General features: G+C 72.5%; 48 protein-coding genes, 1 tRNA gene and 1 pseudogene (1 of these 50 cut by a window edge). 21 read left to right on the top strand and 29 right to left on the bottom strand.

Annotated elements, in window-relative coordinates:
• The coding region (locus ABZ312_RS12940) for a toll/interleukin-1 receptor domain-containing protein (RefSeq protein ID WP_500437612.1) at window positions 1-255 on the bottom strand (255 nt) is incomplete at its 3' end.
• 363 nt (window positions 256-618) lie between these two features.
• On the opposite strand from ABZ312_RS12940, the gene ABZ312_RS12945 reads away from it, so the two are divergent.
• On the top strand, window positions 619-858 hold the full coding sequence (locus ABZ312_RS12945) for a hypothetical protein (RefSeq protein WP_500331376.1): 240 nt from the start codon (window positions 619-621) through the stop codon (window positions 856-858).
• 70 nt (window positions 859-928) lie between these two features.
• Here ABZ312_RS12945 and ABZ312_RS12950 read toward each other — a convergent pair whose 3' ends face one another.
• On the bottom strand, window positions 929-2,317 hold the full coding sequence (locus ABZ312_RS12950) for a sensor histidine kinase (protein ID WP_500331374.1): 1,389 nt from the start codon (window positions 2,315-2,317) through the stop codon (window positions 929-931).
• Complete coding sequence (locus tag ABZ312_RS12955) at window positions 2,314-2,991, bottom strand: response regulator transcription factor (RefSeq protein WP_500331372.1); 678 nt, start codon at window positions 2,989-2,991, stop codon at window positions 2,314-2,316. The genes ABZ312_RS12950 and ABZ312_RS12955 overlap by 4 nt, the downstream gene beginning before the upstream one ends.
• Window positions 2,992-3,099: 108 nt before the next feature.
• On the opposite strand from ABZ312_RS12955, the gene ABZ312_RS12960 reads away from it, so the two are divergent.
• Complete coding sequence (locus ABZ312_RS12960; RefSeq protein ID WP_500358216.1) at window positions 3,100-3,654, top strand: hypothetical protein; 555 nt, start codon at window positions 3,100-3,102, stop codon at window positions 3,652-3,654.
• On the opposite strand, the gene ABZ312_RS12965 is transcribed toward ABZ312_RS12960, so the two are convergent.
• Both ABZ312_RS12965 and ABZ312_RS12970 read right to left on the bottom strand, forming a co-directional pair.
• On the bottom strand, window positions 3,651-4,514 hold the full coding sequence (locus ABZ312_RS12965) for a spermidine synthase (RefSeq protein ID WP_500331368.1): 864 nt from the start codon (window positions 4,512-4,514) through the stop codon (window positions 3,651-3,653). The genes ABZ312_RS12960 and ABZ312_RS12965 overlap by 4 nt on opposite strands.
• Before the next feature lie 33 nt (window positions 4,515-4,547).
• On the bottom strand, window positions 4,548-4,946 hold the full coding sequence (locus ABZ312_RS12970) for a hypothetical protein (protein ID WP_500331366.1): 399 nt from the start codon (window positions 4,944-4,946) through the stop codon (window positions 4,548-4,550).
• 177 nt (window positions 4,947-5,123) lie between these two features.
• Between ABZ312_RS12970 and ABZ312_RS12975 the strand changes: the two genes are divergently transcribed.
• A complete protein-coding gene (locus ABZ312_RS12975) occupies window positions 5,124-6,446 on the top strand; it encodes an NsdA family TPR-like regulatory protein (protein WP_500331364.1) in 1,323 nt (440 codons plus the stop codon).
• A 13-nt stretch (window positions 6,447-6,459) separates the two neighbouring features.
• Here the strand turns inward: ABZ312_RS12975 and ABZ312_RS12980 are convergent, their stop codons facing one another.
• The 4 genes from ABZ312_RS12980 to ABZ312_RS12995 all read right to left on the bottom strand — a co-directional run bounded on the left by ABZ312_RS12980 (window position 6,460) and on the right by ABZ312_RS12995 (window position 13,272).
• The gene (locus ABZ312_RS12980) at window positions 6,460-7,500 is read right to left on the bottom strand and encodes a hypothetical protein (RefSeq protein ID WP_500331362.1); all 1,041 of its coding nucleotides are present in this window, start codon (window positions 7,498-7,500) and stop codon (window positions 6,460-6,462) included.
• 71 nt (window positions 7,501-7,571) lie between these two features.
• Window positions 7,572-12,356 (bottom strand): RHS repeat-associated core domain-containing protein, encoded by a 4,785-nt coding sequence (locus ABZ312_RS12985; RefSeq protein WP_500358218.1) that lies wholly within the window; start codon window positions 12,354-12,356, stop codon window positions 7,572-7,574.
• 99 nt (window positions 12,357-12,455) lie between these two features.
• Entirely contained in the window at window positions 12,456-12,641 is a 186-nt protein-coding gene (locus ABZ312_RS12990; RefSeq protein ID WP_500331358.1) for a hypothetical protein, read from the bottom strand.
• A 10-nt stretch (window positions 12,642-12,651) separates the two neighbouring features.
• Window positions 12,652-13,272 carry a hypothetical protein gene (locus ABZ312_RS12995; protein WP_500437614.1) on the bottom strand — a complete coding sequence of 207 codons (621 nt, stop codon included), beginning with the start codon at window positions 13,270-13,272 and terminating at the stop codon, window positions 12,652-12,654.
• A 37-nt stretch (window positions 13,273-13,309) separates the two neighbouring features.
• Here ABZ312_RS12995 and ABZ312_RS13000 point away from each other — a divergent pair, with 37 nt between their 5' ends.
• The 3 genes and pseudogenes from ABZ312_RS13000 to ABZ312_RS13010 all read left to right on the top strand — a co-directional run bounded on the left by ABZ312_RS13000 (window position 13,310) and on the right by ABZ312_RS13010 (window position 15,134).
• The gene (locus ABZ312_RS13000) at window positions 13,310-14,071 is read left to right on the top strand and encodes a GNAT family N-acetyltransferase (RefSeq protein ID WP_500322773.1); all 762 of its coding nucleotides are present in this window, start codon (window positions 13,310-13,312) and stop codon (window positions 14,069-14,071) included.
• A 51-nt stretch (window positions 14,072-14,122) separates the two neighbouring features.
• Window positions 14,123-14,937 (top strand): annotated as a pseudogene (locus ABZ312_RS13005) (helix-turn-helix domain-containing protein).
• The gene (locus ABZ312_RS13010) at window positions 14,934-15,134 is read left to right on the top strand and encodes a DUF397 domain-containing protein (RefSeq protein ID WP_500437616.1); all 201 of its coding nucleotides are present in this window, start codon (window positions 14,934-14,936) and stop codon (window positions 15,132-15,134) included. Before ABZ312_RS13005 ends, ABZ312_RS13010 begins: the two are co-directional and overlap by 4 nt.
• A gap of 22 nt (window positions 15,135-15,156) precedes the next feature.
• Here ABZ312_RS13010 and ABZ312_RS13015 read toward each other — a convergent pair whose 3' ends face one another.
• The 4 genes from ABZ312_RS13015 to ABZ312_RS13030 all read right to left on the bottom strand — a co-directional run bounded on the left by ABZ312_RS13015 (window position 15,157) and on the right by ABZ312_RS13030 (window position 20,012).
• A complete protein-coding gene (locus tag ABZ312_RS13015; RefSeq protein ID WP_500322775.1) occupies window positions 15,157-16,629 on the bottom strand; it encodes a GH1 family beta-glucosidase in 1,473 nt (490 codons plus the stop codon).
• Between the two features lie 76 nt (window positions 16,630-16,705).
• Window positions 16,706-17,623: a carbohydrate ABC transporter permease gene (locus ABZ312_RS13020; RefSeq protein ID WP_500322776.1), complete on the bottom strand. Its 918-nt coding sequence runs from the start codon at window positions 17,621-17,623 to the stop codon at window positions 16,706-16,708.
• Window positions 17,624-17,628: 5 nt separating this feature from the next.
• On the bottom strand, window positions 17,629-18,660 hold the full coding sequence (locus tag ABZ312_RS13025) for a carbohydrate ABC transporter permease (RefSeq protein ID WP_500322777.1): 1,032 nt from the start codon (window positions 18,658-18,660) through the stop codon (window positions 17,629-17,631).
• Window positions 18,661-18,665: 5 nt separating this feature from the next.
• Complete coding sequence (locus ABZ312_RS13030; RefSeq protein WP_500322778.1) at window positions 18,666-20,012, bottom strand: ABC transporter substrate-binding protein; 1,347 nt, start codon at window positions 20,010-20,012, stop codon at window positions 18,666-18,668.
• Between the two features lie 158 nt (window positions 20,013-20,170).
• Between ABZ312_RS13030 and ABZ312_RS13035 the strand changes: the two genes are divergently transcribed.
• From ABZ312_RS13035 to ABZ312_RS13045, 3 genes are all read left to right on the top strand, one after another.
• Complete coding sequence (locus ABZ312_RS13035) at window positions 20,171-21,199, top strand: LacI family DNA-binding transcriptional regulator (protein ID WP_500322780.1); 1,029 nt, start codon at window positions 20,171-20,173, stop codon at window positions 21,197-21,199.
• A gap of 162 nt (window positions 21,200-21,361) precedes the next feature.
• Window positions 21,362-21,550, top strand: coding sequence for a hypothetical protein (locus ABZ312_RS13040; RefSeq protein WP_500322782.1), 189 nt, complete (start codon window positions 21,362-21,364; stop codon window positions 21,548-21,550).
• A gap of 55 nt (window positions 21,551-21,605) precedes the next feature.
• Complete coding sequence (locus tag ABZ312_RS13045) at window positions 21,606-22,109, top strand: pyridoxamine 5'-phosphate oxidase family protein (protein ID WP_500322783.1); 504 nt, start codon at window positions 21,606-21,608, stop codon at window positions 22,107-22,109.
• A gap of 7 nt (window positions 22,110-22,116) precedes the next feature.
• Here the strand turns inward: ABZ312_RS13045 and ABZ312_RS13050 are convergent, their stop codons facing one another.
• Window positions 22,117-22,893 carry an isocitrate lyase/PEP mutase family protein gene (locus ABZ312_RS13050; RefSeq protein WP_500322784.1) on the bottom strand — a complete coding sequence of 259 codons (777 nt, stop codon included), beginning with the start codon at window positions 22,891-22,893 and terminating at the stop codon, window positions 22,117-22,119.
• A gap of 108 nt (window positions 22,894-23,001) precedes the next feature.
• Here ABZ312_RS13050 and ABZ312_RS13055 point away from each other — a divergent pair, with 108 nt between their 5' ends.
• Both ABZ312_RS13055 and ABZ312_RS13060 read left to right on the top strand, forming a co-directional pair.
• Window positions 23,002-23,211 carry a hypothetical protein gene (locus ABZ312_RS13055; RefSeq protein ID WP_499512004.1) on the top strand — a complete coding sequence of 70 codons (210 nt, stop codon included), beginning with the start codon at window positions 23,002-23,004 and terminating at the stop codon, window positions 23,209-23,211.
• Between the two features lie 67 nt (window positions 23,212-23,278).
• A complete protein-coding gene (locus ABZ312_RS13060; RefSeq protein ID WP_499512003.1) occupies window positions 23,279-23,788 on the top strand; it encodes a flavoprotein in 510 nt (169 codons plus the stop codon).
• An 80-nt stretch (window positions 23,789-23,868) separates the two neighbouring features.
• On the opposite strand, the gene ABZ312_RS13065 is transcribed toward ABZ312_RS13060, so the two are convergent.
• The 3 genes from ABZ312_RS13065 to ABZ312_RS13075 form a co-directional block, all read right to left on the bottom strand.
• Window positions 23,869-23,941: transfer RNA gene (locus ABZ312_RS13065), tRNA-His, on the bottom strand.
• Between the two features lie 91 nt (window positions 23,942-24,032).
• Window positions 24,033-24,644, bottom strand: coding sequence for an oligoribonuclease (gene orn, locus ABZ312_RS13070; protein ID WP_499512002.1), 612 nt, complete (start codon window positions 24,642-24,644; stop codon window positions 24,033-24,035).
• A gap of 5 nt (window positions 24,645-24,649) precedes the next feature.
• Complete coding sequence (locus tag ABZ312_RS13075) at window positions 24,650-26,170, bottom strand: helix-turn-helix domain-containing protein (RefSeq protein ID WP_500322787.1); 1,521 nt, start codon at window positions 26,168-26,170, stop codon at window positions 24,650-24,652.
• A gap of 714 nt (window positions 26,171-26,884) precedes the next feature.
• Here ABZ312_RS13075 and ABZ312_RS13080 point away from each other — a divergent pair.
• Both ABZ312_RS13080 and ABZ312_RS13085 read left to right on the top strand, forming a co-directional pair.
• A complete protein-coding gene (locus tag ABZ312_RS13080; protein WP_500322789.1) occupies window positions 26,885-27,406 on the top strand; it encodes a universal stress protein in 522 nt (173 codons plus the stop codon).
• A 107-nt stretch (window positions 27,407-27,513) separates the two neighbouring features.
• Window positions 27,514-28,110, top strand: a complete 597-nt coding sequence (locus tag ABZ312_RS13085) for an acetate uptake transporter (RefSeq protein WP_500358227.1) — start codon at window positions 27,514-27,516, stop codon at window positions 28,108-28,110.
• Window positions 28,111-28,183: 73 nt separating this feature from the next.
• Here ABZ312_RS13085 and glmS read toward each other — a convergent pair whose 3' ends face one another.
• From glmS to ABZ312_RS13115, 6 genes are all read right to left on the bottom strand, one after another.
• Window positions 28,184-29,998: a glutamine--fructose-6-phosphate transaminase (isomerizing) gene (gene glmS / locus ABZ312_RS13090; RefSeq protein ID WP_500322791.1), complete on the bottom strand. Its 1,815-nt coding sequence runs from the start codon at window positions 29,996-29,998 to the stop codon at window positions 28,184-28,186.
• 43 nt (window positions 29,999-30,041) lie between these two features.
• A complete protein-coding gene (locus ABZ312_RS13095; protein ID WP_500322792.1) occupies window positions 30,042-30,317 on the bottom strand; it encodes a hypothetical protein in 276 nt (91 codons plus the stop codon).
• Between the two features lie 73 nt (window positions 30,318-30,390).
• A complete protein-coding gene (locus ABZ312_RS13100; RefSeq protein ID WP_499511996.1) occupies window positions 30,391-31,557 on the bottom strand; it encodes an acyl-CoA dehydrogenase family protein in 1,167 nt (388 codons plus the stop codon).
• Between the two features lie 8 nt (window positions 31,558-31,565).
• Window positions 31,566-32,519 (bottom strand): hydroxymethylglutaryl-CoA lyase, encoded by a 954-nt coding sequence (locus ABZ312_RS13105; RefSeq protein ID WP_500358229.1) that lies wholly within the window; start codon window positions 32,517-32,519, stop codon window positions 31,566-31,568.
• The gene (locus ABZ312_RS13110; RefSeq protein WP_500437681.1) at window positions 32,519-34,519 is read right to left on the bottom strand and encodes an acetyl/propionyl/methylcrotonyl-CoA carboxylase subunit alpha; all 2,001 of its coding nucleotides are present in this window, start codon (window positions 34,517-34,519) and stop codon (window positions 32,519-32,521) included. Before ABZ312_RS13110 ends, ABZ312_RS13105 begins: the two co-directional genes overlap by 1 nt.
• 22 nt (window positions 34,520-34,541) lie before the next feature.
• The gene (locus tag ABZ312_RS13115) at window positions 34,542-36,170 is read right to left on the bottom strand and encodes a carboxyl transferase domain-containing protein (RefSeq protein WP_500437618.1); all 1,629 of its coding nucleotides are present in this window, start codon (window positions 36,168-36,170) and stop codon (window positions 34,542-34,544) included.
• Between the two features lie 141 nt (window positions 36,171-36,311).
• Here ABZ312_RS13115 and ABZ312_RS13120 point away from each other — a divergent pair, with 141 nt between their 5' ends.
• Genes ABZ312_RS13120 through ABZ312_RS13130 form a run of 3 tightly spaced genes read left to right on the top strand, consistent with a single transcriptional unit; the run spans window position 36,312 to window position 39,044 of the window.
• Window positions 36,312-36,935: an SACE_7040 family transcriptional regulator gene (locus ABZ312_RS13120; protein WP_500437620.1), complete on the top strand. Its 624-nt coding sequence runs from the start codon at window positions 36,312-36,314 to the stop codon at window positions 36,933-36,935.
• 38 nt (window positions 36,936-36,973) lie between these two features.
• The gene (locus tag ABZ312_RS13125) at window positions 36,974-38,131 is read left to right on the top strand and encodes an acyl-CoA dehydrogenase family protein (protein WP_499511992.1); all 1,158 of its coding nucleotides are present in this window, start codon (window positions 36,974-36,976) and stop codon (window positions 38,129-38,131) included.
• Between the two features lie 31 nt (window positions 38,132-38,162).
• Entirely contained in the window at window positions 38,163-39,044 is an 882-nt protein-coding gene (locus tag ABZ312_RS13130) for an acyl-CoA thioesterase (RefSeq protein ID WP_499511991.1), read from the top strand.
• A 17-nt stretch (window positions 39,045-39,061) separates the two neighbouring features.
• Here ABZ312_RS13130 and ABZ312_RS13135 read toward each other — a convergent pair whose 3' ends face one another.
• The 4 genes from ABZ312_RS13135 to ABZ312_RS13150 form a co-directional block, all read right to left on the bottom strand.
• On the bottom strand, window positions 39,062-40,246 hold the full coding sequence (locus tag ABZ312_RS13135) for a sensor histidine kinase (RefSeq protein WP_500358234.1): 1,185 nt from the start codon (window positions 40,244-40,246) through the stop codon (window positions 39,062-39,064).
• Window positions 40,243-40,905 carry a response regulator gene (locus ABZ312_RS13140; protein ID WP_500437622.1) on the bottom strand — a complete coding sequence of 221 codons (663 nt, stop codon included), beginning with the start codon at window positions 40,903-40,905 and terminating at the stop codon, window positions 40,243-40,245. The genes ABZ312_RS13135 and ABZ312_RS13140 overlap by 4 nt, the downstream gene beginning before the upstream one ends.
• A gap of 350 nt (window positions 40,906-41,255) precedes the next feature.
• Complete coding sequence (locus tag ABZ312_RS13145) at window positions 41,256-42,065, bottom strand: phosphatase (RefSeq protein ID WP_500322800.1); 810 nt, start codon at window positions 42,063-42,065, stop codon at window positions 41,256-41,258.
• 103 nt (window positions 42,066-42,168) lie between these two features.
• On the bottom strand, window positions 42,169-43,665 hold the full coding sequence (locus ABZ312_RS13150) for a PucR family transcriptional regulator (RefSeq protein ID WP_500437624.1): 1,497 nt from the start codon (window positions 43,663-43,665) through the stop codon (window positions 42,169-42,171).
• 128 nt (window positions 43,666-43,793) lie between these two features.
• Here ABZ312_RS13150 and ABZ312_RS13155 point away from each other — a divergent pair, with 128 nt between their 5' ends.
• The 5 genes from ABZ312_RS13155 to ABZ312_RS13175 all read left to right on the top strand — a co-directional run bounded on the left by ABZ312_RS13155 (window position 43,794) and on the right by ABZ312_RS13175 (window position 53,444).
• Window positions 43,794-45,266 carry a sodium:solute symporter family protein gene (locus ABZ312_RS13155; RefSeq protein ID WP_500322804.1) on the top strand — a complete coding sequence of 491 codons (1,473 nt, stop codon included), beginning with the start codon at window positions 43,794-43,796 and terminating at the stop codon, window positions 45,264-45,266.
• A gap of 52 nt (window positions 45,267-45,318) precedes the next feature.
• Window positions 45,319-46,281 (top strand): agmatinase, encoded by a 963-nt coding sequence (gene speB, locus ABZ312_RS13160; RefSeq protein WP_499511985.1) that lies wholly within the window; start codon window positions 45,319-45,321, stop codon window positions 46,279-46,281.
• Window positions 46,278-47,885, top strand: a complete 1,608-nt coding sequence (locus ABZ312_RS13165; protein ID WP_500437626.1) for a thiamine pyrophosphate-binding protein — start codon at window positions 46,278-46,280, stop codon at window positions 47,883-47,885. The genes speB and ABZ312_RS13165 overlap by 4 nt, the downstream gene beginning before the upstream one ends.
• Before the next feature lie 237 nt (window positions 47,886-48,122).
• On the top strand, window positions 48,123-51,899 hold the full coding sequence (locus ABZ312_RS13170) for an ABC transporter ATP-binding protein (protein ID WP_500356931.1): 3,777 nt from the start codon (window positions 48,123-48,125) through the stop codon (window positions 51,897-51,899).
• A 135-nt stretch (window positions 51,900-52,034) separates the two neighbouring features.
• Window positions 52,035-53,444: a S28 family serine protease gene (locus ABZ312_RS13175; RefSeq protein ID WP_500437628.1), complete on the top strand. Its 1,410-nt coding sequence runs from the start codon at window positions 52,035-52,037 to the stop codon at window positions 53,442-53,444.
• A gap of 7 nt (window positions 53,445-53,451) precedes the next feature.
• Here the strand turns inward: ABZ312_RS13175 and ABZ312_RS13180 are convergent, their stop codons facing one another.
• Complete coding sequence (locus tag ABZ312_RS13180; RefSeq protein WP_500356909.1) at window positions 53,452-54,072, bottom strand: hypothetical protein; 621 nt, start codon at window positions 54,070-54,072, stop codon at window positions 53,452-53,454.
• A 98-nt stretch (window positions 54,073-54,170) separates the two neighbouring features.
• Window positions 54,171-55,837: the 3' portion of a glycoside hydrolase family 3 protein gene (locus tag ABZ312_RS13185; RefSeq protein ID WP_500437630.1), read on the bottom strand. It continues 127 nt past the right edge of the window; only the last 1,667 of its 1,794 coding nucleotides appear in the window; the start codon falls outside the window, past its right edge; the stop codon is at window positions 54,171-54,173.

Below are 55,837 nucleotides of genomic sequence, written 5' to 3' on the forward strand. Positions count from 1 at the left end.
CTCATCGGTGGTGAACCGGTCTGGGTCGAAGTAGGCACTGGAGTACAGCGCGACCATCCGGCTGCCCTCCCCCAGCGCCTGGTTCATCCGCAGGATGAAGTTCTCCCCCGCTCCCCAGTGCCAGGTGTCCAACTCAACGTCGTAGCCGGCGTCCGTGAGCTGCCAGGCCACCCACTCCGCCCACGCACGATCCGGCGTCGCATAACTGACGAACAACCGCCCGCCACCCGCGGCAACCAAGCCCTCGCCGTCCACACCGCACCCCCGACCTCACCCATGTGCCACCACCGAGGCTAGAACCACCACCCCCCACCCCGCCCCCACTTCGACACACAACACCCCAAGCCGCTTCCGAGAGCAGCCGGACCCACCATCAGCCGTCGCGGAGGCTTTACAGTGGGCCCCACCCCTCCCCGATGACCTGCGGTTTTCCGCGGCGATTCCTCGCTTGGGGAACGCCTGGGGGAGTCGATCACCCACCACCTCATTCCGACCGACACGGGGCCGGGGTCAATGGAGACATGGGTGCACGCAGAGCCGGGAATTCGAAGTGAAATTCCGGACAGGACCGTTCGCCGTACATCCCTCCCCGTAATTCCTCACGCAAGGAGAATCCCGATGACTCGCACACGACGTCTGGTAGTCCTCACCGCTTCCGCCGCCCTGGCCGCGGGAGGTGCCCTGATCCCCGCCACGGCCTTCGCCGCGCCGGCGTCGGCGCAGGCCGACTCCGTGGTGACGCAGACCTCCCAGCAGTGGGCCGGCGCCGTCAGCGGCTACGTCAGTGACGACTACTGCTATTCCGGGGAGGACGCATACTATTACTACTACGAGGCCTGCGACATTTACTGGGGTTGACCCGGAACGGCCGTCGCGAAATCCGGCTCGCATACCTGCCGGGTGGTGGGAGCCACCCGGCCTCGATCGTTCAGAGCCCCGTGGCCGCGGCGGTCCGCTTCAGCCGCCTGCGGCGCACCACGCGGTGGTTCCGCTTCCCGCCCGCGGCGAGCGGCCGCAGCGCGATCCACACCCGGATCTCCGCGCCTCCCAGCACCGAGGAGCCGAGCCGGACGTCGCCCCCGGTGGATTCCGCGAGGCGCCGTACGATGTCCAGCCCGAGGCCCGTGGAACCGTCGCCGCCCGCGCCCTGGCCGCGCCGCAGTGCGGCCGCCGGGTCCTTGATGCCCGGGCCCGCGTCGGAGACCAGCACGATCACCGCCTCCTGGCTGCTGTGCACGTCCACCGCGAAGGCCGTGCCCTCGGGGGTGTGCCGGAAGACGTTGCCGAGCATGGCGTCCAGCGACGCCACCAGATCGGCCCGCGCCACCGGCACCCGCACCGGGCGTTCGACGCCCGCGGTGCTCACCTCGCGGCCCTGGTCCTCGGCGAGCGCCGACCAGAAGGCCATCCGCTCCCGGATCACCTCGGCCGCGTCGCAGCCCACCGCGACCGGCTGGCTCTGCGCCTGCTGGGCCCGCGCGGTGCGGATGATCTGGTCCACCTCGCGCTCCAGCTGGGCCACCGCGTGCCGGGTCTGCTCCCCGGCGGGGCCGTCGCCGAGCGAGGCCGCGTTGAGCCGCAGCACGGTCAGCGGGGTCCGCAGCCGGTGCGACAGGTCGGCGGCCAGCTCCCTTTCGTTGGCGAGCAGTTGCACCACCTGGTCCGCCATCGCGTTGAACGCGACGGCGGCGGAGCGCAGTTCGGCCGGTCCGTCTTCCGGGACGCGTACGGTCAGGTCCCCGCGCCCCAGGCCGTGCGCGGCCTCCGCGAGGCGCTCGGCCGGCCGCACCAGGCGCGTGCCGAGCCGGTCCGCCACGGCCACCGCGCCGACGATCAGGCCCACGCCGACCAGCGCCAGCACCGCCCAGGCGGCGGTGACCCCGCGGCTGACCTCGCCGTCCGGCACGAACACCTCGACCACCGCCACCGAGCCCGAACCGACCGCGGTCGGCTGCAGCAGGGCGTAGCCCCCGGCCACCGGGACGGTGGAGGCCCGGCCCAGTTCCGACGCCCGGTCCAGGTCGGCGTCCGGCGCGTGCGGGTCGCCGATCTCCACCCCCGCCGTGCCCTCCGTCGCCGGCACCCGCACCGCGATCCGGCCGTCGGCGCCCGCCTGCGTCGAGGCCACCGCCCGCTCCAGCTGGGTGCGGTCGGTGGTGATCGCCAGCGCCGGCCCTATGGCCGCGGCCTGCCGCTCCGCGTTGCCGATCGCCCGGTCCCGGGCCATCTCCTTGACGGTGAGCGCCAGCGGCACCGCGAAGGCGACGACGACCATGGCCGTCACCGCGACGCAGACCTTGACCAGCGCCCACCTCACCGCGGTGGCTCCAGCTTCACACCCACCCCGCGCAGCGTGTGCAGGTAGCGCGGCCGGGCCGCGGTCTCCCCCAGCTTGCGCCGCAGCCACGACAGATGGACGTCGATGGTCTGGTCGTCGCCGTACGACTGCTGCCACACCTCCGACAGCAGCTCGCGCCGTGCCACCACCACGCCCGGCCGGGCCGCCAGGAAGGAGAGCAGGTCGAACTCACGGCGGGTCAGGTCCAGCGGCGCCCCGTCCAGGACGGCCTGGCGGCGCAGGACGTCGATCTGCAGCCCGCCCACCCGCAGCACGCGGTCCGCCTCCGCCGACCGCGAGCGGCGCAGCACCGCCGCCATGCGCGCCGACAGGTGCTCGACCGAGAACGGCTTGATGAGGTAGTCGTCGGCGCCCGCGTTGAGCAGCCGCACGATCTCCGACTCGTCGTCCCGCGCCGTCGCGATGATCACCGGCACGTCCGTGATGCCGCGCAGCATCTTCAGCGCCTCGGCCCCGTCCAGGTCCGGCAGGCCGAGGTCCAGGATCACCACGTCGAAGCCGACCTGCGCGACCTCCCGGAGCGCCTCCAGGGCCGTGCCCACGCTCCGTACGGAGTGCGCGGCCTCGGTGAGGTGCCGGATGAGGGCGGAGCGCACGAACTGGTCGTCCTCGACCACGAGCACACTTGCCATGGCCCGCAACTTAGCCCATGAGGGGGATGCCGGGTGGGCGCGAGCACGTCAGAACCTGAAGCGCAACCCCCGGCTCCGTTCGGCGGGTGCGTCCGGCACTATGGGCGGATGCGAAAAGGACTGGCGCACGCCGGAGCGTGGACGCTCGCCACGAGCGCCGCCGTCGCACTGTCGTGGTTCGGCGTCCACCACGTGCTGGCGGGCACGGCCTACGACCCGCCCCGGGCCCTGCCGATCTCCGAACCGGTCTCCGACAAGGTCCCCGCCCCCACGCAGTCCCCGGACGGCGGAGCCACCCACCGCGCGGCCGGGCCCACGGCCACCGGCCCGGCCCGGACCGCCCCCGCCATGCCGCGCACCCCGTCCACCGCCCCGGCCCGGCCGCCCGGTTCGGCCACCCCCGCCACCACCTCCTCCGCCGACACCGGCAACGTGCACGGCTACACGGTCGAGGGCGGACGGGTCGTGCTCGACCTGGGCGAGACCTCGGCGACCCTGGTCTCGGCGACGCCAGACTCCGGCTGGGAGATGAAGGTCTGGAAGCAACCGGAGTGGATTCGCGTCGACTTCGTCTCGGCCACCACGACCTCGTCGCTCTTCTGCACCTGGAACGGGCATCCGCCCACCGTCGACACCTACAAGGCGCAGAACACGGGCGGTTAGCGGAACACCGACTCCGGGGGAGCGGGCGAGGCCGCCGCCGTGGCGTCGGTGACCGGCGCCGCGCCGCCCGCGAAGGCGTCCAGCTCGCTGCCGTGCTCGACCCGCCCCGGATGCGGGTCCGAGGCCACCCGCCGGGTGAACTCCGCCACGGGCAGTTCGCCGTCCGCGGCCACCAGGATGACGTTGCCGAAGCGCCGCCCCCGCAGGACGGCGGGATCCGCCGCCAGGCACGCGTGGGGGAAGCAGGCCCGCACCGTCGCGATCTGCGCCCGCAGGAACTCCAGCCGTCCGCCGTCCGCCACGTTGGCGGCGTAGAGCCCCCTGGGCGTCAGCGCGCGCCGCACCTGCGCGAGGAACTCCGTACTGGTCAGGTGGGCGGGCGTACGGGCCCCGCCGAAGACGTCCGTGATGACCAGGTCCGCCCAGCCCTCCGGGACCTTCGCCAGGCCCTCGCGGGCGTCGCCGCCGCGCACCTTGATGCGCCAGGTGCGGTCCCAGGGCAGTTCCCGCCGCACCAGCTCGATCAGCGCGGTGTCCAGCTCCACCACCTGCTGCGTCGAGCGCGGCCGGGTCGCCGCGGTGTAGCGGGCCAGGGTCAGCGCGCCGCCGCCCAGGTGCAGCACGCGCAGCGGGCGGCCGGGCGGCGCGGCGAGGTCGACGACGTGGCCGAGCCTGCGCTGGTAGGAGAAGTCCAGGTGCTCCGGGTCGCCGAGGTCGACGTGCGACTGCGGCGCCCCGTCGATCAGCAGCGACCAGCCCCGCGGCCGGTCCCGGTCCGGCACGAGCTCGGCGAGACCCCCGCCGACCTGCTCGCGTATGCCGTCCGGTGCCTTCGTCGTCCTCGTCCTGCGCGGTGCCATGCACCCCAGTATGGGCGGCGGGCGACGCGGGGCTCAGAGCCGGTCGGCCAGCTCGATCATCCGGGCGGCCTCGCCCAGCGCGTCACGCAGCACCGCCGGGTCCGTCACGGCGCTGTCGTCGTGCGGGGGCACCAGCCAGCCGGTGCCCGCCACCGGCGGCTCCCGCAGCTCGCCGGGGACGGTGAAGCCGCCGCCCTCGGTCTGCGTGCAGGCGCTGCCCGGCATGTCCCAGCCGTCGGCCGTGCCCGGCGGCACCAGGAAGCCGAGGCTGTGACCGGAGCTGTCGTGCAGCACGGGTCCGAGACCGGTCCGCATGCGCAGGATGTCCACGGCCTCCAGTCCCTGCCGGGTCGGGACGGTGACCAGATCCCATGGTTCGTCCAACAAGGCGAATCCTCCTTGGGGTCGGACGGTGGGTTGCACGGTGTCCAACGCGCGCGGACGTCAACGGCTACGCCCGCTTGACGCCGACAGGGGTGGCGTTTCATGGCGAATGGAGGGTGAGATATCCCTTTTGTAGCCAAACCCACGGTACTCGGGCCCTCACAGCGAGTACGGTCGTCGCGCCGCCAACCGGCACCGCACCGACCGTCCAACGGGAGCCCGGCGATGCACTCGTCACCTTCCACCCCCAACACAGCCTTCCGGCGCCTGCGCGGAGACCGGTCCCCCGGCGAGTTCGCCGCCGCCGTGCGCCGCGCGGGGCGGGACATCGGCGAACAGGTCAGCTGCGACGCCCGCTACATCGGCCGCGTGGAGTCGGGGGAGATCCGCTGCCCCAACTACGCCTACGAGCGGGTCTTCCGGCACATGTTCCCCGGCCGCGACCTTGCCGACATGGGCTTCGAGCCCCGTGAGCTGGTCCGCGGGCGGCGCGGCACGGCGGTCCCGGCTCCCCGGCCGGCCCCGTACGAGACCGAAACCGACGAGGAGAGCGACGTGCTGCGTCGCGCGTTCATGACCGGCGGCCCGGCCGCCATCGCCACGACCCTGATGCTGGGGCCCGCCGCCGCGGCGGAGCCGGTGCACAAGGTCGGCAGACCCCAGGCCCGGGCTGTCCGCGCGGCCGTCCGCGAGATCCGCCTGCACGACGACCGGCACGGCGCCGGCGCGCTCTACCGCCAGGCCGGCCACTCCCTCGGGGCCGCCTACCGCCTCCTCGACGAGGGCACCTACAGCCAGGCCGTCGCCGAGGACCTGATGGGCGGCGCCGGTGAACTCGCCATCTCCGTGGGCTGGCTGGCCCACGACTCCGGGCGCCTCGCCGATGCCCGCTCCTTCTACGGCGAGGCCCTCGCCACCGCCCGCATGGCCGGTGACCGCGCCCTGGAGGCGCACGCCTTCTGCAACGCCTCCTTCCTCGCCCGCGATGCCGGGCGCCCCCGCGAGGCCGTCCGCGCGGCCCAGGCCGCCCAGCAGGCCGCCCGCCACCTCGGCTCGCCGCGCCTGCTCTCGCTGCTCGCCCTCCGCGAGGCGGGCGGCTGGGCCGGCCTCGGCGACCGCCCCGGCTGCGAACGCGCCCTCGCCCGCGCCCAGACCCTGTTCGGCAGCGGCCCCCGCGCCGCGGACCCCGAGTGGATGACCTTCTACGGCGAGGCCGAACTCGCCGGGCTGGAGGCCCAGTCCTGGTCCGCCCTCGGCGACCACCACCGCGCGGTCGAGCACGCGCGGCGCGCGGTCGGCCTGCAGGCGCCGCACTTCACGCGCAACGCCGCGCTGTACACCGCGGAACTCGCCGACAACCTCGCCTCCGCCCGACACGTCGACGAGGCCACGGACGCCGGCATCCGCGTCCTGGACCTCCTGGGCCGCGTCCAGTCCCCGCGCGTGCGGGGCATGCTCTCCTCCACGGCCCAGACCCTCCAGCCGTACTCCCGGCGCAAGGACGTCGCCGAATTCCTGCGCAGGCAGGCGCAGTCGCGGCCGGCGTGAACCGGCGACGCCGCTATGCGGGCAGGGCCTCGGGGTCGCCCGCCCGCCACCGCAGGACCCTGTCCTCACTTACGGTGATCCACGTTCCGTCACCCAGGGGGATGGGTTCGGGACTCACGGAGAAGGGGTACACGATCTCCGCCAGGGGAGCCAGCGTCGCGGTGTCCCACAGGAAGTGCCGGGATTCCTCGGGCCAGATGTCCTCGGCCACCGCCGCCAGCACACGTTCACGGTCGACGAATCCCGGGCCGCCGACGAACACCGCTTCCGGATCGTCCAGCACGGTCGTGGCCTCGGCGTGTGCCGCCGTCCGGCACAGACCGGACGGCGCCGGCTCGTACCGGGTGAGGATCTCGCCGCCTCTGGTCAGCTTGAGGAACGACGTTCCGTCCAGGCTGTTTCCGGTGAACGGTTCGTCCGCGGGGCCCGCCGGTACGGCGGAGATGTCTCCGTCGCGGAGCGAGACCAGGAGGGAGTGCGCGTCGTCCTGCCCCTGACCCGCCGACAGAAAGACGAAATTCGCGGCGACGAGGCTTTGCTGGAATTTGTAGAGCGCGGAGAAGGAGGGCAGCGTCCTTTCGCCGAGCAGCTCACCCGAGCCGCTGTCGAGCGCGATGCAGAGGTCGCCGTCGTACGTGCCGTTCGTGACACGACCCACGATCGTCGCCAGCACGACGTCGTCCGAGGGCATCGCGACGCACGCGCCGCGACCCAAGCCGTCCGCGGCCCAGGCGTCGTGGTCGAACGCCCACCGGACGGAACCGTCGGCGGCGAGCGAGGTGATCCGGTGCCGCCCGCCGACGAGCAGTCCGTCCGGTGTCGGAGTCGCGTAGCTTGACTCGTCCGGTACGGGGGCCGTCCACGTCCGCGTCCGGGAGAAGACCCGAGACAGGTCATCGGACAGGCGGCGAGTGGTGATCTCCGGACCGTCGTGACTCACGATCCAGTTGGCGCCATCGCGTACTTGCCAGCCGTCCCGTCGTCCGAGTGACTCCTCGACGCCGGGGCAGTCGTCCTCGGCGACGAGCTCCGCGGAGATCCTGCTGAGAGCCATGATGCTGAACGTGTCCTGTCTCGGGTCGAGGGTTCACTGCCGGCGGTCGCCGTCCCGCGGGGACCGGGGGATCAGCTCGGATGATACCGACCGGGCCAGTAGAACTGCCTTTGGTGCGTCGGCTTTTCCTCCTGGTGGACCGGCCCGGTCATCATTCCCCCGCTCGCGCGGATCAGAGGCGCGCAGATGTCGGCGCAAACGCTACGGGACGCGGCTCCGTGCGTGGGGTTCCAACTGGCGCCGCCGCTGCTCCTGTGCATCCTGTTCAGGAAATTCAGGATGTTCTGCTCTGAATGGCCCCCCCTTTCCTTGGGGGGCGGCTTCGGCATGTACTGGTCTTTCGGCAGGGGAATGGCGCCCAGTTGCTTGGCGAGTTTGATCTGGGCCCCCGTGAGGGGGGTCCTGCTGGTGCCGGCGACGAAGATCCGGGGTCCTTCCGGCGTATCGGCATGGATCGCCGCCACCGTCTGGTACTGCCTCTTCTCTTCCGGGAGGACGTGGGCGATCTGGGTGGCGATGCTCTCCAGGGAGGTCAGGCACGGTGTGAGGCCGAGCGGGTCGGCCCAGGTGTGAGGGTTGTGGACGTACGTCGTGGGATTGGGGGCGGGACCCAGCCCCAGGGGGTCCGACGACACGTATCGTGCGGTCTCGGGGTCGTAATGCCGGAAGAAGTTGTAGTGGAGTCCGCTCTCCGGGTCGAAGTACTGCCCCGGAAACCGGAGGGGCGTGTAGGCCGTGGCGTCGGCCGGCCAGGCGGTGGAGCCCCACAGTGCCGAGCGGCTCCGCCAGGCTATGTGACCGTCCTCGTCGACGAGTTCCGAGGGGCTTCCGACGAGGTCGGTGACGATCGCGAAGAAGCGCTCGTCGACCTCGTCCTGGGTGGCGTCGTCGACCGTCTTGTGCTCGGTCTGGGCGACCGGTCGGGAGCCCTGGTAGTCCCAGGTCAGGCTGATGCGTGCGGACGCCTCCGACGGACCGGTGCACTGCTCGGCGAGGTCCGGCCCGTCCCACGTGAAGTCGGTCTGCTCGACGACCGAACCGCCGTCGGGCGACATCCGCTGTTTGGCGATGCGCCGGCCGAGGGGGTCGTAGAGGTAGCGCCAGACGGTGCCGTCGGGCGTGACGACCCGGGAGAGCTGGTCGTCGGCGTCCCACTCGTACCGCCAGGTCTCCGGTTTACGTGAGAGCCGCGTCTTCTGCCGCAGCGTGATCCGGCCCTGCGCGTCGAACTCGTACCGGATGTTACCGGCCCGCGAGATCCGGGTCCCCGCGTACTCCCGCTCTCCGCGCGCCTCCGCGCCCGGATGGCGGTCGGGCCAGGAGGCCAGCGTCTGGTTGCCCGCTGCGTCGTAGGCGTAGGTCTCCTCCCACCCCCGGGCGGTGACCCGGGTGACCCGGCCGATGGTGTCCAGTGCGAAGGAGCGGCGGCCCGAGAGCTGGTCTTCGACGGTCACCAGGTTCCCGTCGGGCCGGTAACCGTATTCCCGGCGCTGGACGGGCCGTGGGGCCTCGGCGGCGCCGGCGGGCGATGTGAGGGTGAGGGTCTGTCCGGTGAGTCGGCCCATGGCGTCCCACGCGTGGCTCAGATGCAGGCCGCCGCGTACGTGGCGGGCGGTCTCACGGCCGAGCGCGTCGTGCTCGAACGTGATCGTGCGACCCGACGTCACGAGCGCCACGGCGTTGCCTGCCGGATCGTACGTCCACGAGGCCGTGGCCCCGCTCGGCGTCACGCGGTGGGTGCGGCGGCCGGTGAGATCGTATGCGCTGGCGAGGACCCGGCCGTTCACGGATTCGGCGATCACCCGTCCCACGGCATCGCGGGTGAGGGACAGTTCGGCGTCCTGGCTGATCGCCTGCGCCAATCGGCCCTCGGGATCGTGCCGGTAGGTCGTCGACTCCCCGTTCGCGAGCTTCTCGGTCACGCGGCCCATCGCGTCGTGGGTGAAGCGGACGGTCTGCCCGGCTCCGTTGGTGTGGGCGACGAGCCGGCCTGCCGCGTCGTACGTGTAGCCCAGGGTCCGCCCGTCGAAGTCCCGCTCGGCGACCAGGAATCCGGCCGTGTCGTAGGTGTAGTCCCACGTCAGCCCTTGGGGGTTCCGCACGCTGGTCAGCTGCAGTTCGGAGTCGTGGTGGAACTCGAAACGTGATCCGTCCGGGTCGGTACGCGCGGTCAGCAAGTCGAAGTGCCCGTACTCGAAGCGGGTGACCTGCCCCAACGGGTCCGTCTGCGTGACGCAGTTGCCCTCACCGTCGTAGGTCCACGATTCGGTTGTCCCGTCGGGGCGGATGACGGCGGCCGTGTGACCTTCCACGGTGCGGAGGACGGTCGTCGTCGCGCCGCTCGGGTCGCTGACGGTCGTGAGCCGGCCGAAGGCGTCGTATCCGTACCGGGTCGTGTGGCCGAGCGGGTCGGTGATGGCGACGGGCAGGCCGGCGGAGTTGTGCTGGGCCCGACTGGTGTTGCCCAGGGCGTCGGTGACGCAGACCACACGTCCGCGGTCGTCATGGACGTAGCGGGTGACCGCGCCGGTGGGGTCGGCGAGAGCGGTGAGATTGCCTGCCGCGTCGTATTCCTGGCGCCAGACCGCACCGTCCCGGCCCGTGATCACGGTCGGGAGGCCCGACTCGTCGTACGCGGTGGTGATGCGCATCGCGTCGGGGCTGATGACGGTGGTGAGGCGGCCGCCCTCGTCGTACGCGTAGTGGGTCGTGTGACCGAGCGCGTCGGTGGTTGTGAGGACGTTGTCGCTGTCGTCGTACTCGGTGCGGGTGGTGTTGCCCAGAGGGTCGGTCGAGGCGACGACCTGGAGCCGGTCGTTGATCACGTGGCGAGTGGTGTGCCCGAGCGAGTTCGTGGCGGTGGTGACGGTGTGCCCGGGTGACGGGTCGGCACCGTCGTACGTGTACGCATAACGCAAGTGGCCGTCGGTCCCCCCCTGTGAGACGCAGCGGCTGCGGTGGTCGTAGGTGTACTCGTACCGGCGGCCGTTCGTGTCGGTCCAGGCGACCATCCGGTGGTCGCCGTCGTACTCGAACCGCGTGGGGTTCCCCGAGGAACCGGTGACCTCCGTGAGGTTGCCGGCCGTGTCGTGCCCGTAGCTCACGACCAGTTGGTCGGAGCCGTCTTCCGCCGCACCGGCCAGGTGGATGGCGGTGACCCGGGCCTGATCGTCGGTGGTGAGCTTGAGGTGGTAGCCGGCCGAGTGCCGGATGGCCAGCGGGGCCCCGGTCTCGTGGTGGTGGTCGAACGTGATGCGGTCGCCGTTGCGGTGGGACATCTCGTCCAACAGCGCCAGCCCCGGTGCGTGGACGGCTTCGGCGAAGTAGCGGGTGTGGCCGGCGTCGGGGTCATGGACCGCCCAGTCCCCCTGGGGAGTGCGGGTCAGCGGCCAGCGCGGTCCGCGGGCGGGCAGGACGTGCTCCCCGGGGCGAGGAAGGTCGTAGGACAGCAGCAGTCCGGTCTCGGTGACGAAGACGATGCCGCGGTCGTCGAACTCGAGGCGCTGGTCGACGGTGGAGGCCCAGGACCTGCCCACGTGCCGGCCGGCCCGGTAGGACGACTCGAACTTGCGGGTGAAGGTGAGGGGGAGCATGCCGGGCAGGACGATGTCCGCCGCCCTCAGGAACACCCTGCCGGTCGCGACGTCGACCGGGTCACCGCAGTCCTTGATCGTGTGGTCACGGCGTGTGCTGTTGTTGGGGTGGTCCATGTCGAGGCTGTCGCGAGTGCTGCTCCGGCCCGGTCCTCGGCCTGCTGACGCCGGTCGCGTGCCGGCGCCCGCATGGGGGCCCTTGGGATCGTTCCTGCCTCCCTTGGCGATGCGGTCCAGGTCCCCGGCGATCTTGTCGTCGTTGTCGCGGTGGTTCTGGTGCATCTGCTTCAGGCCCTTGCGCATGTCGTTGCGCACATGGCCCACGGCCTTCTCGGCCGCCTCGCCGATGCCGTCCACGATCTTCGTGGCGATCGGCATGACGTGCTCGGCGATCTCGCCGCGGCCGCTGGTCCGGCCCTTGGCGTTGCGGGCCCGGCCTATGTGCCCCTTCGACTTGCCGTGCAGGGAGCCGGTGATGCCGTCGAGCTGGGTGTCGATCCGGTCGAAGCTGTCCCCGTCGCTCTGGAAGTGACTGCCCCCGCCGCCCCCGCCCCCGCCGCCACCTCCGCCGCCTCCGGCGCTGGCGAGGGTGAAGCTGTCGGCCTGCTTCTTGGCGCCGTCGACGCCCTCGCCGAAGCCCTCCTTACCGGCGTCGGCGGTCCGGCCGAGGTCGACGCCCTTCTGGAGGCCGAGGGCGTTGGAACCGACCTGGATGATCAGGTCGGCTGCCATCGACTCCAAGGCGGCGTAGATCGGGGCGGTGGCGATCGACATCAGCTGGTCGACGACCTGGTTGATGACCTCGCGGAAGATCTTCTTCACGATCATCCGGGTCGCCTGGGTCGCGGCGGCCCCGGCGAAGCTCGACAGCCCGAGCGTGAAGGGGGCGGAGGCGATGGTCGCTACGATCTCGGCTGCCAGGATGCCGAGTTGGACGATCGCCGCGACTTTGGCGACTTCGATCGCGATCGCCACCCCGTCGAGCGCCGTCGCCCCCATCCGCGCGGCCTCGGCGAGATTGGCCAGATGCGTGCCTTTGACCTTGCCCCAGTGCGCCTCGAAGGCGTCCATCGCGGCGCCCGCGTTCGCGCCCAGCAGCTCCTGCACGGCGGTGTGGGCGTCCATGGCGCCGCCGTCGATGTCGTCCGCGAAGTCCCGCAGCGACGTGGCCATCTCGCGGTAGTCGTCCTCGTCGACGTTCGGCCACGCGATGCCGATCAGGTCGAGCACGTACGCCAGTTCGTCGGGCAGTACGACACCCACCGCGGACACCCCCGTGTCTCTTCTTGACTGCAGCTGCAGAGATTTTGACGCTACGTGAGAGGCTGCAGTTCCTCAACTGCCCTGGGGATGACGGGCTGTCTATCGGACGCGCCACCTGAGCACGGCGTCGAGCCAGCCGATGACGGGCTCCCCGCCCGCACCCACGTGGTGCCGGCCGTTGCGCACGAACGCGTCCTCGAAGGCCCGGTAGCTCCAGGGCAGGTCCGCGAGTTCCATGATCCGGTCCAGAAGATCGTCGGCGACGTCCCGGAGTTGCCCGGCCATGACGGCGAACCTAACGCTTCGGCCGGACGACGACGCCCGCGCGGCGGTAGGCGCCGTACGACATGGCGTCGTTCCCGTCGAGGAGGATCACGTACGCCTCGCCCCGCGACCAGCGGACGTGCCGGGTGGCGTCGATGTCCCTGTACGGCCAGGGACCCGCGGGTTCCGGTTCCCCAAGGCGGTCGCGCAGCAGTGCCGCCATCCGCCGGTACTCGGCGTCGTAGTCCTCCGCCGTCGCCTCGCGCCGCACGTCGGGGCGGCTGTGCCAGGGCCCGAACTCGTTGTCCCACTCGGCCGGGTCTTCCGGGTCGGCGAAGTACGCGAAGGGGTGCAGGACGTAGCTCCCCTCACCGCACCCGGGGTGGGCGCACACCACGTCGGGGGAGCCGTCGTCCATGCAGCCGGGAGCCTCTCCGAGCTCCAGCCACCAGTCGTCGACGCCCTCCTCACGCCCGGGCAGGAACTGGACCTCCCACCAGCCGATGACCGGCCCCTCCTCCTCGTCCTCCGGGACCTCCCAGCCGTTGGCCACGAACGCGTCCTCGACCGCCCGGCAGCTCCACGGCAGGTCCGCCAGAGCGATCATCCGGTCCACGAAGGCCTCGTCGGCGCCGAAGAGTTGTATCGCCATGGCACGCGACCCTAGCGGCCCGGCCTAGGCTGCCCCCATGTCAGGACCGCAAATGCCGCAGATCCGCGCCTTCGTCACCGCCTTCGCCCGCCGCCAGGCCGCGCGCACCGTCGACCTCCCCGGTGGCTTCGCCGTCCTCGACGACGCCTACGCGTACTCGCACGGCAACAACCACGTGGTCGTGGACGGCACCTCGGATCCCGAGGCGCTGCCCGCCCTCGCCGACGAGGCGCTGGGCCACCTGAAGCACCGCGCGATCACCGTCCTGGACGACGCCACGGGCACCGCCTGCGCCGCGCCCCTGATCCGCGCCGGCTACCACCACTCCGCCGAGCTCGTCATGCTGCACACCGGCCCTGTGCCGGACGGCGGCCCCGCGGCGGAAGTGGACCTCGACGCCTTCCGCGCCCCCCTCGCCCGGCGCTGGCGCGGCTTCCTCCCGGAGGCCGACGACGAGGTCATCCGCCAGCTCGTCGACCGCCGCGAGGCCCGCCGGCGCGGTGCGGACGTCGTCCGTTTCATCGGCGCGCGGGCGCCCGAGGGAGACGTCGCCTCCTGGGCGGACCTCTACATCGACCCCGCGTCCGGCACCGCCCAGATCGAGGACCTCATCACCTCCGAGGCCCACCTCGGCCGCGGCCACGCCGACGCCGTCCTGTCCACGGCGCTGCGCCAGGCCGTCGACGCCGGGTGCGCCACCCGCTTCCTCGTCGCCGACGCGGACGACTGGCCCCGGCACTGGTACGCGCGCCGCGGCTTCACTGTCATCGGCCGCTTCCACAGCTTCGGACGCGGCTGACTGCGCCGTTCCGTAGTCTGGTGACCACGGAGAGTGCGGGGGTGGGTGCGGATGACCGGCGAGGTGACCCAGCCGCCGATGGCGTGGCGGTACTGCGGCAACCAGGTCAAGCTCTGGCGTGAGCAAGCGGGCGTCACGCGCGAGCAGCTGGCGCGTGAGGCGGCGTACGGCGACGAGACCGTGAAGTCCATGGAGCAGGGCCGCCGCCGGCCCAGTTCCCGGTTGCTCCAGGTCGCGGACCAGCTCTGCGGGGCCGGGGGAAGCTCACGGCGGCGCAGGAGTTCCTGGAACCGGAGAAGTTCCCCGAGCGCACGCGTGAGTTCATGCAGGCGGAAGCCGAGGCGATCGCGCTGTACGGGTACGAGCCCCTGCTGGTTCCCGGGCTGTTGCAGACCGAGGCGTACGCCCGTGCGCTGATGGGCAACAGCTGTCCGCCGCTCGACGACGAGACCATCGAGGAACGGGTCGCGGCGCGTCTTGAGCGGCAGGAGAAGCTGCGGCGGAAGCCCACGGCCTTGTTCGGGTTCGTGCTCTATGAGGCGGCCCTGAGGACGAACGTCGGCGGCCCGGAGGTGATGAAGCGGCAGTTGCAGGACCTGCTGACCGCGGGCTCACTGCGCAACGTCTCCGTCCCGGTGCTGCCTGCCGACCGTGTCGCGTATCCGGCGCTCAGCGGGTCGTTGGTGCTCATGGAGACGGAGGAGCACGAACACCTCGCCTACGTGGAGGCGCAGGAGACCAGCGCCCTCTGCACCGACCTGACGAAGGTCAGCCGGCTGTCGCAACGTCATGGGACCATCCGCATGCAGGCCCTCGGCGTCGAGGAGTCGGCGCGGTTCATCGGCGAGGTGGCGGAGGCCCTATGAACAGCCGGTTGGTGTGGTCCACGTCCAGCTACAGCGACGACCAGGGCGGCAACTGCGTCGAGGTCGCCGCCACCCCCCACCGCGTGCACGTCCGGGACAGCAAGGACCCGGACGGCCCCTCCCTCTCCTTCACCCCCGCCGCGTGGACGCAGTTCCTCCGCGGCGTGGGACGGGACGCGGCACCCCCCTCCGAGTAGTGCGCCGCGTCCCGCCGGTCCGTCAGGACGCGGTGTCCGCCTCCGCCGCGTCGGGGAGCGCGCCCGCGCGGGCGACGCCCGCGTACCAGTGGGCGCTGGACTTCGGGATGCGCTCCTGCGTCTCGTAGTCGACGTAGACCGCGCCGAAGCGCTTGCTGTACCCGTACGCCCACTCGAAGTTGTCCATCAGGGACCACAGGAAGTAGCCCCGCACGTCGGCGCCGTCGCGCATCGCGCGGTGGACCGCCTCCAGGTGGACGCGCAGGTACTCCACGCGCTCGGGGTCGTGCACGGCACCGTCGGGGCCCACGGAGTCCTCGTAGGCCGCGCCGTTCTCGGTGATGAGCAGCGGCAGGTCGGGGAACTCGCGGTTCATCCGCATCAGCAGGTCGTACAGGCCCGTGGGGTCGACGGACCAGCCCATCGCCGTCCGCTCGCCAGGGGGCTGGTGGAAGGCGACGTCGTCCGCGCCCGGCCAGGGGGAGAACGCGCTGGAGCCGTGGCCGTCGCTGCGCGGCCCGTCGACGGAAGCGCCGTCCGACACCAGGGTGGGCGTGTAGTAGTTGATGCCCAGCACGTCCAGCGGGTGGCGCTTGATCGCGGCGAGGTCGCCGTCCTGGACGAAGGACCAGTCGGTCAGGCCGCGGGTGTCCTCGAGCAGGTCCTTCGGGTAGGCGCCGTTGAGCAGGGGGCCGGTGAAGACCCGGTTGCCCACGGCGTCGATGCGGCGTGCGGCGTCCACGTCGGCGGGGGTGCCGGTGAGCGCGCGGACCTGGTGCAGGTTGAGCGTGATGCCGAGCTGGGCGCGGGCCGGGAGGACCGAGCGCAGCGCCTCGGCGGCGCGGCCGTGGCCGAGGTTGAGGTGGTGGGCGGCGCGCAGGGCGGCGACCGGGTCGGTGCGGCCCGGGGCGTGGACGCCGGAGCCGTAGCCGAGGAAGGCGCTGCACCAGGGCTCGTTGAGGGTGGTCCACAGCTGGACGCGGTCGCCGAGGGCCTCGGCGACGATCCGCGCGTACTCGCCGAAGCGCTCCGCGGTGTCGCGGGCGGGCCAGCCGCCGGCGTCCTCGAGCTCCTGCGGCAGGTCCCAGTGGTAGAGGGTGACGGCCGGCTGGATGCCGTGCTCCAGCAACTCGTCGGTGAGCGCGCGGTAGAAGTCGAGGCCCCGCTCCACCGCCGGCCCGCGGCCGGTGGGCTGGACACGGGACCAGGAGACGGAGAACCGGTAGGCGCTCAGGCCGAGGTCGGCCATGAGCCGTACGTCGTCACGGAAACGGTGGTAGTGGTCGGCGGCCACGTCGCCGCTGTGGCCCTCGAAGACCTTGCCGGGGGTGTGGCTGAAGGTGTCCCAGATCGACGGGGTGCGCCCGTCCTCGGCAGCGGCGCCCTCGATCTGGTACGCGGCGGTGGCCGCGCCCCACAGGAAGCCGGGCGGGAACTGGTGGCCGCTTGCCGCGGCGGTGCCGCTCGCTGCGGGACGGATGTCGGACGCTGTCATACGGGAGCGCTCCCATCGGAACGAGTGAACAAGAGGAAGAAAGGGGGAAGGGGCGCGGCCGCGGCCGGGGGAGGGCTCAGCCCTTGACCGCGCCCTGCATGATGCCGCCGACGATCTGCTTGCCGAAGATCACGAAGACCAGCAGCAGCGGGAGCGTGCCGAGCAGCGCGCCCGCCATGATGACGGACTCGTCGGGGATGTAGCCGCGGCCGAGGCTGGTGAGCGCGACCTGCACGGTCGGGTTCTCCTGGGTCAGCGCGATGATCGGCCAGAAGAAGTCGTTCCAGGCCGCGACGAAGGTCAGCATGCCCAGGACCGCCATCGCGGGCCGGGCGGCCGGGAAGACCACGTGCCAGACGATCCGCAGGCTGCTGGCGCCGTCGACGCGGGCGGCCTCGATGATCTCGGTGGGCAGGGCCTGGGAGAGGTACTGCCGCATGAAGAAGACACCGAAGGCACTGACGAAGGTCGGCAGGATGACCGCCTGGAGGTGGTTCGTCCAGTCCAGGTCCGCGATCCACAGGAACAGCGGCACCACGCTCAGCTGCGGCGGCACCATCATGGTGCCGATGGTCAGCATCAGCAGGAAGTTCTTCATCTTGAACTGCAGCTTGGCGAAGGCGAAGCCGGCGATCGTCGAGAACAGCACCGTGCCGATGGTGATGCTGCCGGCGACGATGGTCGTGTTCAGCAGCGCTGTGCTGAGGTTGGCCTCGGTCCACGCGGTCTGCAGGTTGCTGAAGAGGTTCGAGCCGAACCAGAACGGTGGCGGGGTCTGTGCCAGCCGCGAGTTCGTCCGGGAGGCGGCGATCGCGGTCCACACCAGGGGGAAGAGGGATATCGCCGTGAAGACGATCAGCACGATGTAGGTGAACGGGCCCGCGTGCAGCTGCCGTCCGGCCTTGGGCGCCCCGGGGGTGCGGCGCTTCGCCTTGCGGGGCGCGTCCGCTGCGCCGGCCGCCTGATCCGCCGGGTTGGTCGAGATGGTGGCCATCGTCGTCACCCCTCGTGGTTCTTGCGCAGCCAGCGGGCGACCAGCCCGTTGACGGCGGCGATCAGCAGCAGGAGCAGGAACATCGCCCAGGCGATGGCCGAGGCCCGCCCGAGGTGGTAGTTCGTCCAGCCCTGCTCGTACAGGTACAGGCCCAGCGTCTGGAACTGGTGGGAGGAGCCGCCCTTCTCGCCGCCGGGGCCGCCGAAGAGGAACGGCTCGCCGAACAGCTGGGTGGCGCCGATCGTCGAGACCACGATCGTGAAGAGGATCGTCGGCCGCAGCATCGGGATCGTCACGTGGCGGAACTGCTGCCAGCGCGAGGCGCCGTCCAGCGCGGCGGACTCGTACAGGTCGTGCGGCACGGCCTGCATCGCGGCCAGGTAGATCAAGGTGTTGTAACCGGTCCAGCGCCAGATCACGATCGACGAGACGGCGATCTGGGAGGACCAGGTGCCCGCCCGCCAGTCGATGTGGTGGCTGAAACCGAGGTGCTCCAGCACCCAGTTGATCATGCCGTAGTCGGTGCCGAACATCAGCGTGAAGACCAGCGTGGCGGCGGCCACCGACGTGGCGTACGGGGTGAGCATCGCGACCCGGAAGAAGGTCGAGCCGCGCAGCTTGTAGTTGAGCAGGTGGGCCAGGCCCAGTGCGATGAGCAGCTGCGGGACGGTCGAGATCACACCGATGGTGAACGTGTTCTTCAGGGCGTTCCAGAAGAACTCGTCCTCAAGCAGGCGGGTGTAGTTGTGGAAGCCGACGAACTCCCGCGCGTCGAGGTTGGTCAGCTCCACCCGGTAGAAGGAGGACCAGCCCGTGTAGATCAGCGGGAAGAGGCCGAAGGCGGCGAAGAACAGGAAGAAGGGCGAGACGAAGGCGTACGGCATCGCCTTGACGTCCCACCGGTAGCGGCGGCTGCGCCAGCGGCCGCGTCGCTCGTCACGTGCGTCGCGCGGACGGCCGGAGCCGCCGCGCGGGGCCGCGCCCCCCTCGGAGGGGGGCGCGGTCACTGCGGTCATGTCGGAGATCTCCGAAGCCATGCGGGTCACTGGTCCAGTGCGTTGTCGATTTCCTTCTCGGCAGCCGCCCAGCCCTGAGCAGGGGTCTTGCCCTGCTGCTCGACCTGCAGGATGCCGACGTCGGTGATGGCCGTGTAGATCTGCTGGTCCTTCGGACCGATCACCAGGGTCGGGATGCTCTTGGCCGCGTCGGCGAAGATCTGGCCGATCGGCGCGTTGTTGAAGTACTCGTGCTTGGCGTCCTTGACCTCGGGCAGGTCATAGGCGCCCGGGGCGCTCGGGAAGCTCGCCTGCTTGGCGAAGACCTTGGCCTGCTGCGCCGGGGCGGTCAGCCACGCGGCCAGCTTGACGGCCTCTTCCTTGTTCTTGCCGGCCGAGGGCACGCCGACGAAGGAGCCGCCCCAGTTGGCGGGCTTCGGCGCGGCGGCGACGTCCCACTTGCCCTTGCCCGCGTCGCCGGCCTTCTCCTGGATGTAGCCGAGCATCCACGACGGGCAGGGGAGCGAGGCGAAGCGGCCGTTGGCGAAGCCCTGGTCCCAGGCCTTGTCGAACAGCTTCAGCTTGGCCGTCATCTTGCCGGTGGTGGCCTCCATGGCCAGGTCCCAGGCCTCCTTCACGGAGGGGCTGGTCTTGTAGATGACCTTGCCGCTGCTGTCGTAGTAGCGCTCGGAGGCGGAGTTGCTGATCGCCTGGTAGAGACCGGCGGACGAGTCCAGGAACGTGGTGCCCTTGGGCGCGTTCTCGGTGTAGGTCTTGCCCGCGTCCAGGTACTTGCTCCAGTCACCGGCCCACAGCTTGCCGACCTCGGCGCGGTCGGTGGGGAGCCCCGCCTTCTTGAACAGGTCGGTGCGGTAGCAGATGGCCATCGGGCCGATGTCGGTGCCGAGGCCGATGGTCTTGCCGTCGGAGGTGCTGGCCTGGGCCCACTTCCAGTCGAGGTAGTTCGACTTCTCGACGCCCTCGGCCTTGGAGAGGTCCTCGAACTTCGCCGCCTGGGTGGTGACGATCTCGTTGATGTTGCCGACCTCGATGGCCTGGATGTCGCTCAGGCCGCTGCCGGCGGCGAGGTGGGTGAGGAGCTGCGGGTAGTAGGCGTCGTTCCGCTCGATCACGTTCTCCTTGATCGTGATGTTCGGATGCGCCTTCTCGTACTCCTCGTACAGACCGGCCTGCTTGTAGCCGAAGACACCGAAGGTGCCGACCGTGAGGGTGATCTTGCCCTTGCCGTCACCCTCCGAGCCACCGGCCTTGGCGGGCTCGTCGCTGTCCTTGGAGCAGCCGGCGAGCAGGCTCACTCCGAGCGCGGCCACCGCGGTTATCGCTACGGCAGCGGTACGGCCTCGTGGCCGGGACGACTTCCTTGTCGTGCGCATTCGGGTCCTCCGGGATACGTGCGGGAAGTGTACGTGTTCGCTAGTGTGGGAGCGCTCCCACATGTGATGTGTTGAAGAGTCTCCGTTCCCCGATGAGGTGTCAAGGGAGCAGACGCTCTAAGTTGGCGCAGTTACCACCTCGTGATTGGGAGGCCGCAATGGTGATCGGCGGACGGCGCAGCGGCAGGCCGACGCTCGAAGAGGTCGCCGCGCGGGCCGGAGTGGGCCGGGGCACCGTCTCCCGGGTGATCAACGGATCACCTCGGGTGAGCGACCATGCCAAGGCCGCGGTCGAGGCCGCCATCGCCGAGCTCGGCTACGTCCCCAACCGCGCGGCGCGCGCCCTGGCGGGCAACCGGACGGACGCGATCGCCCTGGTCATCCCGGAGGCCGAGACCAGGCTCTTCGCGGAGCCGTACTTCTCCGACATCATCCGGGGCGTGGGCGCCGAGCTCGCCGACACCGACATGCAGCTGCTGCTCACGCTGCTGCGGACGCCCAAGGAACGGCAGCGCTTCGCCCAGTACCTCACCGCCCACCGGGTCGACGGCGTCCTGCTGGCCTCGGTGCACGAGGACGACCCGCTGCCCGACCTGCTGGAGCAGTTGGAGATGCCGACGGTGCTCAGCGGCCGCCGCTCCGACCTGGAGTCGGTGTCGTACGTCGACTCCGACAACGTCGGCGGCGCCCGTTCGGCGGTCGCGCACCTGCTGGGGCTCGGGCGCAGGAGCGTCGCGACCATCACCGGCCCCCTGGACATGTACGTCGCCCGCTGCCGCCTCGACGGCTACCGTCAGGCGGTCGAGGCCGCCGGGCTGGTCCACGACAACGCGCTGGTAGCGGCCGGCGACTTCACCGAGGAGGGCGGCCGCGCCGCGATGCGGGCGCTGCTGGAGCGCCGCCCCGACGTCGACGCGGTCTTCGCGGCCTCGGACGTCATGGCCGGCGGCGCGCTGCAGGTGCTGCGCGAGCGGGGCCGGCGGGTGCCCGACGACGTGGCGCTGATCGGCTTCGACGACTCCGCCATCGCGCGCCACACCGACCCGCCCCTGACCAGCGTGCGGCAGCCGATCGAGGAGATGGGCCGCACCATGGCGCGGGTGCTGCTGGAGGAGATCGCGGCGAGCACCGCCACCCGTCGGCACGTCGTGCTGTCGACCGAGCTCGTGCGCCGCGAGTCCGCGTGACCGCCGCCCCGGCGGAGCGCAGTGCCAAGTGACGCCTACGACCTGAAGAGTTGGCCCGGATGCCGGGGGTGAGCCCCGTCACGTGAGGAGGGTCACGTGTGACATGGGCCCACGGGGCGCCATCCGCGGCTCTTTGTCACACCCCTCTCCTAAAATCAAGACATGCCACCGACCGTTCTGGACCGCCGCTCCGTCGAAGCCGCCAATGAGGCCATACGGCGGTACGTCGCGGGCCGGCGCACCTGGTCGCGCGCCGAACTGGCCGAGCTGGACCGCCTCCGCGGGATCTGGCAGGCCGCCCGCCAGGGACAGGGCGACGCCCCGGCCCGCCGCCTTCCGGGCGAGGACTGACACCGCCCCGGCAATGCCGACAGAGGATGTCGGGTATGCCGGGGAGCATGGCGGCATGACGACCAGCTGGACAGACTTCCAGGAAGCACAGCCCGGCCTCGCCGAGGCCGTGCGCACCCGATTCGGCGGCTACAAGCACCACGTCCTCGGCACCCTCCGTGCCGACGGCTCACCCCGGCTCAGCGGCATCGAGGCCGAGTTCCGGCTCGGCGAGCTGTGGCTCGGCATGATGCCCGGCTCCCGCAAGGCCCTCGACCTGCGCCGCGATTCGCGCTTCGCGCTCCACGTCAACCCCGGTCCCGACACCTCCATGGACGGGGGCGACGTGCGGATCTCCGGGCGCGCCGTCGAGGTCACCGACCCGGCGGCGATCGCCCGCTTCACCGGCGAGGTGACGGTGCCCGAGGGGCCCTTCCACCTCTTCCGCGCCGACATCGCCGAGGTCGTGCGCACCTGCGTCGAGGACCCCGACCTCGTCCTGCAGGTGTGGCGGCCCGGCGGTCCGCTGCGCACCGTGCGCCGCGGCAACGACGAGTCGCCCCCGCGCACGGACGGCTGAGGTGCCGTCAGTCCTCGGGGAAGGGACTGTCCCCGCGCGCCACGGTCGCGAGGAGCCCGGAGAAGTACCGCTGGACCATCTGATGGAGCTGGTGGCCGAAGCTGATCCGCGCCACCCCCAGCTCCGCCAGACGGGCCGGTGAGGGCCCGCCCGGCCGGGACAGCACGTTGACCGGGCGGCCGTCCACGGCCTCGACGACGGCCCGGACGGTGGCCTCGTCCAGCGCCCCGATCGGGTAGACGCAGTCCGCGCCCGCCTCCAGGTACGCCCGTGCCCGGCCCGCCGCGTCCGCCAGCCGCTCCGCGGCACCGGCGCCGCCGCGGAGGAAGCAGTCCGTCCGGGCGTTGATCACCAGCTCCGGGGCCGCCGCGCGCAGGGCGGCGATGTACGCCGCCTGCTCCCCGGGGTCGGCCAGCAGCCCCGTGCGGTGGTCGGTGTCCTCCAGGTTGCAGCCCACGGCACCGGTCGCGGCCAGCCGCTCCGCCAGCTCCGCGGGCGGCAGCCCGTAGCCCCGCTCCATGTCGGCGGTCACCGGCACGGGGACGGCACGGGCGATGCGGGCGACCGCGGCGCACATCTCGTCCGCGGGGGTGTCCTCCTGGTCCTGGTAGCCCAGGGTGGGCGCCACGGCCGCGCTCCCGGTGGCGACCGCCGGGAAGCCCGCGTCGGCCACGGCACGTGCCGAGGCGGCGTCCCAGACGTTCGGCAGGACCAGCGGGTCGCCCGGCACGTGCAGGGCGCGGAGTCGGGAGGCGAGGGCCGTACGGGAGGGCTCGGTGCTCATGCCCTCCACGCTACGAGCGCGGGTCCGGACCCGACGAGGGCCATTCACCCGTCGTGCGCCAGGGCCACTTCGGGTGCGCCGGGCGCCGGGGTGCCGCAAGCTGGACGGGTGAGCACCACCCCGATCGTCGTGTCCCCCGTCCAGGCAGGGGACCCGCCCTTCCGCATCGTGCAGATCGACGGGGAACCCGTCGGCATCGCCCATGACCTGCTCGACGTCGTCCGCATCGCCCTCGACGCCGGGCGGGAGCACGTCGACTTCGACGACCCCCAGGCCGTGCGCTGGCTCGGCGGGGGCAAGTACCACTGGGCCCCGTGAGGCCCTCCGGACGTCCGGTCCTCCGTACGGTTGCGTAAGATCCACTTCCCGCGATTGGGTGGTCCGCATGACTCGGACCCTCTACCTCTTCGCCGGTGCCGCCCCCTCCGTCTTCGACGTCGCGCGCGTCATCGAGGACGCCCAGGTGCGCGGCTGGGACGTCTGCCTCGGCCTGACGCCCACCGCGGCCCGCTGGCTGGAGCCGAGCCTGGACGGACTGGCCGCGCTGACCGGCCGCCCGGTGCGCCACGAGTACCCGCTGCCCGGCCGGCCCGAGGTCTGGCCGCCGGCCGACGTGATCCTGGTGGCCCCGGCCACCTTCAACACGATCAACGGGTGGGCACTGGGCCTGACGGAGACGTTCGTGGCCGGCACCCTCGCCGAGGGCATCGGCAAGCGCGTCCCGATGGTGGCGATGCCGTCCGTGAACGCGGCGCTCATGCAGCACCCGCAGTACGAGCGCTCGCTGGAGACCCTGCGCGCCGCCGGGGTCACGGTGCTCTTCGGCGACGCCGGGTCCGGCCCGGAGTACCCCTGGCAGCCGGCGCTCGCCGCCGCCGAGGCGGTCGCGGGCTGATCCGCCCCGCCCGGGGTCACGAGGGCCCGGGGACGAGGAAGGCCCGGTCTGCTTCCGCAGACCGGGCCTTCCCTGGTGAGGGTGAGTGACGGGACTCGAACCCGCGGCATCCTGGACCACAACCAGGTGCTCTACCAGCTGAGCTACACCCACCATGACCGGTGATTGCTACTGCTTCCCACCGGCCGAGAAAAAGTGTACAGGGTCCGGAGGGGTGCTCGCTGCCACGTTTTCCGTGGGTCGCTCAGTCCGAGGTTTCCGCAGGCAGGACGTACTTCGCGGCGATCGAGCGCGCCGTGTCGGTGTCCGGCCCGGGCTGGGGCACGAAGACCGCCTCGCGGTAGTAGCGCAACTCCGCGATGGACTCGCGGATGTCGGCGAGGGCGCGGTGGTTGCCGTTCTTCTCCGGGCTGGCGAAGTAGGCGCGCGGGTACCAGCGCCGGGACAGCTCCTTGATGGAGGAGACGTCCACGATGCGGTAGTGCAGGTGCTGCTCGAGCGTGGGCATGTCCCGGGCGAGGAAACCGCGGTCGGTGGAGACCGAGTTCCCGCACAGCGGCGCCTTGCGGGGCTCGGCCACGTACTGGCGGACGTAGTCCAGGACCAGCTTCTCCGCCTCCTCCAGCGTCACCCCGCCGTCGAGCTCCTCCAGCAGGCCGGAGGTGGTGTGCATCGTGCGGACGATCTCCGGCATGCTCTCCAGTGACTCGGCCGGCGGACGGATGACGATGTCCACCCCCTCGCCGAGCACGTTGAGCTCCGAGTCGGTGACGAGCGCCGCCACCTCGATCAGAGCGTCCTGGGCCAGGGAGAGCCCGGTCATCTCGCAGTCGATCCACACCATCCGGTCGTTCATACGTCTCACCCTACGGGGCGATCCCGCGGAGCAGGCATAGTCGCGCTGCGGCTGCGTCCGTCACGGCCGTCCCGGTCACCGCGCGGCCGCCGTGCGCCGTGCGGCTCGCGGGCGTCGAAACGGCTGCCGGGCTGCTCCGGGATGCGCGTCGCGTAGGGCGGCTCGGCGTCGGTCTTGGCCGTGCCCGGGCCACCGCCGGGACCGGCCTGCCCCGCGATCTGCAGCACCGCGCCGTGACCGCGGTCCGCGGTGGGCACGGGGCTGCGGCGCGGGGCCGGCACCGGGCCGCCTGCCGCCTCGCCGCCGCGTGGTTCCCGGGCGGCGGCGAGTGCGTTGTCCGGGTCGTCCTGCGGGCGCCGGGCCCGGTAGGCCGCCCGGTACGAGGCGGGGGAGGAGCCGAGCTGGCGGCGGAAGTGACCGCGCAGCGCGACGGGCGAGCGGAAGCCGCAGCGCGCGGCGACCTCGTCCACGGAGTAGTCGGAGGTCTCCAGCAGCCGCTGCGCCTGCAGGACGCGCTGGGTGATCAGCCACTGCAGGGGCGCACTGCCGGTCAGCGTGCGGAAGCGGCGGTCGAAGGTGCGGCGGCTCATGTAGGCGCGGGCGGCGAGGGTCTCCACGTCGAACTGCTCGTGTAGGTGCTCCAGCGCCCAGGCGACGACCTCGGCGAGCGGATCGCCGCCGATCTCCTCCGGTAAAGAGCGGTCGAGGTGCCGGGGCTGGCCGCCCCAGTCGCCGCGCCGCGGCGGCACGACCAGCCGGCGGGCGAGCGCGTTGGCGGCCTCGCCGCCGTGGTCGCTGCGTACGACGTGCAGGCACAGGTCGATGCCGGCGGCGGTGCCCGCGCTGGTGAGGACGTCGCCGTCGTCGACGAACAGCTCGCGCGGGTCGACGTGGACGGACGGGTAGCGCTTGGCGAGGGTCGGCGCGTACATCCAGTGCGTGGTGGCCGGGCGGCCGTCCAGCAGCCCCGCGGCGGCGAGCACGAAGGCGCCGGTGCACAGCCCGATGATGCGCGCGCCCTCCTCGTGCGCGCGGCGCAGCGCGTCCAGCGCCTCGGCGGGCGGCGGCTGCGAGATCGAGCGCCAGGCGGGCACGACGACCGTGCCGGCCCGCGACAGCGCCTCCAGCCCGTACGGGGCCGACAACTCCAGCCCGCCGGTGGTGCGCAGCGGGCCGTCCTCACCGGCGCAGACCAGCAGCCGGTAGCGCGGCACGCCCGCGTCCTGGCGGTCGATGCCGAACACGGAGAGCGGGATCGAGCTCTCGAAGATCGGGCCGCCGCTGAACAGCAGTACGGCGACGACCTCCTGGCGGCGTCGTGCCGACAACTTCCGTGGTCCGCGGCCTTGTTGGGTGGTGGCGGACGGGCCGGCCGGGCCTGACGGAACGGAGGTGCTCACCGGGACGCCGGACGCTCCCGGGACGTGCGGGACGCCCGGTGCCCCCGTCGACGCGGACGGTGCGGTGGACATGCCGGCGGCCGACTGGATCTCCGCCATGGTGCCGGTCCTGGACTCCTGTGTCATGGAGCTCAAGCCCCCCTCGGTCGTCTGGTCCTCTCGGTCCTGCACGGGTCCCCCGCCGTTGTCACCCAAGATCGAATCTACTGGTTCCGCTGTACCCGCAGTGGCAAGTTCACCACCTGCCGGTATGTCGACATGACCACGTGGCGTGAAGCATTCGATCACGAAGCGTTCCCCTCGTGAAGTGTGCCTTCCGCGAGGGGAACCGGCGCACAACGCCCGTGCGCCCCCTCATTCCGCTTCCGCCCTGGTGGCGGCGGGGGTTGTGGCACATGATCCCAAGTCCCCCTGGGGATAGGGAAGTTGGCCGAAAATGGTGGGAAGTCCTGTACGCACCCCTGGTCAGCGCTCCGTCGTACGCCCCTTGTGTGGCCGGAGAACGAGTGCGCCCCCTATGCCTCGTACGGCCGGGAGGACGATTCCGGATATGGCCGGAGGCGGACAGCGGGAGAGGGCCGGGCGCGAGGTGACTTGTCCGATTGGCGGCGGGGCGTTGCGCTCGACGGCCGGCTCCGGCATTCTCCTGGAAACTCCGGGGTAGGGGGACGCTGTGAGGGCGCCTGCGCATCTGTGCAGGGGCCCCCAGTCGCCGTACTCTGGAGTCAGCGGGAAGGGCAGCCCCTTACCGGTCGAAATCAGGCCGGTCCCGCGGCCCCCGCACTGTTGTTGTCCGCCCACTCGGCGCTCCCGGCGCCGACCTTGCCGAGAAACCGCATCATGGCCGGTTACGAGCTCCCCGAGCCCGCCGACGGAAAGCCGCTCGCCGAATCGGCGGCGGCCCCGGAGGCGGCCTGCGAGCCGCGCACTTCCTGTGATCCCGCCTTCCGGCACGGCGTGGTCGTCGGTTTCGACGGCTCCGTGTCGAGTGAACGGGCCCTCGCGTACGCCATCGGCATGGCACGCCGGTCCGGTTCTGCGCTGATCATCGTGCACGTCGCCAACAGGCTCCCGGCGACCGTGTGGGCGGGCTGCGAGCCGCCCGTCTTCGTCGACGTCCCCGACCACCGCACCGAGGTGCTCGGCCTGGAACTCGCCTGCGCCGACCACCTGTCGGAGGTCCCGTGGATCCTGGTCGAGCGCGGCGGCGACATCTGCCACGAGCTGGAGGAGGTCGGCCGGGAGTACGAGGCCGACGCCATCGTGGTGGGTGGGACGCACGGGATCATCGGCAAGATCTTCGGGTCGGTCGCCGGACGGCTCGCGCGGCGCGCCCAGCGGCCTGTCGTGGTCATTCCATAACGATTCGGTGCACGCCGCCGTGAATACGGCCTCCGCAGGATTGCTTGTGCCCTTGTGAAGGGTATCTCATCAGCAGTTTCTTCCCTCGTACACGAAGGGGGCCCGCGGTGGACAACGACGTCTCCACGGCGCGCACGGCAGGAGCCGGTGCTACGGCTCTGGGATATCTGACACTCGGCCTGACGCTGATCGCCTACGGGCTGCTCAGCACCGGCGTATTCGACAACACCGCGGCGGCGGACGCCGCGCGGCTCGCGCTGGTCGTCGGCGGCGTCACGCAATTCGTCGCCGGCATGTGGGAGTTCTACGGTGGCAACGGCTTCACCGGCACCGCCTTCGCCTCACTGGGCGCCTTCTGGGTGACCTGGTCGGCGGGGTCCGGCGCGGGCGCGAGCAAGGAGGCCGCCGGGCTCTTCATGCTCCTGTGGGCGCTGCTGGCGCTCAGCCTGACCATGGCCGCGTGGCAGATGGGCGGCGTGGCGCAGGCGGTCTTCGGGCTGCTGACCGTGGCCACGGCCCTGTCCGGCATCGCGGCACTCGCCTCCAACAGCGGCCTCGGCAAGGCGGGCGGCTGGGTCGGCCTCGCGGCCGGCGCGGTCGCCTGGTACGGCGGGACCGCACTGCTCACCAACGCCACGTGGGGCCGGCGCGCCCTCGCCGACGGCTGGCGGCTGGCCATGCCGCACCGCGGGCACGCGGCCTGACGTCCGGGGAGGCAACGGCGAGGCCCCCCGCGCCGAAGGGCGCGGGGGGCCTCGTGCGTGCCGGGGCCGTCGGCTACTCGACCGTCACGGACTTCGCGAGGTTGCGCGGCTTGTCGATGTCCCGGCCCAGGGCCAGCGCCGTGTGGTAGGCCAGCAGCTGGAGCGGGACGCCCATCAGGATCGGGTCGAGCTCGTCCTCGTTCTTCGGGACGACGATCGTGTGGTCCGCCTTCGCCTGCTCCTGGTGCGCGACCGCCAGGATCCGGCCGCTGCGGGCCTTGATCTCCTCCATCGCGGCGCGGTTCTTCTCCAGCAGCGAGTCGTCCGGGATGATCGCGACCGTCGGCATCGCGGGCTCGATCAGGGCCAGCGGGCCGTGCTTGAGCTCGGAGGCCGGGTAGGCCTCGGCGTGGATGTAGGAGATCTCCTTGAGCTTCAAGGACGCCTCCAGCGCCACCGGGTAGCCGCGCACCCGGCCGATGAACATCATCGACTTGGCGTCCGCGTATTCGGCCGCCAGCTTCTTGATGTCCTCCTCCTGCGTGAGGATCTCCTGGATCTGCTCGGGCAGCCTGCGCAGGCCCTCGATGATCCGCTTGCCGTCGGCCACCGACAGGTCGCGGATGCGGCCCAGGTGCAGGGCGAGCAGCGCGAAGGCGACGACGGTGTTGGTGAAGCACTTGGTGGAGACGACGCAGACCTCGGGGCCGGCGTGGACGTACATGCCGCCGTCGGTCTCACGGGCGATCGCGGAACCCACCACGTTCACCACGCCGAGGACGCGGGCGCCCTTGCGCTTGAGCTCCTGGACCGCCGCCAGCACGTCGTACGTCTCACCGGACTGCGAGACGGCGATGTAGAGGGTGTCGGGGTCCACGACCGGGTTGCGGTAGCGGAACTCGGAGGCCGGCTCGGAGTCGGCGGGGATGCGGGCCAGGCCCTCGATCAGCGAGGCACCGATCATCCCGGCGTGGTACGAGGTGCCGCAGCCGAGGATCTTCACGCGGCGGATGCCGCGGGCCTCGCGGGCGTCGAGGTTCAGGCCGCCCAGGTGCACGGTGGAGAACTTGTCGTCGATCCGGCCGCGCAGCACGCGGTCGACCGCGTCGGGCTGCTCGCTGATCTCCTTGTGCATGTACGTGTCGTGACCGCCCATGTCGTAGGAGGCGGCCTCCCACTCCACGGTCTCGGGGGTGGCCGTGGTGCGGGTGCCCGAGGTCGTGTAGGTGCGGAAGTCGTCGGCCTTCAGGGTGGCCATCTCGCCGTCGTCGAGGGTGACGACCTGGCGGGTGTGGGAGATCAGCGCGGCGACGTCGGAGGCGACGAACATCTCCTTCTCGCCGATGCCGAGGACCACCGGCGAGCCGTTGCGGGCCACGACGATCCGGTCGGGGAAGTCGGCGTGCATGACGGCGATGCCGTACGTGCCCTCGATGACCTTCAGCGCCTCGCGGACCTTCTCCTCCAGGGACTCGGCCTGGGAGCGGGCGACGAGGTGGGTGATCACCTCGGTGTCGGTCTCGGAGGCGAAGACCACACCGTCGGCCTCCAGCTTGGCGCGCAGCTCGGCGGCGTTGTCGACGATCCCGTTGTGGACGACGGCGACCTTGCCCTCGGTGTCGAGGTGCGGGTGCGCGTTCTCGTCGCTGGGGGCGCCGTGGGTGGCCCAGCGGGTGTGGGCTATGCCGGTGGTGCCGGCGAAGCGCTTGGGGACCCGTGCCTCCAGCTCACGGACCCGGCCCTTGGCCTTGACGGCCTTGAGCCCGCCGGACTTGCCGGCGACCACGATGCCCGCGGAGTCGTAACCGCGGTACTCCAGCCGCTGCAGGCCCTCCAGTAGCAGCGGGGCGACATCACGCTTCCCGATGTAGCCGACGATTCCACACATGTTTCCGTCCCTCCCGGTCGCTCGAGGCGGCCCGGTCTCGCTGTCAGCCGTAGACGATGCGGCGCAGCTGCCGCAGTGAGTACCCGGGCGGCGTGACCGCCCGGTACGGCAGCTCGGCCGTGATCCGTTCGAAGATCTCCGCGTTCTGCAGACCCTTGGCCTGCAGCTCGCGGTGGCGGCGCCGTACGAAGTCCTCGGCCGTCTCGTCGAAGTACGCCAGGATGTCGAGGACCACCCGGGCGGCCTCGCCGCGTTGCAGCGGCGTGGTCCGCACCAGGTGGTCGACGAGGTCGTCATGTGTCGTCTGGCGTTCGAGCACCGGTCGATACTGAGGGAAGGAGGAGGCTGATCGCAAGATTTCTGCCCGATATCGGGCAGGGAGGTGGCGAAAACTACGCCGGAAGGCCGAGCTCGCGCGCGATCAGCATGCGCTGCACCTCGCTGGTGCCCTCGCCGATCTCCAGGATCTTGGAGTCCCGCCACATGCGCGCGACCGGGTACTCGTTCATGAAGCCGTAGCCGCCGTGCACCTGGGTGGCCTCGCGGGCGTTGGTGACCGCGATCTCCGAGGAGTAGAGCTTGGCCATCGCCGCCTCCTTCTTGAAGGGCTCCCCTGCGACCAGCCGGGACGCCGCGTCCCGCCAGGCCAGCCGGGCGGTGTGGGCGCGCATCTCCATGTCGGCGAGCTTGAAGGCGACCGCCTGGTTGCTCCCGATCGGGCGGCCGAAGGCGGTGCGCTCCTTGGCGTAGGCCACCGACTCGTCCACACAGCCCTGCGCCAGACCGGTGGCCAGTGCCGCGATGGCGATCCGGCCCTCGTCCAGGATGCGCAGGAACTGGGCGTAGCCCCGGCCCCGCTCGCCCAGCAGGTTGGCGGCCGGCACACGGCAGTCGGAGAAGGACAGCTCGCGGGTGTCGGAGGCGTTCCAGCCGACCTTGCTGTACTTCTTCGACACCGTGAAGCCCGGGGTGCCGGAGGGCACGATGATCGAGGAGATCTCCGGGCGGCCGTCCTCCTTGCGGCCGGTGACGGCCGTGACCGTGACCAGCGAGGTGATGTCGGTGCCCGAGTTGGTGATGAAGCTCTTGGTGCCGTTGATCACCCACTCGCCGGTCGCCTCGTCCAGCCGGGCGGTGGTGCGGGTGCCGCCGGCGTCGGAGCCGCAGTCCGGCTCGGTCAGCCCGAAGGCGCCCAGCTGCTCGCCGGAGGTCAGCTGGGGCAGCCACTGCCGCTTCTGCTCCTCGGTGCCGAAGCGGAAGACCGGCATGGCGCCGAGCGAGACCCCCGCCTCCAGGGTGATTGCCACGGAGGAGTCCACCCGGGCGAGCTCCTCCAGGGCGATGCAGAGGGCGAAGTAGTCGCCGCCCATGCCGCCGTACTCCTCGGGGAAGGGCAGGCCGAACAGGCCCATGCGGCCCATCTCGCGGATGATCTCGTAGGGGAACTCGTCGTGCTCGTAGAACTCGCCGATCTTCGGCGCGACGACGTCGTGCGCGAACTCCTCCACGGTGCGGCGGAGTTCCTCGTACTCGGCGGGGAGCCGGTGGGCGGTCGTCATGGCTGTGGTCACTCCTGGTGGGAGAGGGCGCGGACGGTACGGGACGGGCTCGGTCGGCCCAATTGCTCCGCCATCCACACGCTGGTGGCGGTGAGGCGGCTGAGGTCGACCCCGGTCTCGACGCCGAGGCCGTCGAGCATCCAGACCAGGTCTTCGGTGGCGAGGTTCCCGGTGGCGCTCTTGGCGTACGGGCAGCCGCCGAGGCCGCCGGCGGAGGCGTCGACGACGCCCACGCCGTGCCGGAGGGCGGCCAGGGTGTTGGACAGTGCCTGGCCGTAGGTGTCGTGGAAGTGGACGGCGAGCCGCTCGACGGGCACGTCCAGGCCGGCCAGGGTGTCGAGCAGCGCCACGACGTGGCCGGGGGTGGCGACGCCGATGGTGTCGCCGAGGCTCAGCTCGTCGCAGCCCAGGTCGTAGAGCCGGCGGGCCACCGCGGCCACCTGAGGCACGGGCACGGGGCCCTCCCACGGGTCGCCGAAGCACATCGACAGGTAGCCGCGCACCCTCGCCCCCGCCTCCTTGGCGGCGGCGACGACGGGAGCGAACATCTCCAGCGACTCGTCGACCGTGCGGTTGAGGTTGGCCTTCGCGAAGGACTCGGTCGCGCTGCCGAAGACGGCGACCTCGCGCACCCCCAGGGCCAGGGCCCGCTCCAGCCCGCGCTGGTTGGGCACCAGCACGGGCAGCCGGATCCCGTCGCCCAGGTCGTCCAGCAGCGGCATCAGCTGCTCGGCGTCGGCGAGCTGGGGCACCCACTTGGGGTGCACGAAGCTGGTCGCCTCGATGGTGGTCAGCCCGGCGTCGGCCAAGCGGTGCACGAACTCCGCCTTGACCTCGGTGGGCACCGTGGCCTTCTCGTTCTGCAGCCCGTCGCGTGCGCCGACCTCGTGGATGCGCACCCGCCGCGGGAGTCCGTCCAGGGGCACGGACATGGGCAGCCCGGGAGTTCGCTCGACGGCCATCACCCGGCCTCCTGCTGGTGCGGGGCGACGACCGCGAGCACCTGGTCCATGGCGACGGTGCTGCCCGGGGTCACGTCGATCTCGGTGACGGTGCCGTCGTGCGGGGCGGTGATGACGTGCTCCATCTTCATCGCCTCCACCACGAGCAGGCTCTGGCCCGCGGTGACCTCGTCGCCCTTGGCGACCTTGACCACGGTCACCGTGCCCGGCATGGGCGCGGCCAGGGTGTCCACCCCGCCCGCGCCCGCCGCGCCGCGCAGCGCGGCCTCGACCGGGTCGTACGGCTGCAGGCGCCAGCCGTCGCCGTCCCTGCCCAGCCAGTCGCCGGCGTGGCCGAAGGCGTGCGTGACGCCGTGCCACTCAACGGTGATCCGCTGTCCGGAGCCGGGCAGCAGCCGGGCACGCACCGCGGGGGCCTCGTCGATCCGCACCTCGGCCTCGGGAGCCCTGCCGCGGACGCGGACCCGCACGGCCTCGCCCCCGGGTACCCGCAGCCAGTGGTCGGTCCAGGCGGGCTCCCCGCCGAGCCGCCAGCCGCTCGGCACGGAGAAGGGGTCCCGCCAGGCTCCGCCGGCCGCCGCCGGTTCCAGGGCCGCGTGGCGCAGCAGCGCGGCCGCCGCGTACACCTCGACGGGCACCTCGGAGGGCACCAGGCCCGCCAGCTCCCGGTCGATCAGGCCGGTGTCCATCTCGCCGGAGACGACGTCGGGATGGGCCAGGAGGCGGCGCAGGAAGCCGGTGTTGGTCTCCAGGCCCAGCACGGTCGTCCCGGCGAGGGCGGCCCGCAGCCGGCGCAGCGCCGTCGGGCGGTCGGGGCCGTACGCGATGACCTTGGCGAGCATCGGGTCGTAGGACGTGCCGATCTCGCTGCCCGCACTGAGCCCGGAGTCGACGCGCACGCCCTCGCCGACGGGCTCGTCCAGCGCCAGCACGGTGCCCGCCGACGGCAGGAAGTTGCGGGAGGGCACCTCGGCGCAGATCCGGGCCTCGACGGCGTGCCCGGTCAGGGCGACCCCGTCCTGTCCGAAGGACAGCCGCTCGCCCGCGGCGATCCGCAGCTGCCACTCCACCAGGTCCAGCCCGGTCACCAGTTCCGTGACGGGGTGCTCGACCTGGAGGCGGGTGTTCATCTCCATGAAGCAGTAGGCGGACGGGTCGGCGCCCGGGACGATGAACTCCACGGTGCCCGCCCCGACGTAGCCGCAGGACAGCGCGGCCTGCACGGCGGCGGCGCCCATGGCGGCCCGGGTCGCCTCGTCCAGCAGGACCGAGGGGGCCTCCTCGATCACCTTCTGGTGGCGGCGCTGCAGGGAGCACTCGCGCTCGCCGAGGTGCACCACGTTGCCGTGGCCGTCGGCCAGCACCTGGATCTCGATGTGCCGGGGACGGTCGATCCACCGTTCCACCAGCAGGGTGTCGTCCCCGAAGGAGCCGCGCGCCTCGCGGCGGGCGGCCGCGATCTCCTCGGGGAGCAGGGCCGTGTCGCGCACCAGGCGCATGCCCTTGCCGCCGCCGCCCGCGGAGGGCTTGAGCAGCACGGGGGTGCCGATCTCCAGGGCGGCGGCCGTCAGCTGCTCGTCGGTGAGCCCGCTGCCGCTGCTGCCCGGCACCACCGGGACCCCGGCCTCGCGGACGGTCTCCTTGGCGCGGATCTTGTCGCCCATGAGCTCGATGGCCCGGGCGGGTGGCCCGATGAAGGCGAGCCCCGCCTCCGCGCAGGCACGGGCGAAGGCGGCGTTCTCGGCCAGGAACCCGTAGCCGGGGTGGATGGCCTGGGCGCCGGTGCGGGCGGCCGCCTCCAGCAGCCGCTCGATCGACAGGTAGCTCTCGGATGCCGCCGCCGGGCCGATGCGCACGGCGGTGTCGGCCTCGCGCACATGGCGGGCCCCGGCGTCGGCGTCGCTGAAGACGGCGACCGAACGGATCCCGAGCCGCCGCAGGGTGCGGATGACGCGGACCGCGATCTCGCCGCGGTTGGCCACCAGGACGGTGTCGAACATCGCTGACATCTGAGTGCTCCCCCTACATCCGGAAGACGCCGAAGCCCGGCGCCTGCGGATCGCGTTGCGGAATCGGCGCGTTGGCGCACGCGGTCAGGGCCAGTCCCAGCACCTGGCGGGTCTGCAGGGGGTCGATGACCCCGTCGTCCCACAGCCGGGCCGTCGCGTAGTAGGCGTTGCCCTGCTCCTCGTACTGGGCGCGGATGGGGGCCTTGAAGCCCTCCTCGTCCTCCGCCGCCCAGGTGTCGCCGGCCGCCTCGATCTGGTCGCGCTTGACGGTGGCCAGCACCGAGGCGGCCTGCTCGCCGCCCATGACGGAGATCTTGGCGTTGGGCCACATCCACAGGAAGCGCGGCGAATAGGCGCGGCCGCACATCGAGTAGTTGCCCGCGCCGTAGGAGCCGCCGATGACCACGGTCAGCTTGGGCACCCGGGTCGTGGCCACCGCGGTGACCATCTTGGCGCCGTGCTTGGCGATGCCGCCCGCCTCGTACTGACGGCCCACCATGAAGCCCGAGATGTTCTGCAGGAAGAGCAGCGGGATGCCGCGCTGGTCGCACAGCTCGATGAAGTGCGCGCCCTTCTGGGCCGATTCGGAGAACAGGATGCCGTTGTTGGCGACGATCCCGACCGGGTGGCCGTGGATCCGGGCGAAGCCGGTGACCAGCGTCGTGCCGTACTCGGCCTTGAACTCCGCGAAGCGGCTGCCGTCGACGAGGCGGGCGATGACCTCGCGGACGTCGTAGGGGGTGCGCGAGTCGACCGGGACCGCGCCGTAGAGCCCGGCCGGGTCGACGGCGGGCTCCTCGACGGGTCCGACCGTCCACGGCAGTGCGCCGCGGGCGGGCAGGGTCGCCACGATGTTCCGCACGATGCGCAGCGCGTGGGCGTCGTCCTCGGCCAGGTGGTCGGTGACGCCGGAGGTGCGGGAGTGCACCTCGCCGCCGCCGAGCTCCTCGGCCGTGACCACCTCGCCGGTGGCGGCCTTCACCAGCGGCGGGCCGCCCAGGAAGATCGTGCCCTGGCCGCGGACGATCACCGCCTCGTCGCTCATCGCGGGGACGTAGGCGCCGCCCGCCGTGCACGAGCCGAGGACGGCGGCCACCTGCGGGATGCCGCGCGCGGACAGGGTGGCCTGGTTGAAGAAGATCCGCCCGAAGTGGTCGCGGTCGGGGAAGACCTCGTCCTGCTTCGGCAGGAAGGCGCCGCCGGAGTCGACCAGGTAGACGCACGGCAGCCGGTTGTCAAGGGCGATCTCCTGGGCGCGCAGGTGCTTCTTGACCGTCATCGGGTAGTACGTGCCGCCCTTGACGGTGGCGTCGTTGGCGACGATCACGACCTCGCGGCCGGAGACCCGGCCGATCCCGGCGACGACGCCGGCGGCCGGGGCCTGGCCGTCGTACATGCCGTCGGCGGCCAGCGGGGCGAGCTCCAGGAAGGGCGATCCGGGGTCGAGCAGCCCGTCCACGCGGTCGCGGGGGAGCAGCTTGCCGCGCGCGGTGTGCCGGGCGCGGGCCTTCTCGCCGCCGCCGAGCGCGGCGGCGGCGAGCTTCTCGCGCAGCCGCGCGGACAGCTCGGCGTGCGCCTTCTCGTTGGCGCGGTAGGCCTCGCTCGCCGGATCCGCGGCGCTGGCGAGGACGGGTGCTTCCATGTCACGGGCCCCCGGAGGAGTTAGCGGTCGTTAACGTGTTGTCGACCACGTTAGCGGTCGTTAACACGGCTGTCTAGAATGGTAGGACGATGAGATCGCGGGGGGCATCCGCAGACCGGACGCCTCGCGGAAAGGTGCGGTGTGGAGCCCACGAGGACGGCGGCCAAGGCGGCCAGCGGCAGGCGCGACCAGATCCTGAGGGAGGCCGCGCGGCTCTTCGCCGAGCGCGGGTTCCACGGGGTCGGCGTGGACGAGATAGGGGCGGCCGTCGGCATCAGCGGCCCCGGGCTGTACCGGCACTTCGCGGGCAAGGACGCGATGCTCGCCGAGCTGCTCGTCGGGATCAGTGGCCGGCTGCACTCCGCGGGCCGCATGCGGGTGGCCGAGGCCGACGGCGCGGCCGCCGCGCTGGACGCCCTGGTCCGCGGGCACATCGACTTCGCCCTGGACGACAGGGCGCTGATCACCCTCCACGACCGTGAACTGGACCGGCTCCGGGACTCCGACCGCAAGCTCGTGCGCCAGCTGCAGCGCCAGTACGTCGAGCAGTGGGTCACGGTCGTCCGCGAGGTCCACCCGGGGGCGGCCGAGCCCGAGGTCCGCGCGGCCGTGCACGCCGTCTTCGGCCTGCTCAACTCCACCCCGCACCTCGGCCCGCACGGGGGGCTGCCCGGCCGCGCGGCGACCGCCGTGCTGCTGCACCGGCTGGCCCTGGGCGCCTTCGCCGCTCTGGACAGCGCGCGCAACCGGGAAGTAACTTACTGAGCGCTTGCTTATCGCCCAGTGTGCAGAGGAGGCGCCAAGTGCGTCGCACGGTATTCAACGAGGACCACGAGGCCTTCCGGGAGACGATCCGGGACTTCATCGCCAACGAGGTCGTGCCCGTCTACCCCGAGTGGGAGGAGGCGGGGTACCCGCCCCGCGACTTCTACCGGCGCTTGGGCGAGCTGGGCATCTTCGGCATCGAGGTGCCCGAGGAGTACGGCGGCGCCGGCATCACGGGCTGGAAGTTCAGCGCCGTGGTGACCGAGGAGTGCGCCCGCGCCGGCGTCAGCTTCGGCAGCAGCGGCGTGCACACCGGCCTGGTGCTCCCGTACCTCCTGGAGTTCGCCAACGAGGAGCAGAAGAAGCGCTGGCTGCCCGACTTCATCAGCGGCGACATGATGACCGCCATCGCCATGACCGAGCCCGGCACCGGCTCCGACCTGGCCGGCATGACCACCACCGCGAAGCTCTCCGAGGACGGCACCCACTACGTCCTCAACGGCGCCAAGACCTTCATCACCGGCGGCGTGGTCGCCGACCGCGTGCTGGTGGTCTGCCGCACCTCGCCGGCCACCCCGGAGGACCGCCGCCGCGGTCTGTCGATCCTCGCGGTCGACACCACGAGCGAGGGCTACGCCGTCGGCCGCAAGCTGGAGAAGATCGGCCTGCGCACCTCCGACACCGCGGAGCTGTCCTTCACCGACGTCAAGGTCCCCGTCGAGGACCTGCTCGGCGAGGAGGGCAAGGCCTTCTCCTACCTCGCCCACAACCTGCCGGTCGAGCGCCTGGCGATCGCCTTCGGTTCCTACGCCCAGGCCGACGCCGCCGTCCGCTTCGCGGCCCAGTACGTGCGCGACCGCAAGGTCTTCGGCAAGAGCGTCGCCGAGTTCCAGAACACCAAGTTCGTGCTCGCCGAGTGCGCCTCCGACGTCGACGCCATGCAGGCCGTCGTCGACCGCGCCCTGGAGGCCCACGAGCTCGGTGACTTCACCGCCGCCGACGCCGCGCGCGCCAAGCTCTTCTGCACCGAGACCGCGGCCAAGGTCATCGACCGCTGCCTCCAGCTGCACGGTGGCTACGGCTACATGCTGGAGTACCCGATCGCCCGCCTGTACGCGGACAACCGCGTGCACCGCATCTACGGCGGCACCAGCGAGGTCATGAAGTCGATCATCGCCAAGTCGATGGGGCTGTGACCGGACGGTCCGCCGACCCCGAGAGACACACGTGACCAACCACGCACTGCAGTCCCTGCTCGATCTCCTCGACCTCGAGCGGATCGAGCAGGACATCTTCCGCGGCGCCAGCCGCCCCGCCGTCGTCCCCCGCGTCTTCGGGGGCCAGGTCGCCGCACAGGCGCTGGTCGCGGCGGGGCGCACGGTCCCGGAAGGACGCGACGCCCACTCCCTGCACGCCTACTTCCTGCGCATGGGCGACCCGGGCGCGCCGATCGTCTACCAGGTCGACCGCATCCGCGACGGCCGCTCCTTCACCACCCGCCGGGTGGTCGCGGTGCAGCACGGGCAGCCGATCTTCCACCTGTCCGCGTCCTTCCAGACGTACGAGGACGGGCTGGAGCACCAGGAGCCGATGCCGCCGGCGCCCGACCCGGAGAGCCTGCCCACCGGCGAGGAGCTGCTGCGGCCGCACAGGGACCGGTTCCCCGACCCCTCGGTCGTGGACCGCCTCCTGGAGGCCCGCGCCGCCGTCGACCTGCGCTACGTCGACGCCCCGCCCTTCCTCGCCGCCGGGGCCGGGCCGCGTGAGCCCCGCTCCCAGGTGTGGTTCCGCACCAACGGGAAGCTCGCCGACGACCCGCTGCTCCACGTCTGCCTCGCCACCTATGTGTCGGACATGACGCTGCTGGACTCCGTGCTGCTCGCCCACGGGCGCGGCGGCTGGGCGGTCGGCGACGTGGTGGGCGCCAGCCTGGACCACGCCATGTGGTTCCACCGGCCGTTCCGCGCCGACGAGTGGCTGCTGTACGACCAGCAGAGCCCGTCGGCCTCCGGCGGGCGCGGGCTCGGCACCGCGCGCATCTACACCCAGGACGGGCGGCTCGCCGTCTCCGTCATCCAGGAGGGTGTGGTCCGCGTACCGCGGGACTGAGCCGCCGGGTCACCGGGTCACCGGTCCGCGGCCAGCGGCAGTGTCGCCCGCACCAGGAAGCCGCCGTCCGGCTCCGGACCCGCGTCCAGGGTGCCGCCCAGCTGGGCGGCGCGCTCGCGCAGCCCGGTGAGGCCGTGGCCGCCGGACGGCAGCGCCGGGCCGGGCGCGCCCCCGCCGCACGGCGCGTTGCGCACCGCGACGTGCAGCGCGTCGGCGGCGAGCCGTACGGTCACCTCGGTGCGCGCGCCGGGGGCGTGCTTGCGCACGTTGGTCAGGGCCTCCTGCACGGTGCGGTACGCCGCGTGCTGCACCGGCGGCGGGCACCCGGGCCGGCCCAGGGCGGTCAGGTCGCCGTACACCTGCGGCCCGGCCGCGGCGAGGAGGGTGGGCAGATCCGCGAGGCCCGGGCCGGCGTCCTCGCCGCCCACCGCCACCGGCATCCGCAACAGCCCCACCATATGCCGCAGTTCGTCCAGGGCGTCGCGGCTGAGCTGCCGCACCGTACCGGCCGCGGCCCGCGCCTCCTCGCCCCGGGCGGTCGCCTCCAGCGCGCCCGACTGCACGGCGATCAGGCTGATGTGGTGGGCCACGGTGTCGTGCATCTCCCGCGCGAGCCGGGTGCGCTCCCGCACCACCGCCCGTTCCGCGGCCAGCCGCCGTTCCCGCTCCCGGCTCTCCGCCAGCTCGGCGAGCCGCGCCGCGAGCTCCCGGCGTGACGCGGCGAGCAGCCCCAGCGCCGTCGGGGCCACGGCCAGCAGTGCCGACAGCAGCACCGCGAGCACGGTCGCGGCGGGGGCCCAGTCGACCTCCCCGATCCACGGCCAGGGGAAGAACGACACAAAGGCGACGGCTGCCGCGCTGCCCAGCGTCACCACCATGGGCGGCGGGATCCGCCTCCGGCCGGGGAGCGGCTGCGGCCCCCGCCGCAGCAGCCGCCGGGCGCGGGCCACGGTCAGGGCGCCGCCGTCGGCGGCGATCGTGTACAGCGCGGCCATGGGGGCCAGCCACACATAGCCCAGCGACAGGGCGGGCAGCGTCGCCAGCAGCACCGTCAGCGGCAGCCGGCGGCGCAGCGCGAGGGCGCCGGCGGCCAGGTACGCCGCCGACAGCGCGAGGGGACCGCCCAGGGAGCGGGTCGCCCAGGCCTCGGTCGCCGCGACGGCGACCAGGCACCCGTCGGCGACGGCCCGGGGGAGCCTCACGCGGCGCTCCCCGGCGAGAGCCCGGCCCGGTGCGCCAGGATCGCCAGCGACACCCGGTTCGGCGCGTCGAGCTTGCGCAGCAGGGCGCGGACGTGGTCCTTCACCGTGGCGACGGTGATGTGCAGCCGCTCGGCGATCTCCAGGTTCGACAGGCCCCCGGCGACCAGCAGCAGCACCTCCCGCTCCCGTCCGGTCAGCCGGTCCAGGGGCGCCCCGGCGGGGTCGGCCTCCTGGGCGTCGGCCGTGCCCAGGTAGCCGTCGACCACGGCGCGGCTGACGGTGGGCGTGAAGACCGTCCCGCCGGAGGCGAGCACGCGGACGGCGTCGATGAGGGTGGCGACCGCCGTGTCCTTGAGCAGGAAGCCGGTCGCGCCCGCGCGCATGGCGGCGGTGATGTGGGCGCTGGTGTCGAATCCGGTGAGCATCGCGACGGCCGGCGGATCGGGCAGCGCCCGTACGGCCCGCAGCACGGTCAGCCCGTCGGGTTCCGGCATCACCGTGTCCAGGAGCACCAGGTCGGGCTTGCGCGCGCGGACGGCGGCCAGTGCCGCGCGGCTGTCGCAGTCCGCGACCACACCGATGTCGCCCGCGGACTCCAGGATGCGCCGCAGGGCGGTCCTGACCAGTGTCTCGTCGTCGACGATCACGACCCGTATCACGATCCCGCGCCTTTCTCCGGACGGCCTTCCACTCCACCCGAGGGTGGACCGCGAACTCCATCCCGGGGGTGATCCACCGGCGGCGCCGGACCGGAAGAATCGACGGCGATCGTAACGAGCACGCCGCCGGGTCGCATGTCCGGGCGGCCGCGCCCGTCGGTCGACGGGGGAAACGGGGGCTCACGGGGGAAAACGGGGGCTCACGGGGAACGGGGGTTCTCATGTCGCGGACCAAGGGCGGGGGCGAAGGCCCCGGCCTGTCGACATCGCGCCCCGGGTCGCCGGAAGGACGGCGGCCCGGGGCCCGTCGGGAGTGGCGGGCCACGCCCCCTCGGGGGCGTGGCCCCCTGTCATGCGGAGCCGGTCAGGCCCGCCGCGTCCAGCAGGTAGGCGGTCATCGCGTCGTAGTGGCGCGGGTCGGTGACGTGGTCGTCCAGCGGGACGGTCACCGAGACCGTGCCCTCCGCCTCGGCGAGGAAAAGGGCCGGGTCGTTGCAGTCCGCGAAGCCGATCGCGTCGATGCCGCGCTGTCCGGCGCACCCCGCCCAGCCGTGGTCGGCGACGACCAGGTCGGGCAGCGGCCGGCCCTGTGCGGCCAGCGCGTCGAGGACCGCCGCCATCGGGCCGGGGGAGTGGGTGTGCCACAGCGTGGCGCCGCGCTCCAGCATGGCCACGTCGCAGAACTGGAAGACGCCGCCCTCGTCGGTGGACAGCCCGCCAGGGATCGCGACGACCTCGGCGCCGGCGGCCCGCACGGCCGCGGCCAGGGTGCGGTGGACGTCCAGCAGGCCGCCGGGGTGGCCGGTGGCGAACAGCACCCGCTGCCCGCCCTCCACGGCCTTGCAGAGCATCCGGGCGGCCCGGTCCAGGGCGCTGATCGTCAGCTCGGGGTCGATGGTGTCCTGCCCCAGGAGGTACCCGGGGTCGGCCACGACCCCGCAGCGCTCGGCCATGACCGCCAGCACCGCCTCCTCGTCCGTCCAGCGCTCGCCGAACTCCAGGCCGAACCAGTAGTGGCGGTCGCCCTCGGCGAGTCTGCGGTAGTGAGAGCGGTTGTTCTCGCGGGGGGTGGCGACGTCGCCCGCGATGCGCGTGCGTACGAGGTGGTCGGCGAGGGCCTTGCGGGACGGCACGGTGACATGGGGCAGCATGACCCCCATTGTCGCCTGCTGTCGGACGTGCGTGCGGGGGGCCGCCGATCGACGCCGGTCCGTTACCTCCTGCCGGGACGTCAGAAAGCCCGCCGCGGCGGGGCGTACGGGTTCACAGCCAGCGCAGCGCGAACCACAGCTCCATGCGTACGTCCGGGTCGTCCAGGTCCGCCTCCAGCAGGGTCGCCGCGCGCCCGATGCGCTGGCGCACGGTGTTGCGGTGCACCTCCAGGGCGACGGCCGTACGGTCCCAGCTCCCGTGCAGGCCGATCCAGGTGCGCAGCGTCTCCACCAGGGCGGGCGAGTCCGCCACCGGCGCCAGCAGCTCCCGCGCCCTGGACCGGGCGTCGTCCGGGGTGACCAGTCCGCTCATGCCGGGCCCGGCTCCGCGATGGATCACCAGCGGCGCACGGGTGGCGACCGCCCGGCGCAGCGCGCCCGCGGCCTGGCCGTCCCCGGTGACGAGGGAGGCCACCGCGACCGGGCCGCTCACCCCGAGGGTCCACCCCGGCTGGGCGGTCACCTCGCGGCCGGCCGGCAGGAGCAGGCGTACGACGGTGCCGCCCGGCTCGATCAGCGCGGTGCCCAGCGCCGCGCCGAGCGCGGCCGCCGCCAGCGGTCCGGCCGGGCCGCCGCGCTTGCGGGCGTGCACGACGGCCCAGCGGGACTCCGGTCCCAGCAGCGGGGCCACCTCCTGCGGCTCCGCGCCCAGCAGCAGCCGCACCAGCGCCGCCGACCGGCCCGCCTCCGCGCTGCCCAGGTGCGGGCCGGTGAGCAGGGAGAGCAGGACCGCGGCGACGTTGGCGACCGCGTGGTCGCCCGGATCGGGGCGGCCCGTGACCAGGACGAGCGCCGGCCGCTCGCTCGGGGGGCCGCCGGCCAGCGCGTACGCCGACAGGCGCGTCCCGCCGTGGGTGTCGGTCGCCGAGGAGGGCGCGTGCGCGTCCGTCGCCGGCAGGACCACCCCGGCCAGCCGTGCCGCCGCCGCACGCGCCTGCGGGTCCGGGGCGGTGCCCGCCGCGTACACCTCGGAACCGTCCGGGGCGATCAGCGCGGCCCACGCGCCCAGGCGGCCGGCGAGCCTGCGCAGCACCGAGGGCACGGGGTCCGGGCGCCCGGCGGCCGCGGCGAGGGCCTGCTGTGCCTCGGTGACGTGCCGCAGTTCACGGACCCGGGCCTCGCCCATGGCCTGCCAGACGGCCCGCGCGACGGCGGTGAAGGGGGTCCGCGGCGGCACCTCCACCAGCGGCAGGGCGTGCCGGTCGCAGGCGGCGACCAGCGCCGCCGGGGTCTCGTCGTGCACCGGGGCGAGACCGAATCCGAGCGCCGCCGCCCCCGCCTCGACCGTGCGGGCCACGTAGCGGTCCAGGTAGGCGCCGGCGCCCGCCGCCGACGCGAAGTGCACCCCCGCGGTCAGCAGCAGCTCCCCGCCGAGCAGGTACGGGAAGGGGTCCTCCATCTCACTGGTGTGCACCCACTGGACGCGGACGTCCCGGTCGGCCGCGGACGGTCCCGCGACCTGGCGCAGCCCGAGGTCGGGCAGGGCGAGCAGGGTGGCGAGCGGGATCGGCGGCGTGGGCGGCGCCAGGTCCTGACGCGGGGGAGTCATGTGCGTTTCCTCCATCCGGACCGGGTGCGATGGATGAAACGTACACTTCAGCGCTTCTTCCTGGCCGCCTATCGTCGCCGCAAAGGAAAGCCCGCGGCTCCGCCCGCGCGACCGATGGAGGAGGGTTCATGGCCGTCGACTACGCCGTGATCATCGGCTATCTGGCCGGCATGCTCGCCGTGGGCTGGTGGGGCATGCGCCGCGCCAGGTCCAAGAGCGAGTTCCTGGTCGCCGGCCGCAGGCTGGGCCCGTCGATGTACTCCGGCACCATGGCCGCGATCGTCCTCGGCGGCGCCTCCACCATCGGCGGCGTCGGCCTCGGCTACCAGTACGGCCTGTCCGGCGCCTGGATGGTCTTCACCATCGGCCTCGGCCTGCTGGCGCTGAGCGTCTTCTTCTCGGCCCGCATCGCCCGCCTGAAGGTCTACACCGTCTCCGAGATGCTCGACCTGCGCTACGGCGGCTCGGCCGGCGTCATCTCCGGCATCGTCATGTGGGCGTACACGCTGATGCTCGCGGTGACCTCGACGATCGCCTACGCGACGATCTTCGACGTCCTGTTCGGGATGGACCGCACCCTGGCGATCATCCTGGGCGGCGCCGTCGTGGTGGCGTACTCCACGCTGGGCGGCATGTGGTCGATCACGCTCACCGACATGGTGCAGTTCGTGGTCAAGACCCTCGGCGTGCTGGTCCTGCTGCTGCCGATCGCGGTGATCAAGGCGGGCGGCTTCGCGGAGATGAAGGCGCAGCTGCCGAGCGAGTACTTCGCGCCCCTGGGCATCGGCGGGCAGACGATCTTCACCTACGTGCTGATCTACACCTTCGGCATGCTCATCGGCCAGGACATCTGGCAGCGCGTGTTCACCGCCCGCAGCGACAGGATCGCCAAGCTCGGCGGCACCGTCGCCGGTGTCTACTGCCTCGTCTACGCGATCGCCGGCGCCGTCATCGGCACCGCCGCCAAGGTGCTGTACCCGAACCTGGCCGCGGCCGACGACGCCTTCGCCACCATCGTCAAGGACGCGCTGCCGGTGGGCGTGCGCGGCCTGGTGCTGGCCGCCGCGCTCTCCGCGGTGATGTCCACCTCCTCCGGCGCGCTGATCGCCTGCGCCACCGTGGCCAACAACGACATCTGGTCGCGGCTGCGCGGCGTGGTCGGCCGCGGGCGGGACGGCGAAGAGAGCGCGCACGACGAGGTCTCGGGCAACCGCGTCTTCATCCTGATCATGGGCGTGGTCGTCATCGTCACCGCCATCGCGCTGAACAACGTCGTCGAGGCGCTGACCGTGGCGTACAACCTGCTCGTCGGCGGGCTGCTGGTACCGATCCTCGGCGGTCTGCTGTGGCGGCGCGGCACCGCGGCGGGCGCCCTCGCCTCGGTGGCCGTCGGCGGCCTGGCCGTCGTGGGCCTGATGGTCTGGAAGGGCATCCTGGCCAACGAGCCGGTCTACTACGGCCTGCTGGCCTCCCTCGTCGTCTACGTCGCGGTGAGCCTCGCCACCAAGCCGACCGATGCCGCCGTGCTGGCGGCCTGGCGGGAGCGGCTGGCCGGACGGACTCCCGTCCCGGCCGCCGAGGGGACCGTTCCGGTCGGATAAAGTCACAAAGCGAGCAGAGCGCAACGAAGCGTACGAAAGAAGGCAGTTACCCATGAGCAGCACCGAACCGCGCGGCCCCATCGACTCCTCCCGCACCCCGCGGTACGCCGGTCCCGCCACGTTCGCGCGGCTCCCGCGCCTCGACGAGGTCGGCACCACCGACGTCGCCGTGGTCGGCGTGCCCTTCGACGCGGGCGTCTCCTACCGCCCCGGCGCCCGCTTCGGCGGCAACGCGATCCGCGAGGCCTCCCGTCTGCTGCGCCCGTACAACCCGGCGCAGGACGCCTCGCCCTTCGCCCTCGCCCAGGTCGCGGACGCCGGTGACATCGCCGCCAACCCGTTCAACATCAACGAGGCCGTCGAGACGATCCAGGCCGCCGCCGACGACCTGCTCGACACCGGCGCCCGCCTGATGACCCTCGGCGGCGACCACACCATCTCACTGCCCCTGCTGCGCGCCATGGCCCGCAAGCACGGCCCGGTCGCCCTGCTCCACTTCGACGCCCACCTCGACACCTGGGACACCTACTTCGGGGCCGAGTACACCCACGGCACCCCGTTCCGCCGGGCCGTGGAGGAGGGCGTCCTCGACACCTCCGCGCTCTCCCACGTCGGCACCCGCGGCCCGCTGTACGGCAAGCAGGACCTCACCGACGACGAGAAGATGGGCTTCGGCATCGTCACCTCCGCCGACGTCTACCGGCGCGGCGCCGACGAGGTCGCCCAGCAGCTGCGCGAGCGCATCGGCGACCGCCCCCTGTACATCTCCATCGACATCGACGTCCTCGACCCGGCCCACGCCCCCGGCACCGGCACCCCCGAGGCCGGCGGCATCACCTCCCGCGAGCTGCTGGAGATCCTGCGGGGCCTGGCCTCCTGCCACCTGATCTCCGCCGACGTCGTCGAGGTCGCCCCCGCCTACGACCACGCCGAGATCACCAGCGTCGCGGCTTCCCACACCGCGTACGAGCTGACCACGATCATGACCCGGCAGATCGCGGCCGGCCGCGCATGAGCGGGCGCAACGGCGGCGACCTGGTCGTCGAATCCCTGACGGCGCTCGGCGCGACGACGGTCTTCGGCCTGCCCGGGCAGCACGCGCTGGGCGCCTTCGACGCGCTGCGGCGCTCGAAGCTGGAGTACGTGGGCCTGCGCGTGGAGAACAACGCGGGCTTCGCCGCGGACGCGTACGCCCGCGTCACGGGCGGCGCCGCGCCGCTGCTGGTCTCCACCGGCCCCGGCGCGCTGATGACGCTCGCCGCCCTGCAGGAGTCGGCCGCCGCCTCGGCGCCGGTCGTCGCCATCGGCAGCCAGGTGCCGGTCGCCGGGCTCGGCGGCGGCCGCCACGGCTACCTGCACGAGCTCGCCGACCAGAAGGCGTCGTTCCGCGACATCGTCAAGTCGGTGCACACCGTCCGCACCGCCTCCCAGATCCCCTCGGCCCTCGCCGCCGCCTGGGAGTCGGCGCTGACCGCGCCGTACGGGCCGGTCTGGGTGGAGATCCCGCAGGACGTGCTGCTCGCCCCCGTCACGGTGCCGCCGGTCGGGGAACTGGCGGCCGGGCCCCGGCCGCTGCGTCCTCGCGCCGAGCTGATCGCCGAGGCGGCGGCGCTGCTGTCCCGCGCCGAGCGGCCGGTCGTGCTGGCCGGCGGCGGTGTCGTGCGCGCGGGGGCCGAGGCCGAGCTGCGCGCCCTCGCCGAGCGGCTCGACGCCCCGGTCGCCTGCACCTTCGGCGGCAAGGGGGCCTTCCCGTGGGAGCACCCGCTGTCGCTGCGGAGCTGGCTGGAGGACCGGCACACCACGGACTTCCTGGAGGAGGCCGACGTCGTGCTGGTCGTCGGATCCGGGCTGGGCGAGCTCTCCTCGAACTACCACACCTTCCGCCCGCGCGGCCGGGTGATCCAGGTCGAGGCCGACCTCGGCAAGCTGGAGTCCAACTACCCGGCGCTCGGCATCCACGCCGACGCCCGGCTCGCCCTCGGCGCGCTCGCCGCGGCCGTGGACGAGCGCCGCGACGCGGGCGCGCCCGAGGCGGTGGCGGCACTGCTGGAGCGGGTCCGGGAGCGTCTCGACGGCCAGGACCTCGGCCTGGAGCAGCGCGTCCTCGCCGCCGTCCGCGACGCCCTCCCCGAGGACGCCCCCAGCTTCTGGGACATGACGATCCTCGCCTACTGGGCCTGGTCCGCCTGGCCCGGCCCGATGCACTCCGCCCAGGGCGCCGGCGGTCTCGGCTACGGCTTCCCCGCCGCGCTGGGCGCTGCCGCCGCGGACCGCACCCGGCCGGTGCTGGCCGTGTCGGGCGACGGCGGCGCGATGTACTCGGTCGCCGAGCTCGCCACGGCCCGGCAGTACGGCCTGCCCGTCACCTGGCTGATCGTCGACGACGGCGGTTACGGCATCCTGCGCGAGTACATGACGGACGCCTTCGGCGAGGCCACCGGCACCGAGCTGGCCCGGCCGGACTTCGTCGCACTCGCCGGCGCCTTCGGCGTCCCGGCGGTCCGCACGAGCCCCGAGCGGCTCCGGGACGACCTCGCGGACGCCCTCGCGGCGCCCGGCCCCTGCGTGGTCGTGCTCCCCGTGCTGCTGCGGATGTTCGCGCCGACGCACCTGGGGTGAACCGGCGCCCGGTCCCGGCCAAGGGGGAAACGTTTCGTCAGACTTTGTCCCGAGACCTCCGCCCGAGCGTTGTCGGACCCTCGTCGTAGTTTTGTTGCGGGAGGATGAAATCCGCACTCCAGGGCGTTGTGATCCTCCGGCGAAAAGGACGGGACGGGAGGACACCGGGTGGCGGCGAAGGACGACGAAGCGAAGGCCGGCGAGGCCGTGAGGGCCGAGGGCTGGCTGCGGCGGCTGATGGGGTACTGCTGGCGCTACCGGGGGAACGTGGGCCTCGCGCTCGGTTCCTCGCTCGCCGGCATGGCCGTGATGGCCCTCGTGCCGCTCGTCCCCAAGCTGATCATCGACGACGTCATCGTCAAGCACGACAAGCCGCTCGCCCCCTGGGCGGCCGTGCTGATCGCCGCCGCGGTCGTGGTCTACCTGATGACCTTCCTGCGGCGTTTCTACGGCGGCAGGCTCGCCCTCGACGTGCAGCACGACATGCGCACCGACATGTTCCACTCGCTCACCCGGCTGGACGGCGCGCGCCAGGACGAGCTCAACACCGGCCAGGTCGTCGGCCGGGCCACCAGTGACCTGCAGCTCATCCAGGGCCTGCTCTTCATGGCGCCCATGATGATCGGCAACGTCCTGCTCTTCGTCCTGTCGATCGTCGTGATGTTCGTGCTCTCGCCGATGCTGACCCTGATCGCCCTCGCCGTCGCGCCCGCCCTGTGGTTCCTGGCCGACCGCAGCCGCAAGCGGCTCTTCCCCGCCACCTGGTACGCCCAGGGCCAGGCCGCCGCCGTCGCCGGGATCGTGGACGGCTCGGTGACCGGCGTCCGCGTCGTGAAGGGCTTCGGCCAGGAGCAGCAGGAGATGTCCAAGCTGCGCTCGGTCAGCGAGCGCCTCTTCGCCGGACGGCTGCGCACCATCAGGTTCAACGCGCGCTACGGTCCCGCGCTCCAGGCGGTGCCCTCGCTCGGGCAGGTCGGCATGCTGGCGCTCGGCGGCTGGATGGCCGTGAAGGGCCAGATCACCCTGGGCACCTTCGTCGCGTTCTCGACCTACCTCGCCCAGCTGACCGGCCCGGTGCGCATGCTCACGATGATGCTCACCGTCGGCCAGCAGGCCAGGGCCGGGGTCGAGCGCGTCACCGAGCTCATCGACACCCGGCCCAGCCTGGAGGAGGGCGCCGGGCAGCTGCCCCGCGAGGCCCCGGCCACCGTCGAGTTCGACCACGTCAGCTTCGGCTACGACCGCACCCGTCCCGTGCTGGACGACTTCTCGCTGACCGTCGAGCCCGGCGAGACCGTCGCCGTCGTCGGCGCCTCCGGCAGCGGCAAGTCGACCGTCTCGCTGCTGCTGCCCCGCTTCTACGACGTGACCGGCGGCGCCGTCCGCGTCGGCGGCCGCGACGTGCGCGAGCTCACCTTCGACTCCCTGCGCGACGCCATAGGGCTCGTCCCGGAGGACAGCTTCCTGTTCTCCGACACCGTCCGCGCCAACATCGCCTACGGCCACCCCGACGCCACCGACGAGCAGATCCTCACCGCGACCCGGCACGCCCAGGCGGACGAGTTCATCAGCGCCCTGCCCGAGGGGTACGCGACCGTCGTCGGCGAGCAGGGACTGACCCTCTCCGGCGGCCAGCGCCAGCGCGTCGCCCTGGCCCGCGCCATCCTCACCGACCCGCGGCTGCTCGTCCTGGACGACGCGACCTCCGCCGTGGACGCCCGCGTCGAGGCCGAGATCCACGACGCGCTGCGCGAGGTGATGGCGGGCCGCACGACGCTGCTCATCGCCCACCGGCGCTCCACCCTCGCCCTCGCCGACCGGATCGCCGTGCTGGAGGCCGGCCGGCTGGTCGACGTGGGCACCCACGAGGAGCTGGAGGCCCGCTGCGCGCTGTACCGGCGGCTGCTCACCGACCCCGACGAGCTCGGCTCGGACGTCGTCACCCACGACCCCGCGGGCGAGGTCGTGCCGCTGACCGAGTGGCCCGGCGAGGGCGCGATCGCGGCCCCGGCGGCACGTCCCGCCACCGAGGCGCCCGCGGAGGGCGGCGTGACGGCGGCCCTGTGGCCGCAGGACCGCCGGCACCGCGACGAGGACACCGGGCGGACGCAGTCGGCGCCCTCCCCGGCCGCCGCGCGCGGCGGCCCGGGCGGCATGGCCTCGGCCATGGCCGGGATGCCCGCCACCCCCGAGCTGCTCGCGCAGGTGGCGGCGCTGCCCCCGGCCCTGGACACCCCGGACGTCGACGAGGACCAGGCGGCCTCCGTCGAGAAGGACTTCGGCCTGCGCAGTCTGCTGCGCGGCTTCCGCGGCCCCCTGCTGCTCAGCCTGCTGTTCGTCGCCGTCGACGCGCTGGCCGGGCTGCTGCTGCCGGTCCTGATCCGGCACGGCATCGACTCCGGTGTGCGGCAGGCCGCGCTCGGCGCCGTCTGGGCCGCCTCGCTGCTGGGGCTGGCCGTGGTCGCCGCGCAGTGGGGCGCGCAGTGGGGCTCCACGCGCCTGACCGGCCGTACCGGCGAGCGCGTGCTCTACACGCTCCGGGTGAAGATCTTCTCCCACCTGCACCGGCTCGGGCTCGACTACTACGAGCGCGAGCTGAGCGGCCGCATCATGACCCGGATGACGACCGACGTCGACGCGCTGTCGACGTTCCTGCAGACCGGACTGGTCACCGCGCTCGTCAGCGTGCTCACCTTCCTCGGCATCCTGGTCGCGCTGCTGGTGATCGACGTCCAGCTGGCGCTGATCGTCTTCGCCACCCTGCCGGTGCTCTTCGTCGCCACCTGGGTCTTCCGCCGCAAGTCCGTGAAGGCCTACGAGCTGGCCCGGGAACGGGTCAGCGTCGTCAACGCCGACCTGCAGGAGCACGTCGCCGGGCTCCGCGTCGTGCAGGCCTTCCGGGGCGAGCGCGGTGGCGCCGAGCGCTTCGCCGACCGCAGCGACGCCTACCGTCGGGCGCGAGTGCGCGGGCAGTGGCTGATCTCGGTGTACTTCCCCTTCGTGCAGCTGCTGTCCAGCGTCGCCGCCGCCCTGGTGCTGATCGTCGGCGCCCACCGCGTCGGCGCGGGCACGCTCACCGCAGGCGCCCTGGTGGCCTACCTGCTCTACATCGACCTGTTCTTCTCGCCCGTGCAGCAGCTCTCGCAGGTCTTCGACGGATACCAGCAGGCGTCGGTGTCCCTGGGCCGCATCCGCGAGCTGCTGCGCACGCCGACCGCCACCCCGCCCGCCGGGTCCCCGCGCGGCGTCGGCCGGCTGCGCGGCGAGATCGCCTTCCACGACGTGCACTTCCGCTACACCGAGGAGGGCGCCGAGGCGCTGTCCGGGATCGACCTGCGGATCCCCGCGGGCCAGACGGTGGCCTTCGTCGGCGAGACGGGCGCGGGCAAGTCGACCCTGGTCAAGATGGTGGCCCGGTTCTACGACCCGACCTCGGGTGCGGTCCTCGTCGACGGCCAGGACATCCGCGAGCTCGACCTGACCGGCTACCGTCAGCGGCTCGGCGTCGTCCCGCAGGAGGCCTACCTCTTCGAGGGGACGGTCCGCGACGCCATCGCCTACGGGCGGATGGACGCCACCGACGCCGAGGTCGAGGCCGCGGCCCGGGCCGTCGGCGCCCACGACATGATCGCCACGCTGGACGGCGGCTACCTGCACGCGGTCTCCGAGCGGGGCCGCAACCTCTCCGCCGGACAGCGGCAGTTGATCGCCCTGGCCCGCGCCGAGCTGGTCGACCCCGACGTCCTGCTGCTCGACGAGGCGACGGCCGCCCTGGACCTGGCCACCGAGGCCCTGGTCAACCGGGCCGCCGACCGGCTCGCCGTACGCCGCACCACCCTGGTCGTCGCCCACCGGCTGACCACCGCCGCCCGCGCCGACCGGGTCGTCCTCCTCGACCACGGCCGGGTCGTCGAGGACGGCACGCACGAGCAGCTCCTCGCCGCCGACGGCCGCTACGCCGAGCTGTGGCGCACCTTCGTCGGCGAGGACGAGAGCAGCGAGGCCGTCGCCTAGGCACCGCCTTCGCGCTTTTGCGGCCCGGACCCCTGTGGTCCGGGCCGCCGCTCTTTGCCCAACGCCCCCTGGCGGCGGGCCACTTCCTCCTCATAGGTTCACGGGCGACGCCCGTCGAACCCCGAAGGAGGGGGCATGCGCAACGCGCTCAGATGGCTGCTGGCGCTGGTGTTCCTCATAGGCACCGCCGGCGGTGGAGCCGCCACCGCGACCGCTGACGAGCCGGACATCAAGGACCGCATCCTGGCGATACCCGGGATGAGCCTGATCGAGGAGAAGCCGGTCACCGGATACCGCTTCTTCGTCCTCGACTACACGCAGCCGGTGGACCACCGGCACCCGTCCAAGGGGACGTTCCAGCAGCGGATCACCGTGCTGCACAAGGGGACCGACCGGCCCACCGTGTTCTACACCTCCGGCTACGGCCTCTCCACGACCCCCTCCCGCCGCGAGCCGACGCAGATCGTGGACGGCAACCAGGTCTCCATGGAGTACCGCTTCTTCACCCCGTCCCGTCCCGCCCCCGCCGACTGGTCGAAGCTCGACATCTGGCAGGCCGCCAGCGACCAGCACCGCATCCACCGGGCGCTGAGCCGGATCTACGCCGGGAACTGGCTCGCCACCGGCGCCAGCAAGGGCGGCATGACGGCCACGTACTACCGCCGTTTCTACCCGCACGACATGGCCGGCACCGTCGCCTACGTCGCCCCCAACGACGTGGTCAACGACGAGGACTCCGCCTACACCCGTTTCTTCCGCACCGTCGGCACCGCCGACTGCCGGGCGCGGCTGAACGCCGTGCAGCGCGAGGCACTCGTCCGCCGCGGCGAGATCGTCGCCCGCTACCAGCAGTACGCCGCCGACAACGGGCTGACCTTCACCACCGTCGGCAGCGCGGACAAGGCGTACGAGAACGTGGTGCTGGACCTGGTGTGGGCCTTCTGGCAGTACCACCAGCAGTCGGAATGCGCGGACGTGCCCGCGGCGACCGCCACCACGGACGCCCTCTACTCCTTCGTCGACTCCGTCTCCGGCTTCGACTTCTACACCGACCAGGGCCTGGAGTACTACACGCCGTACTACTACCAGGCGGGCACGCAGCTCGGCGCTCCGACCTTCGCGACCCCGCACCTGAAGGGCCTGCTGCGCTACCCCGGGATCTACCAGCCGCGTTCCTACGTGCCGCGTTCCATCCCGATGCGCTTCCAGCCCCGCGCGATGCACGACGTCGACACCTGGGTGCGCCACCACGCCGAGCGCATGCTCTTCGTCTACGGGCAGAACGACCCCTGGGGGGCCGAGCCGTTCCGCCTCTCGCGGGGGGCGCACGACTCGTACGTGATGTGGGCGCCCGGCGCCAACCACGGCGCGGTCATCGGCGCGCTGGGCGCGGCCGACAAGGCGAAGGCCACCGCCGAGGTGCTGGAGTGGGCCGGTGTCGCCCCCGCGGCCGTACGTGCCGACCCCGAGGCGGCCAAGCCGCTGGCGGCCTACGACGCCAAGCTCGACCGGAGCACCGAGGCCGCCGGCCGGCTGCCCTTCTGATCGGGTGTCAGAGCCGGCGGGCGCATCCCACGCCCGCCGGCCCGCCGCCCACCCCGACGTACAGCGCCGTCCCCCGGGGGCAGGACCGGCGCTCGCGGGCCAGCTCCACGACCCGGAACTGCGGGGCGTGCGGCCCGGACCCGTCGTAGGGCGTCTCCTTCACCTGTCCCTTCCGGGAGCTGTAGAGGCAGTCGCCCGCGATCGTCCGGGGCCCGCCGCCCCCGCCGGGATCCCCTGGGTGCGGGGCCTTCAGGTTGCGCATGCAGGCGTACCCCTGGGGACGGGCGGCGGTGACGGTGAGCAGGAAGTCCGTGGTCGGCGGGCAGCGGTCGCCGGCCCGTGTGGTGGGCGGGGGAGCGGGCGACGGCGAGGCGGGCAGCAGCCCGTACAGCCGGCCGACGACCCGGGCCCGGGCGCCCGGGTCCGAGCACGCCACCTCCCGGTAGGAGCCCACCGGGTCGCCGGCCGCGCACTCCCCCTGGTCCAGGAAGACCGCGGCGTGCGTGGCGGGCGGGACGTCCGGGCCGGCGGCGCTGCTGCCCGTGCCGCCCGCGCCCGGCGAGCAGGCGGCGAGCAGCACGGCGACCAGCCATGCCGCACCCAGGAGTTGCCCGGACAACACGCGCATGGCGGCCCCCCACCCGTCCCCCCGGGCGAGTTGCCCGTTTTCGGCAGGATAGGTGGCGTGACCTGTTCCCGGGAGGGGCCGCCCCGCGCGCGGCGGGTTCAGTACCGCAGGCCCCAGCCGACGGGGTAGAGCGTCCGCGCCGGGTCGTCCGCCGCCGGAACGGCCACCGGCAGCTTGCCGCTCGGCCGTACCTTGCCCGCCAGCACCCGTGCGGCCGCACGCATCGACACGTCCGTCCAGCCGTAGGTGGCCAGCGCGGCGGCCACCCCGTCCAGCCGGGCGACGTCGTAGGGGTTGCGGATCGCGATCTGCACCACCGGCACACCTGTGGCGACGAGCGCGGCCACCAGCGCGATCTGACCCGTCGACGCCCCGGTGACGTTGTACGTGGCCACCACCACGGCGTCCTTGTCCCGCGCGGCGGCCACCGCCTGGTCGATCACGGCCTGGCCCGGCGCGGTCCCGGTCGACAGGACCTGCGCGGTGTGCCCGAGGCCGGCCAGGGCCGCGCCGAGCACCGCGGTGGGCGGCCCGCCGGTGCTCGAGGGCGCGGCAGGGTCGGCGCCGACGACCAGCAGCCGGCGGTGCGCGGGCAGCGGCAGCGCCCCCTGGTTCGCCAGCAGGGTGACGGTGCGTCCGGTGATCCGGTCGGCCTCCGCCAGGTGGCCGCGGGTGCCGACCACCCGGTCCACGCCGCGGTGGGTGACGTACGGGTCGTCGAGCAGCCCGCGCCGCGCCTTGAGCATGAGGACCCGGGTGAGGGACTCGTCGAGGCGTTCCTCGGTGAGCTCGCCGGACTTCACGGCGGCCAGGACGCCCTGCCAGGCGGTCTCCAGGACCGGCGGGTTGAGCAGCTGGTCGGCGCCGGCCTTCAGGGCGAGCACCGGGACCCGGTCGTCGCCGTACTTCTGGCGCACGCCCTCCATGCCGAGGGAGTCGGTGACGACCACGCCGTCGTAACCGAGTTCCTCGCGCAGGATGCCGGTGAGGATGGGCCGGGACAGCGTGGCCGGGTCACCGGAGTCGTCGAGTGCGGGCACCAGGATGTGCGCGGTCATGATCGAGTCGATGCCGGCGGCGATCGCCGCGCGGAAGGGCGGGGCGTCCAGACGCCGCCATTCCTCGAGCGAGTGCGTGATGACCGGCAGTTCGAAGTGGCTGTCGGTGCCGGTGTCACCGTGACCGGGGAAGTGCTTGGCGGTGGCGACGATCCCGGCCCGCTGGTAACCCTCCACCTGGGCGGCGACGAGCGCGGCGACGGCCTTCGGGTCGGCGCCGAAGGAGCGCACCCCGATGACGGGGTTGGCGGGGTTCACGTTGACGTCGGCGACCGGCGCGTAGTCCTGGGTGATGCCCATCGCCGCCAGTTCGGCCCCGGCGACGGCCGCGGCCCGCCGGGCGTCCGCGGTGCTGCCGCCCGCACCGAGCGCCATTCCGCCGGGGAAGAGCGTGGCGGGGGAGCCGACCCGGGCGACGGCGCCGTGCTCCTGGTCGGTGGAGATCAGCAGGGGGATCCTGGAGGCCCGCTGTATGCCGTTGGACAGGTCGGCGATCTGGTGCGGATCGCGGGTGTTGTGGGCCCACGCGAAGTAGATGATGCCGCCGACGTGGTACTTGGCGATCAGCTCGGCCGCGTTGGAGACCCCGATCTCGGCCTGGTTCGCGGCGACGTCGGCCGGATCGGGGGCGGTGGCCGAATGGCCGTACACGCGCATGACGAAGAGCTGGCCGATCTTCTCCTCGATGCTCATGCGGTCGATGAGCG

Source organism: Streptomyces sp. NPDC006207 (assembly GCF_040613835.1).
In the GTDB taxonomy this organism is placed as follows: domain Bacteria; phylum Actinomycetota; class Actinomycetes; order Streptomycetales; family Streptomycetaceae; genus Actinacidiphila.

What these genes read in the sequence shown, in the direction of transcription:
- ABZ312_RS12945 (WP_500331376.1), top strand. Translation starts at nt 619, where the DNA reads ATGACTCGCACACGACGTCTGGTAGTCCTCACCGCTTCCGCCGCCCTG.
- ABZ312_RS12955 (WP_500331372.1), bottom strand. Translation starts at nt 2,991, where the DNA reads ATGGCAAGTGTGCTCGTGGTCGAGGACGACCAGTTCGTGCGCTCCGCC.
- ABZ312_RS12960 (WP_500358216.1), top strand. Translation starts at nt 3,100, where the DNA reads ATGCGAAAAGGACTGGCGCACGCCGGAGCGTGGACGCTCGCCACGAGC.
- ABZ312_RS12965 (WP_500331368.1), bottom strand. Translation starts at nt 4,514, where the DNA reads ATGGCACCGCGCAGGACGAGGACGACGAAGGCACCGGACGGCATACGC.
- ABZ312_RS12975 (WP_500331364.1), top strand. Translation starts at nt 5,124, where the DNA reads ATGCACTCGTCACCTTCCACCCCCAACACAGCCTTCCGGCGCCTGCGC.
- ABZ312_RS12980 (WP_500331362.1), bottom strand. Translation starts at nt 7,500, where the DNA reads ATGGCTCTCAGCAGGATCTCCGCGGAGCTCGTCGCCGAGGACGACTGC.
- ABZ312_RS12990 (WP_500331358.1), bottom strand. Translation starts at nt 12,641, where the DNA reads ATGGCCGGGCAACTCCGGGACGTCGCCGACGATCTTCTGGACCGGATC.
- ABZ312_RS12995 (WP_500437614.1), bottom strand. Translation starts at nt 13,272, where the DNA reads ATGGCGATACAACTCTTCGGCGCCGACGAGGCCTTCGTGGACCGGATG.
- ABZ312_RS13000 (WP_500322773.1), top strand. Translation starts at nt 13,310, where the DNA reads ATGTCAGGACCGCAAATGCCGCAGATCCGCGCCTTCGTCACCGCCTTC.
- ABZ312_RS13010 (WP_500437616.1), top strand. Translation starts at nt 14,934, where the DNA reads ATGAACAGCCGGTTGGTGTGGTCCACGTCCAGCTACAGCGACGACCAG.
- ABZ312_RS13015 (WP_500322775.1), bottom strand. Translation starts at nt 16,629, where the DNA reads ATGACAGCGTCCGACATCCGTCCCGCAGCGAGCGGCACCGCCGCGGCA.
- ABZ312_RS13020 (WP_500322776.1), bottom strand. Translation starts at nt 17,623, where the DNA reads ATGGCCACCATCTCGACCAACCCGGCGGATCAGGCGGCCGGCGCAGCG.
- ABZ312_RS13025 (WP_500322777.1), bottom strand. Translation starts at nt 18,660, where the DNA reads ATGGCTTCGGAGATCTCCGACATGACCGCAGTGACCGCGCCCCCCTCC.
- ABZ312_RS13030 (WP_500322778.1), bottom strand. Translation starts at nt 20,012, where the DNA reads ATGCGCACGACAAGGAAGTCGTCCCGGCCACGAGGCCGTACCGCTGCC.
- ABZ312_RS13035 (WP_500322780.1), top strand. Translation starts at nt 20,171, where the DNA reads ATGGTGATCGGCGGACGGCGCAGCGGCAGGCCGACGCTCGAAGAGGTC.
- ABZ312_RS13040 (WP_500322782.1), top strand. Translation starts at nt 21,362, where the DNA reads ATGCCACCGACCGTTCTGGACCGCCGCTCCGTCGAAGCCGCCAATGAG.
- ABZ312_RS13045 (WP_500322783.1), top strand. Translation starts at nt 21,606, where the DNA reads ATGACGACCAGCTGGACAGACTTCCAGGAAGCACAGCCCGGCCTCGCC.
- ABZ312_RS13050 (WP_500322784.1), bottom strand. Translation starts at nt 22,893, where the DNA reads ATGAGCACCGAGCCCTCCCGTACGGCCCTCGCCTCCCGACTCCGCGCC.
- ABZ312_RS13060 (WP_499512003.1), top strand. Translation starts at nt 23,279, where the DNA reads ATGACTCGGACCCTCTACCTCTTCGCCGGTGCCGCCCCCTCCGTCTTC.
- orn (WP_499512002.1), bottom strand. Translation starts at nt 24,644, where the DNA reads ATGAACGACCGGATGGTGTGGATCGACTGCGAGATGACCGGGCTCTCC.
- ABZ312_RS13075 (WP_500322787.1), bottom strand. Translation starts at nt 26,170, where the DNA reads ATGACACAGGAGTCCAGGACCGGCACCATGGCGGAGATCCAGTCGGCC.
- ABZ312_RS13080 (WP_500322789.1), top strand. Translation starts at nt 26,885, where the DNA reads ATGGCCGGTTACGAGCTCCCCGAGCCCGCCGACGGAAAGCCGCTCGCC.
- glmS (WP_500322791.1), bottom strand. Translation starts at nt 29,998, where the DNA reads ATGTGTGGAATCGTCGGCTACATCGGGAAGCGTGATGTCGCCCCGCTG.
- ABZ312_RS13100 (WP_499511996.1), bottom strand. Translation starts at nt 31,557, where the DNA reads ATGACGACCGCCCACCGGCTCCCCGCCGAGTACGAGGAACTCCGCCGC.
- ABZ312_RS13105 (WP_500358229.1), bottom strand. Translation starts at nt 32,519, where the DNA reads ATGGCCGTCGAGCGAACTCCCGGGCTGCCCATGTCCGTGCCCCTGGAC.
- ABZ312_RS13110 (WP_500437681.1), bottom strand. Translation starts at nt 34,519, where the DNA reads ATGTTCGACACCGTCCTGGTGGCCAACCGCGGCGAGATCGCGGTCCGC.
- ABZ312_RS13115 (WP_500437618.1), bottom strand. Translation starts at nt 36,170, where the DNA reads ATGGAAGCACCCGTCCTCGCCAGCGCCGCGGATCCGGCGAGCGAGGCC.
- ABZ312_RS13145 (WP_500322800.1), bottom strand. Translation starts at nt 42,065, where the DNA reads ATGGGGGTCATGCTGCCCCATGTCACCGTGCCGTCCCGCAAGGCCCTC.
- ABZ312_RS13150 (WP_500437624.1), bottom strand. Translation starts at nt 43,665, where the DNA reads ATGACTCCCCCGCGTCAGGACCTGGCGCCGCCCACGCCGCCGATCCCG.
- ABZ312_RS13155 (WP_500322804.1), top strand. Translation starts at nt 43,794, where the DNA reads ATGGCCGTCGACTACGCCGTGATCATCGGCTATCTGGCCGGCATGCTC.
- speB (WP_499511985.1), top strand. Translation starts at nt 45,319, where the DNA reads ATGAGCAGCACCGAACCGCGCGGCCCCATCGACTCCTCCCGCACCCCG.
- ABZ312_RS13165 (WP_500437626.1), top strand. Translation starts at nt 46,278, where the DNA reads ATGAGCGGGCGCAACGGCGGCGACCTGGTCGTCGAATCCCTGACGGCG.
- ABZ312_RS13170 (WP_500356931.1), top strand. Translation starts at nt 48,123, where the DNA reads ATGGGGTACTGCTGGCGCTACCGGGGGAACGTGGGCCTCGCGCTCGGT.
- ABZ312_RS13175 (WP_500437628.1), top strand. Translation starts at nt 52,035, where the DNA reads ATGCGCAACGCGCTCAGATGGCTGCTGGCGCTGGTGTTCCTCATAGGC.
- ABZ312_RS13180 (WP_500356909.1), bottom strand. Translation starts at nt 54,072, where the DNA reads ATGCGCGTGTTGTCCGGGCAACTCCTGGGTGCGGCATGGCTGGTCGCC.